The organism is Paenibacillus sp. RU5M (assembly GCF_900221055.1).
GTDB classification, from domain to species: Bacteria; Bacillota; Bacilli; order Paenibacillales; family Paenibacillaceae; genus Paenibacillus; species Paenibacillus marchantiae.
In genome coordinates this window covers 1-57,671 of record NZ_OBQM01000008.1, presented here as the reverse complement: position 1 = coordinate 57,671, position 57,671 = coordinate 1, and the positions used below count along the sequence as shown (strand labels likewise).

Here is a 57,671-nt window from a genome sequence, read left to right as displayed (position 1 = left end):
CCAATTTCCCGGAAAAACCATTTTCAAGAACCCTTCTCCAATTGGCGTTTAAATTCCCCACTCGAGACCGATATCCATTTATAAAAGCCAAGAACCTTTCTTTGCCCACGTTTCCGGTCTGATCCACAGACCAATACATCGCTGTTTCCGCCAGATCATGCATCGGATTGATATAACCCGCTGATTCCCAATCAATAATGATGGGGTTTTCCTGCTGCCACATCACGTTCTTAGGCTCAAGATCTCTATGGCTAATAACTGTATTTGAGGCCAGTATTACTGATGCTTTTTTTGCCTGAGCACTCCACTCATAGAGCTTTTGAATGTTATCAGCTAATAAGATCGTCCAATCCGAATTTTCTTTCTGCCCTTTGGTTAAATAATCATTCCAATCGATTTCTTTGGAATGATTTAACTGAAGGTCAGGAATATGAAGCTGTGAAAAATCAGTTTTATGAATATCCGCAAGAATCATGCCCATATGCTCACAATGGGTTTCGGTTACTTCATGAAGCTCCAGACTTTTACCGTCGATCCAGTCAAATATAAGATAACATTGATGATCTAAGATCTGCATTGAAGAACCGTTTATCACTTTGGCAGGTTGAGCATGGATAAAATTTGCTGCCACGTTTGCTATTTTTTCGGATTGAATATAATTCTGCATAGCTGTAGGTCTACTCATAATTTGAGGATTCAGTGCTTTCACAGCATATTTGGCATGTGTAGTTTCAATGGCATACATGCGATGTAAAAGCCCACCCGAGATTGCCTTGGGTGTACTGATCAACTCACCAAGTTCTAATTCAGCGACGAGTTTTTCGAAATTTAGATTATATTGAATATTATCCATCCTTACAACACCTTTTGGAAACTACCAATATCCAATCTACGATCAAATTTATATCCCACGCCTTTAAACATCGCACATTGCTCATACCCATGCTTTTCGAACAGGGACTTGCTGCGTGTGTTTTCCATGCATACCGTAGCAATCAAGGTGTAGAACCCTTGCTCGCGCGCAACATTCTCTATAAATCGCAGTGCCGTTCCACCAATACCCTTCCCTACGATATCCGGTTTCAAATAAATGGTTACTTCTCCCGAGAAGTCGTAGGCTTGTTTGCTCTTGTATTGAGTAATTAGCACATACCCTTGAATTTCGTTCTCTTCTTTAATGACAAATGATTTAAAGCGCGGATTTATGTTCATGACAGAAGCCTTGATTTCTTCCAGAGTCAATTCTTCAGTATGAAATGAGATAGTCGTGTTGGAGACATAGTAGTTATATATTTCTCTGACTTCAGTCAAATCCTGCTCCGTTATTTCTTCAAAAGAGTAGATGGACATTTCCAGTTTCATACTGATAAATAACATGTCCTCGTCATGCACTTTGCTATAAAACTCCTTATCTCTTTTGAAGCCTGTCCGCTCATATACTTTAATTGCTCGTTCGTTGAATGTGGCAACAACCAGCCGAAACTGAGAACTTTTGAAATGGTTTTGCAAGAATACTAAACTTTGTTTAAGGAACACAGACCCTATCTTTTGTCCTGTTAGATCTGGATCTAATCCAAGACCTATATCCAGATATCCTTCTTCTTGATACAGTCCGATTGAGGTTCCTCCCGGTACACGTGCTGATTCCCCACAACAAATAAATCCTACTAACCTCTCCAGCTCATCCAGGACTGAAAAGTACTCCCCATTCATCAATTCTTGAATATCTTCATTGGATTCAGAGAAACTGTACATAGCGTATTCCTCTTCATACTTCCAGGTAACGATTTTTCCTGCATCAGCTATTTTCATTGGATGATAGGATAAAAGCATGAATAGTCCCCCTTTTATACACTTACGAGCTTAACGAAGTCGATAGAGATACCATCATTGTTTTTCATACAGACTGGCGCTCCAGTTCCCCTGCTTCATTCTGCGGATGTATTGGAATCCATAGTCTTTATAGTATTGATTAAGTCTCAGGTTATCTGCCATGCAATCCAGCCGGATCAAGGTCTTACCTTTTTGCCTAATGTTCTCTTCAGCTGATTTTAGAAGGAGTAGACCTATATTTTGCCCTTTAAAATCTCTATTCACTGCGAATCGGTGTATGTACCCGGAATTGGTGTTGTCGAGTTCTTCCCAGATCAGGGGGTCTGACCACGTTAAGGTATACGTCCCTACGATTTCGTGATTTATTTCAGCAAGATATACGTCAGATCCCTCAGTCATGAATTCGATCACTTGTTCCAAATTGAAATATTCAGGACGCCATTGATATATCTCTTTGGAGTTCAGCCACCGGGCAGACTCTTGCCATAGGTTCAACACAATGGAAGCTTCCTCCGGTAATGCAAGTCTAGTTATGAGTTTAGTATTAAGTTGCTCCATCAAGATCCCTCGCTTATTCAAAAGTTTAATACCCCCATTAACCACGCTGCAAATCGTTCTTTCTCCTCGAACTGTGGGTAATGAGCCGATTCTTCAAATACAACAAAATCTTTTTCGGGTGCTCCAAGCTCATCGAAATAATCCCTTGCCGCATCCACAGACGTCATATAATCATACTTTCCCATAACAAAAAAAGTCGGTATCTCCAGCTGATCTACAATATCTGGCAAATGGTTGGTGGACTCCTCCTTCAGGAGGATTTCCTGTGTAGCCTGCACGCCCATGGAATACCAAATCACATCCAACGCATTATATTCAGTTCCCAGAAGGAAGCCGAGCGTATAATCTCTGTTGTCATCAATAAGTCTGGCTGCACCGCCGTATTTGCGAACCAACTTTCTTGGTGTATACTGCTCGCCTCGCTCAATCGGACCACGAAGACGTTCCAGACTTTCCGCATCAGCTGTACTGTCGGCTTGTTTCGCTTGTGCGATCGTATATTCCAAACTATCCAACTCACTCTGCACAGTATCAGCTACTTGTCCAATACCTATATAAGCAACGAATTTTTCAGGTACTTTGGCCGCCGCTTTTGTCCCTATGTATGTACCAAATGAATGACCGACCAGCGTAACCTTTCTTTGCCCCAGTTCGGCAGTGACGTAATCCGTTAATGCCAGCAAATCATCTACAAGCACATCTGAAGTCACATCCGAATAATCCTCCAACAAATGATATGACTTTCCACTTCCACGTTGATCATAATGCACAATAGTAAAATGTTGCTCAAGCTCCTGCTGATACTTCCTTACATAAGGAATCTCGGAGCAACCAGGGCCACCATGTACAAAAAGAAGGATGGGATTGTTCCGATCCGCACCGCGAATCATAACCTCATGACCTGCACCATTGATCTCAACCTGTCCTAATGTGCTGATACTATTCTCTCCCTTGATCCCAGGGGTCCAAGTGGGAAAGATTAGTGCGATTATTACGAGTAAAAGAATACTAAGCATGGCGCGTCTGAATATTTTAATCGACCTCTTACGCATCAGATGGCTCCTCCGGCAGATATTCGTGTGTTTATTAAGTGGACTCCAAACTCCTCACTTGTTACTCCTTACTGCTCCTTGTTACTTCACTTTATAAAAATACGGTCCGCACCTGGATTCATGGGTATGTACATACGTCCATGTGAATTCTTGGTCAAAAATATAAATGTCCTGTTCCGAATCAAAATCTTCTGCGATGACCTTATTCGCATTCTGAAATACCTGTATGAATGGTGTATGTTGATACATGACATACACCTCGTTATTATTTTCGGCATTAAAAGCATCTCGTGCTGCATTGTCTGTTAGGCAATCCTGTTTCTCATAACTGAACATATGCCACTTGTACTGGCTATAATAGATGGCCTCTTTTACCTCTTCACTGATGTTCTTGGCAAATGTGTTATCCCATTTCTGTATAACCTCTTCGGATTCCTCGCACAATTCAGTCACAAGGACCCCCTTGTCCTCCAAATTTTTGTTATACATATATTTGCGGTGCACAAGCTCGATTCGCGAGTACACCACATTCAGTTCATGGTCCGGTAGAGCATCCAGCAACTCATTAATTTCATCTCTAATCATCATAACCTCCGAAGTTTGTAGGATTTAAGATTTAAGGATTTATAATAAACTAGCATTCCAACTACTCAAAGTTTGCTTCTTCTCGAAGCAAATAGGCCAATCGGTACATTTCTGCAATGTCATATCTATTCTGCTCTTCAAATCTCCTTATCGCTTCACCAATTTCCACAACCTCTACGGCAATTACCTGTTCCCCATCCATCGGATTCAGCGGTTGGCCAACGAGTTCAACCTCTCCATAGCCAATAATTCTCACAAAATGAGGATGTGGAATATGCGGTCTATACGGCTCAGGTGCACTCGACATGCAATGAAATTGTCCAAACACCCGATACGTGACCAACTTGGCTCCGAGCTCCTCCATCACTTCACGTTGCAGACCATCCATATACTTCTCTCCTACCTCCAACGTTCCTCCAGGCAGCTCCCATTTTCCGTTATCGATCTGAAAAACAACCACTCGTTCCCCCACAAACGGGATAATGCTCACATTGCTTACCAGCGTTTCATCCACGATGTCATTCAATCTAAACTCCGCTTTAACAATTCCCCAATGAATCGATGTGCTGAGCGCCGGGAACTGTTCCCGATCCAAAGTCTTCATTTTTCTATCCGATCCTCTCTATGTAAAATAAATCTTCCATTATAAGTTCTATCTCTCATTATAGATCAAAAAAGAAAAAAGAAGGCCACTTTTCCCATCGGGAATTCATGGACCTTCTAATGTTATTTCAGTTGAACTAAAGAAAGTTTACACTTTCCACTCTGACCACTAATGGTGTACCAGTTTCCCGTTTTCCAAAAAGAGAACCCGATCACATAGCGGCAAAATCCGCTCATCATGCGTAACCATGACTGCACTCTTGCCCTGCTCCTTCACGAGCCGTGCAATCATGCTCACAATATCCAGTCCACGTTCCTCATCCAGACTGGCTGTCGGTTCATCCGCCAGCAGGACGGCCGGATCATTCATCAAAGCTCTGGCAATGGCAACCCGCTGGCGTTCTCCGCCAGAAAGCTTCTCGGCATATGCCTTACGTCGATGCGATAAGCCTACCGTATCCAGCAGCTCATCGACCCGCTTCTCTGCCTTGTTTTTATCTGTTCCGGCGAGCTTGGCGACCACCATCAGTTGTTCTTCCACTTTCAGATACGGAATGAGGTTGGCGCTTTGAAAAATAAACCCGAGCTGCTGGAGCCGTACATCGGATATGTCCTGTTTGTTTTTGCCCATAATCGATGCGCCATCCAGCATAACCTGTCCCTCCGTCGGTTCAAGCAGTGCACCTGCGATGGACAGAAATGTACTTTTGCCTGAGCCGGAAGGCCCCATGACCGCGACGAGTTCTCCTTCGGCCACCTTAAGATCCAACTTATCCAATATCGTCCGTTTGACTCCACCATCTTCAAAAGTCTGTGTAATTCCCTGCAATACCAGTCGGTTTCTCATGCTGCTGTCCTCCCAATCGCATCAAGCGCATCAATTTTGGTAACCTTCCACACCGAGAATAGCGAACCCGCCATAGACATCACCACGAATAACACACAGGTTAGTGCTAGGGTGGACAAGCCTAATTGAAACGGCATCGAAGCTGGCAAGATCGATTCAAACAGCTGAACCAACAGCACACTGATCACCAGACTGCCGATGGACAGAAGCAATACTTGCAACGAAACACTGCCCGCCAGATATGAATTTCGCGTCCCAATGGCTTTCAAAATACCAAATTGACTCGTTTTCTGAATCGTGATGACGTAGAAGAATACCGCAAGCACAAACGCCGAGATGACAAATAAAAAGGCAATCATCATGAGCAGTGAGCCCTGCTCTTCCTTGTACCCAGGAATAGCGGATACCGCATCTGACTTCGTTATTACTTCTGTATTCGGCAAAGCAGTACTGAGGCTGTCTACCTTCTCACCTGCATCTTTAACGGCAATCGCATTGTATACCGGAGCATTAGAGTTTGCTGTTCCTTGCGAAGTACGAGAACCTTCTTGAATAGCGAGCCATTCCTGCTCGTTCAGAAACACAACCGGTGAGTGACTGAAGGACTCATTTTCCACAAATCCACCCACGGTCCACTTCGTGCCCGAGGCTTGATCGACCAGTTCCGTTCCAATCCTCACGCCAGATTCAGACAGCTTTTGATCCACTACAACCTGCCCGGATTTCAGATCCGTAATTGTAGAGCCTTCGGTTACGGTTGGAGCCAGCCAGCCTTCCGGGTTCACCATAAATAGCGTTACATCAATCTTCTTCGTGTCACCAGCTGGACTGACCGTTGTCATTTTCACACCCAGCGGTTCAGCGTTCTCTTGCCCCACAACGGAGCGTGTCTGCTCCAGCTGGTCCTGATTCACCTGGGAGCGGGTAAACCGATGATTCGAATCCTGCTCCAGAACAAAATGGGTTGCTGCCATATTTTTGATGGATGCCGCGTTATCATACGCGAGCCCCTGTGCCAGACCTGTGACAAACAAAACCAGAAATGATACAAGCACCATAATTGTAGCAATTAATGCATATCGCCCTTTGGCAAACCTCATCTCTCTAATAGCCAAGTACATATTCTCTGACCTCCTCTTGATAACCCAAGTATAGGAGGCGAAAATGAACGGCAAATGAATAACAGATTACATCTGCGGGAGCGTCACGGTAAAGACCGTTCCTTCTGACGAACTGGAGACCTCAATCGTACCGTCATGAATGCGGATAATTTTCTGCACAATGGCAAGTCCAAGTCCAGTTCGGCCGGAAGAGCGCTCTCTCGCACGGTCAACCCGGTAGAACCGATCAAACAGGAAAGGCAAATGCTCTGCCGCAATCCCATCTCCTGTATCCCGAATATAGATTACGCACTGGGCATTGGTCTCTTCTGCACGAATCTCGATGCTTCTCCCCTGTGGAAGATGATTCACGGCATTACCCAGCAGATTCATCCATACTTGCATGAGCAGCACTTCATTTCCATATAACTGGATGGATTCGGGTACCGAGATCCTTAGCAACAGTTCTTTTTCTTCCAACTGCCATTGCAGCACCTGAACCGATTGGCGGAATTGATCTCGTAGAGAAAATCTCACTTTGGTCAAATCCTCATGACCTTGTTCCAGAGAGGACAACAGCAGCAATTGTTTACTGAGCAATGAGAGATGGCGGCTCTCCTCTTCAATAATGGAAGCATAGTGCTCCCGTTCTTGTTCAGGCAGATCTCGATCCGCTACCAGTTGGGCAAAACCCTGAATCGAGGTCAGCGGTGATTGAATCTCATGAGATACGTTCGATACAAACTGCTGACGGGCCTGATCCACCCGCTCCAATTCACGACTCATGGTCATGAAATGCTGGGCCAGCTGTCCAATCTCATCACGCCTAGTCGTGGACAATTTCAGATTATAGTTTCCTTGGGCAATGCGCTTGGTCGCCTCGGACAGACGTTCAATCGGATTCACCAGATAGCGGGTACTGATTAAAAAGAGCAGAATACTAATGCCCACCGTAAACGCTCCAATCAACGCAAAAAAGATACGCAGCTCACCGAACTGCAAAATAACATCAGGGCGCATAAACAACGCATAACTTGCATTGCCCATCTGTAGATGAACACCAACGGTATTACTCAATTGATTATCGAAGAAACCCGTAATGAAGGGTTTGCTGGGAAACTCGGCAACGCCGTGGTATATCTCACCACCTAATACCCGATCTACAGCCTGCTTGTCCAGATCTTTCTGGCGGAATTCGCGGCCATAGAATTGGTCATTCCCTTTTCCATCTGTCACATAAATTTCGTAACCGAGCGCTGCGGCATTGTCCAGGTAATGCTCTACCGTAGCGGGTTCCTGCTCCACAAACTGCTTCATTTGCGTCGCGATGCCAACTAACTTCTCGTCATTGAAAGACTTCAGCTTCGCATGATAATAAATATTGGATAAAAGAAAACCCAGCATGGCGCTGACCAGAATCACCGCGATTGTAATCATAAACACCCGAAAGTACAGTGATCTCAATGCGCTTTCACCTCAATCTTATAACCAATCCCCCGTACCGTCTGAATGACAAAATCATCCCCATAATCGGCAAAACGATCACGCAGCCGCTTGATATGTACATCCACGGTGCGGTCATCGCCTTCATAATCCGCTCCCCAGACCAACCGAATTAGTTCATCACGCGAGAATAATCGCCCCGGAAACTGAGCAAGTTGAGAGAGTAGCTCGAACTCCTTCATTGGCAAAAAGAGAATCGATTGCCCATCGGAGACCTCGACATTATTCCGGTCAATCACGATGCGATTCATACGAATGATATCACTGGACGTACGATGGTACCGACGAAATAATGCTTTAACCCGGTAGACCAGTTCCTCGGGTTCAAATGGCTTCGTCACATATTCATCTGTGCCTCTCAAGTACCCATCCCGCTTGTCGGATAGTTGATCCCGTGCTGTCAGCAGCATAATCGGTATGTCATAATGTTGCCGAATGAAATCACATAACTCCAGTCCGTCCATACCTGGCATCATCACATCCAGAATCGCCAGATCGATTGGTGTTGCTTGCATAACCTTGACTGCTTCCACTCCATCCTGTGCTTCATGTACCCGATACCCTTCCTTGGTCATGACATGCCGGAGGAGTGCTCTAATATTGGCGTCGTCGTCCGCCAGAAGCAGATTCTTCATATTGTTGTCCGCCCCTTTTCTGTTAAGTTGAAATGAATCATTTTTACACTAGCCACTACAAGGTCAGAACAATCTTCTGATCGCTGTTATCCCCAGATTTTTTTATTTCCTATTCAAAGGTTAAAATCCGGGGATAAAGGCGAACGCTCCGCTTCTCCAGATTTTTTCTGACCTCTCCGTTACCGTGTAAATATTATTTTTAACTTATATTTACTTCATTTTATTATTTGTAGCGGGAACTTCCTCGACATTCATCCTGCACAGATGGTAGCACAAAAGTAACGTAAACCGCCAGCGCACATGCGATGAGCTTACAGGTCATGTTTATATTTTCTCGAATCTGGTTGACACTATTATTAGGTGTACCTATAATAAAACCATAACATATGAATAACTGCTCATATGTTCATGTATTAGCACTTTATCATTTCCGAAGATCACTTGTAGTCACAAAAGAAATCAATTACATAACGGAGCATGGCTCCAAAGGAGAGGATCTCATATGTCCGGACATCATCACAACCACGACCATGGACACAATCATGGTAGTACCAATAACAAGAAAGTACTGTTATTTTCCTTCATTATTATTACCGTTTATATGATTGTTGAAGCCGTTGGCGGATTCATGACGAACAGCTTAGCCCTCATCTCCGATGCAGGTCATATGTTGTCTGATTCCATAGCTTTGGGGATCGCCTTGCTGGCGTTCACCTTTGGCGAAAAAGCGGTGAATACAGGCAAAACGTACGGGTACAGACGCTTTGAGATTTTGGCAGCCACGTTAAATGGGGTCACCTTAATCGCCATCTCACTTTACATCTTTTACGAAGCAATTGGTCGCTTCATCAACCCACCAGAAGTCGCAACAGTCGGTATGTTGATCATCAGTATCATCGGCTTGCTCATTAATATCCTGGTGGCATGGATCATGATGCGCGGTAGCGATACGGAGAAAAACTTGAATATGCGCGGAGCATACCTCCATGTCATTAGTGATATGCTCGGATCGGTTGGCGCCATTGCTGCTGCTTTGCTTATGATGTTCTTCGGTTGGGGCTGGGCCGATCCACTCGCAAGTGTCATTGTAGCTGTACTGGTTCTACGCAGTGGATTCTTTGTCACCAAATCATCCTTGCATATCTTGATGGAGGGAACGCCAGCGAATGTGGATGTAAATGACCTTGTTCAGACCATCAAACAAGTCGATGGCGTCAAAGGCGTGCACGACGTGCATGTCTGGTCCATCACCAGCAACCTGAATGCACTGACCGCTCATATCGTGGTGGATGGAACGATGGATGTGTATGCATCCGAGGTGCTTGTTCAGAAAATTGAACATATGCTGGAGCATAAAGAAATCAAACATGTGACCTTGCAGGTAGAGTCTGAAAAACATCTTCACGACACCTCGGTATTATGTACCGTCAAAGGCGACGCACCGGATGCTCATGCGCATCATCATCATTGAGATTAATAGTTGTAAATAGAAACAGGACTTATTCCCGTTAGAGGAATAGTCCTGTTTTTCATTTTGCACGTAACTTTAATTCCATTCAGGTGTTATGTAATACAAATGGCATTATCAAATTAATTTGTTGTACACTGTGATTTACTTAATATAACGAGGAGGTTATATCTACCATGGGGAAATTCCAAAAGTTCATGTCAGTGATCCTTGTACTGATAACGCTGCTCCTATTTCTTAACTACCTGGAGCTAAGAGAAAACAATAGACTACAAAATATCATCATAGATGGTATATATAATTAGCCTATCCATTTAAGTGGATAGCTTGGATATGTTCTCGATCAAAATCAATAATCATAATGTGACCTTGTAATACATTGTCTCCACAGGCTATCGTTGCTCCGTAGTCCTCTTTACTGTTAAATGTTATATCTACTTGATATACTTCAATTTCATTAAACCAATCCTTATGTACTTGTTCACGAAGTTCATTCTCATAATAATTTCGAAATACGGCCTCACACTCCGTAAACCAATGCAGATATGACTCTACTACATCAGCAATTGCATCTAACTGAATAGTCGTCGATATATAGAGTCGGACATCATTTAAATCCTCATCCTTAATGGATTGCTTAAATATTTGGACTGTATTTTTTAAAACATAACATTTGTACCTCTCATCACTCTCTTCAACTAACTCAATGAAATCACTTTGCATCTTAATCCTCCTTCCATAAAACGACTTGCATGATGCAAGGTATGGCTTCTAGAATAGGCATCCTATACTTTCTCGTCAATGAAATATTTATTATCGCCTTGTTTATTGTTATTTTGTTTTTTAATTTCAGTTCTCAAATAGTGTACTTCTTTTATTAGATCCTCAAGTCTTTTCGATGTTTTTGAAGAATCTATCACATAACGTATAACTGCAGCAACGATAAGAAACACAATAAAACATAGGATCAACGCTATAAGAGCTCCAAAGAATTCCATCCTGATTTACAACTCCTTACTTATATTAAACTGTAATTGATTAACTGTTATGTTTACATGCATATAACGTATTGTCAAACCAAGTGCGAGGGAATTACTCTGGAGGATTTGTGAATACCACTATATAGAAAGAGGTAATCATCATGACAAATATAGCATTTTTCCCGATTCTTCTGCTCTTCCTTCTTCTCACAGCCTGCGCTTCAGAAGTTCCTACTGAAAATCATGACACTGAGGTTATCCCAAGAAATGAGGCTATGCCCATGATTGCAAATGTTGAGACTAACTTTCCCGAAAAAGAAGGTTGGATTATAATTCCTACAGATAGCACAGAGTTAAATGTCACAGTAGAGGCGACCAACGCGGAAACACTTCTTTTCTGGGCCGTTCCAACAGGAACTGAGACTTGGGGAGAACGAGAACTTATTGGGTATGATACTAACGAGGACGATGGGTGGAAGATAACGTGGGATATTGCGGGTAAGTCTGTGCATCACCATGTGATTGTTCAGGCATTGGGGAGTGACGGTAAGACCATTACTGATGAAACGATAAAGATTACGAATGAGTAAGGTTGATTTAGATTATTTAATTAACGAAGATATTTATTAATAATGGAGACCCACCCCGATAACTATTATCTTAGGTAGGCCTCCATTATGGTATGTAGTTGTCTCTGAACTACTTAATTTTAGAGAACAGCTTCTCTTTCTTTTGTTCAAACTCAAACTCAGTAATGATATTTTTTTCTCTCAACTCACCTAATTGCAGAAGCTGTTCGTGAACATTTACACGTGGCTTTTTTAATTTATTAGCTCTAACCAAAACTACAATTGAAAAAGGTATGGCGTACAGCATGCTTAAAAGTCCCAAGATTGCTGCGCTATCAGGATCTTCTGGCCCTAATCCGAATATCATAAAAAACGTTAATGTAAATAACACAATACCAATGATCGACAATGCTTTCAATTATAATTCCTCCTAAACATCGACCTCGTCCCAATTCATAATGACATATGCAAGTTGAATTAAAAGCATAACCAGATAACTTATATTTACAACATAACAGAATTTTAGATTTTTGGCTTTATTCATGTACTCTTCTTTACTAATATTCCCAGTATCCAATCCGGATTTAAGTTTCTTATTCGAATTCAATAATAAATACAACTCAATAGTCCCAAATAATCCCCATACTAAAGTGAAAACTAATGAGACGGCATTAGCAACCGATAATAGCATAAGGGAACCTTCATCCAATCCCCTTCCATATTTAAAAATAAGATTTATGACCAATGTCATGATAATTAACCCAAAACCAATAAAACTTAAATATGGTGTAAACCTGGAGCTTCTCACGCTCACTCCTCCTTTTAATAATTGAGACTATTTAATAAAATGAGCTCGTCCTTCTTGGTTAGAACTAAAAATATAGTCTGGATACTTGTTTGCAATAGGTGGAAGCTCATGCTCGGGGAAAAATTGCAGATCTTTCATCTCTTCATTATCGGATGCCAGTTGTCCAGACTTGATACTGCATTCAAATACGATCGTTAAATATTCAACCTGGTGACCATTACTGTATGTAAACCGCTGCTCTTCACCACCATAGATCCCTATCACTTTCTCCGGTTCTATGATAAGTCCTGTCTCTTCCCATGCTTCTCTTATCATCGCTTGAGCAGGTGTCTCACCGAGCTCGATTGCCCCAGCAATTAAGCCCCAGTTGGTTTCATTATGTTTACGACCGAAAAAGATCTCTCCTTGTTCATTTCGGATAACCCCAGCCACACCTGGCATAAAAATCAACTCGTTTCCGATCTTTTCCCTAAGGTTTTTATAATAATCAGACATTCCCATAATTGAACACCCTCCTATCACCTTATTATTAAAGTTCGATGCCATTCGGCTTACCTCACTCCGGTCCTCTAATGATCCATTGCACTGCATCTAAAATATGTTCTGCGACATAATCAGGTTCTGTCTCTGACCATCTGTCTCTAAATTTTGTTAATGAGGATTCTCCCCAACCTGTCTTCACCATGATCTTTGTCGCTCCTACTGCATGGGCAGCAAGCATGTCGGTATCCCCCACGTCACCAATAACTATGCATTTTGATAAATCCAGATCGTGTTGCTCAGAAGCATGTAACAACATAGCAGGTTTCGGCTTTCTGCAGCTGCATTCTTGTTCATGTGGACATATATAGGACTGATCAAATCCATATTCACGAAATTGTTCTTCAAAATCTTGAACAGTTGCTTCTCCACGAGAAATTCTGTATTGATTTGTAAAAGCAAAGACCTTAATTCCGCTTGTTTTTAAAAGCATGATTGCTTCCTTCGCATTCGGATATAATTCAAAATCTCTAGGATGAATAAAGTGACCTGTCCCATCGATTGTTCCATCTCTATCCATAAAAACAGCTTGTACATCCAAATTTGATTTGGTCATGGTCTGTCCCTTTCCAAGAGAATTTTACATTGTTAAGCTACACTATGTTTTTTGTTCTCTTACTTATGGTTACTCTTTTTCTTATTTTAGTTCCTAAAGAAACCTCCTAATTTTTTTCAATTTTACTGTAACATTATTTGACTTGACCCGTTGTCTAAAGAGAAGGAGGAGGAAACTTGAAATGAGGAGTGATTTATATGCCGAACTATTCAAGCAGTACCAATCCTCCCTGCATCTCTATCTATACCGTATGTGTGGATCTCAGGAGACAGCTGAGGAGTTAGTTCAAGAAACCTTTTACAGAGCCATGGTATCCATGAAAGCAGAGCATGCAAGTTACGCCAGAGCCTGGCTATACAAAGTAGCTCGGCATTTATTTATTGATTGGTATCGTAAATATCGTGGAGAAATTCAAATGAATCGAGAGATGGAGCAACAAGCGACAGAAAATACATATCGTTCCCCTGAGGAAGTGCTCACAGCTCGTGAACGTACCCTTCGTATTCAACAAGTGATGAAGAAACTTCCCGAACAGTATAGGACCATTTTGGTGCTACGAGAAATGAACGAGTTATCTTATAAAGAACTTTGCGAGATTCTGGATATGAACATGAACAAGGTTAAGGTCACTCTTTTTCGCGCCAGAGAACGATTCAAAGCAGAGATGCTTCAAATGAAAGGAGACGTTTGAGAATGTCTAAAACACCACATGATGAGGAACGTGTATTTCAGGAAGAGGATTTTGAGTATCAGCGTCCTGAATGGGGTCATAAGCAGTTTAAACGAATGGTTTGGAAAACGAGATGGAAGTTTTTCCTAAATGCAGGAGGAGCTCTTTTTCTAGTATTTATGGTATATCACATCTATGTATCGTCACTCCATATCTATTTTGATCAATCAGCGGTACGTAACAATTTCATGCGTTCCATTATATCTGTTGTTGAAATGCATGGTGACGGACTTCGTGTAGAAAAAAAAATAAATGTTCAACCTTTTGAAGTAACCCCGTTTTTAACTCAAAAAGCTAATTTGAAAATATATCGACACGTAGGTTCATGGGAGGTAATCACAGGTGAAATTCAAGCTGAACTCAGTATAACCGGTAAATTCACCTATACGATTACTAATACAGGAGCGTATATGAATGGCAATAACCCAGGCCCTTTCTATCTCCCTTATTCACTAGTGGGTGGTAAATCTGATCATAATGATTCTGAGGAAAGTAGTAGCCTTAAGCGGCTAGGTAAAATTGATGATGGACATGTCGCAGAGATGTCATTATCCTTGAAAAATCTAGCGTCTCCCGACCAACTGATGCAGCTTCTCTCAGATTACGATGTTGCGGTGACCGCCATGCCGATCTATTCAGGCGAATTCACCGAGCCTGGTGTTTCCTATTCACGCGCAGGAATGTTTGACTATAATATTCCTCATCTTAGCCTTAAGCCTCTTTATGAATTCAATGACAATGGTGCAAGATGGTTTAATTACTTTGTATCTGACGATGCAGGACAGATGCAGGAACAAATTCAAGCGATGATGTCTGATCTAGAATGGATGTCAAACCATATTGAGTACAGTGGTGCTGAACTGGATAAACAACGTCTTGCCTATTTAAAAAAGAATGGCGTTCAAGTATATGGCGCGGTTGTTACTGGTCCCGTACGAGAGTTAGAGAAACTTACAAAGGTCCCGGAATTCCAACAGTTCCATTTGAATCGAGTAGAGATATGGAATTGGGATTAAAATGACTTATCCAGTATCGACATTACGTTTCATATAAGAAAAGAGATGATACCTGTTTAATCAGTGGTATTATCTCTTTTTTTTGATTTCTTTTTTTCATAAAATCACCTTGTGTAATATTATTGTTGCGGGAAGCTCAGTTTCTCTACCGCCGCCTCTGCCTCACTCTTCTTCTGCGAGAATATCTTCACAGCGAACGATCAGTTCAGGCATATTTTCTCCGTAAAATAAAACATGAAGCTCATATCCGTTATCGATCCTATACAACTCCTGATACAGCCAGTAACTGCCTACAATCTCTCCTTCTCGCTTGATGATTTCGGGTGCAATCAGCGTAAGTTTATTCATATTAGTGAAGCCTCCACTGGTATCAAAACGAATGACAACTTCCTCTCCCGTCAGCAGTTCCGTCACTGTACAATCATGAAACTGAACCCGGCTACGAATTTCATCCGGAATATCCTGCGCTAAAATGGCCTCCCTGTATTCTTTCGATACGCGGTCCATCTCTATCGTATTTTCCGCACTCTGTTTCTTTAACTGAAGCAATATTTCTCTTGTGCAATACCCAAGCGTAAACAAACGGATATCTACAATTTGCTCATAGATTTCCTTTGGTAATCGTTCTTCCTGGTGTTTGTAATCCCATTCCTGCATGTCTTTAAATGCAATTCTATGCTGCAGTTCTTCAAAAGGAGGCCTCACATCATACTCTGCGATTAATTTCTCGATCCGCTCTCTTTCTTCAGCAGGCATCTGATATACTTTTTTATCATCTTCCGATATTTCATTCCCACTAAAAAACTTTTCGGCAGGTACAAAAACATGGCCATTTTGCTCCAGCAAAAAACGAGGATCTGTATTGTACATCTCACGCTGAAGCTCTATATACTCTTTTTCTTTTCTTTTATAACGTCGCAGGAAAAGTGCTTCGTCCAATTCGTAAGCTCCTCTATGTACCCTCATCCCAAAATGAAGCCCTGTCCGCTGACAAAGCTCATACCATTCTTTCGTTAGATATCTCATGGGCATCTCTCCTGCTGATTTTTAGAAATCTAAATTTACTTTGTTTTAATTTGTGACGAGAATTTAGCTGCACCTGGAATTCGTGTGCGTTTAAAATAAGCTGTTAATTGTTTAGGATGATTTTTGACAATATCATATTCATTAATCGTGTTTGCGATAACCAATCTCGTAAAACCCAGAACCTCGACAATTTCAGATCGATCTCGTTAGAAATTGCTCTATTGTTTACATCGCTACTCCTCCAAAATCTTCAGCCTCAACGATTCCTTATATTCAACAGACGTACTGGTCTACGCTAAGGTTTGAAAGAACTTGTGTTTCACATCTTTATGATTCCGTGCTGCCCATGCATATAACTCCTCTAGTCCTGCGGATTCCTGACCTCGTTGAAAATAAAAACATAGATCCATCGGCACTAACCGTTTACCATAGAGTTTGATGCCAATCCGTCTGTAATTCATATAAATGCATTCAATCTCGGATGCATCGTATTTCCGATGTTTCGTAGAAATCACATGATCGCTCTCCAGCGTAATACTGGGTTTAGTGAAAAATAAACGCCAGATCAGAAAAACGATATAACCCAGAATATAGGTCAATATAACGATCAGGGAGTACTTCAGAATACCATTTTCATCGTAAATAACATTTCTGAAAAGCATAGCTTCAATGGCCAGCATGCATATTAAATTCAATACATCTCTTGGATAAATCGTCTTGTATGTGATGAGTTTCACCTCCTAATCATTCTCTCCATTAATCCGAAGCCACTCGGAAGGGGCTTTTCTGGCAAAATGCTTTTCAACAAAATCCAAAATATCATCAATTCCGGGCAATGCCGCATTTTCTTTGGCTTCGTCAAACGTCATCCATTGGTACTCGGTATGTTCATGATTTAACCGGACAGGCTGGTCTTCATCCACGTATCCTACAATCAATTTCTCGCCCCCTTCTCTTCAGAATCGAAGTCCTCCAAAACTTTAAACTTATCCCCGTGGATTTTATCCAGATGCTCTTCTCCCCAATAACATAAATGGTCCAGGGCAGGCTTGAGTCCCCAGCCGTAGTCCGTTAACTCGTATTCCACTTTGGGAGGAACCTCCGAATATACCTTGCGCTGCACGATCTCGTCCTTTTCCAGACCTCTGAGCTGTGTTGTCAGCATCTTTTGCGTAATGTCCGGTATCAATCTTCGAAGCTCCGACGTGCGTTTACGTCCTGTCATCAAATGATAAATAATCAAAGGCTTCCACTTCCCGCCCATTACTTCCAGGCCGCCTCCACGCCAACTTTATATTTTTTTGGAGCGTTTGTGTCTTCATGTTCCGTCATTCTGAACCCCTCCATAATCAGGCTGTATTCAAGGTAAAACGTAATCTTCTTGCTGCTCTTTTTTCCATTATTTAAGCCCATTTTTAGGCATCCATTCAGGGTACTTTAATGTTCCTATGGCACTTCATTCTTCCTATAGAACATCAAAGTGCGTACTTCCAGATGTTTTCATACCTGTTTATAATAGCATCAGCCGGCGATTCATGGCTACAAGACAGCAATGCAGAAAGGTAGTGAAAGATAAGATGAATGTATTAGTCGTTGTGTCGCATTCGAGAAAAGATTCCCTGACCTTCCAGGTTACCGATCATTTCGTGCAGGGCCTTGCCGAGGCTGGTCACGATTTTGAGATATTGGATTTGCATGGCATTGGCTTCAACCCTGTTCTCCAAGGCATAGATGAACCTGACTTTACCAAGGAACATCAGGTTTTCTCCCCTGAGATAGAAGCGGAGATAGAGCGATTGAAGAAGCACGACGCTGTCGCTTTTGTGTTTCCTCTCTGGTGGTGGCATCTGCCAGCCATGCTGAAAGGGTATGTGGATCGTGTCATGAACAACGGGTTTGCCTACGGCTCGAACAAGCTTCATCATCAGCAGATGTTATGGATTGCTCTTGCGGGCGTGACGGAAGAACAGATGCAGAAGCGAAACTATGATGAATCAATCACGAATCTGCTCAATGTGGGTATTGCCAATTACTGCGGCGTGCCCCAGTCGAGCGTTGAATTTTTATATGAAACGTTGGATGCGCAGCCTGAGCATTATGAGGCACTTCTGAAACAGGCGTATCAGTTGGGACTAAATTATGATAACGCTATCCCGACTCCATAACGGTATTACTTCCCTATATGAGGTCTGAAGTTTTGTTGTAAGTTCGGTGGCTTGAAGCCTTTTTTGTGAAAATAAATCACGTTAACCATCACGCTAATCTCTCGAGTTTAAGAACAACTACCCTTTAAAACACAAATGTAGGGTCGCTCCGAAGAGCGACCCTACATTTGTGTCATTCATTATTTTACTGTCGAAAGAAGAAACTTCACCAGCATGCTAAGATCGATGATGCCATGGTTACTCAGATAGGTTGTATGTGCGTAATCCATCAACTCCAGAGTTATGTTTACGTTCTTAATATCGTTCTTTAAATCTACTGATCCACCAATCCCTCTTCATTAAATATTCAATTTTGATTGGCATAATAATGTATTCTTCCGTTACTTCAATCGGCTCATTGGGACCGTTATAGATTAAATCCATATTCAAGTGAAACGGTTTAATTTTTCTACCCACTTCATCTTCAAATTCTTGAACATAACGTATAAGGTTAGGTGTTCCTTCCCAGTAATTCATTGCAGCTTGCCCGCCCGCTGGCATGTACCACCACTGCCTAAAGGATGGCCATAAATGAACCAATACCTCCCTTAATTCATGTTGTTCAACTAACTCAAAGTCGGGCAGTCCTAGCACAAATGATACATGATGATTATTTTTATGCGCCTTTTGGTTAATGCTGCGATCCCAGAACCATTTCCATTGTATTTCAAGTTTTTGATGAAGTTCATCTGATTCTACCATTTGCCGGGATGGCCATAGAATATTCTCATTGATGTCCTCTTTAAGAAGGCCATACGTACTCGCTACATAGATCATAAAGTTCAATTCAAAATCACTGGATATACAAACAGACCATGAGTTATGGTTTTGAATCATTGATATTTCTCCTTTCACGCAAAAGCATGAGATCTACGTTGGGATAATCTATTATTTGGAAAATTTTTAAGGGTAACCATCATAACTTCTGCACTTCGTACACAACTCTATATAAATGAAAAAGGATATCTATTTCATTGTTTCTATCATACCATTTTATTCAAATAAAGGTAATTAACTACATATGTGCAATTCTTTATCCACGCAAAAAAAGAAGCCACCTCCCTGGCCTTCCACCAGTTCAGCAGCTCCTTTTCCACACCTATTCGTACCACTACTCGACTCTACTCCTTCACAGCACCAACTACGATCCCCGTTACAAAATAACGTTGCAGGAACGGATACACAAGCAGGATCGGCAGTGCGCTGATAAAGATCTGCGAAGCCCGTATGGTCCGTTGGGATAGGTTCGCAACCACTTCCGGGTCGAGCTTCGACATATCAGCCTGGACGATGATCGTCTGCATAAATGTTGCCAATGGCAGCTTTTCTGCATCACGGATGTAGATAATCCCGTCAAAGTACGAGTTCCAATGTCCGACCATCATGAAGAGGGAAACCGTTGCAATGACAGGTACGGAGACGGGCAGATAGATTTTGATAAATGTCTGCAAGTGCCCTGCCCCATCAATAAATGCAGCTTCCTCCAGATCCTTCGGTACAGTACGGAAGAAATTCAGCAGCAGGATAATGTTGAACACCGCAACCAATCCCGGCAGGATCAAGGCGAGTAATGTATTCATCAGTCCCAGCTTCAGAATCAGGATATACCCCGGAATGAGGCCACCACTGAACAGCATCGTGATGACAAAATACCACAGATAGATGTTGCGTGCACGGAACACCCGCGTCTCCTTGGAGAGCGCATAGGCTGCAATCGTATTCACGATTAACGCAAGCCCCGTTCCAAGTACCGTCCGCTGTATGGACACCCACAAGGAGGAGAGGAAATTGGTATTGACAAACGTCTTGGCATACGCCTCCAGTGTAAAACCAATCGGCCAGAACGTCACCAGTCCAGCATTGGCAGGAGCAGATGCGCTCAGTGATACCATGAGCAAGTGATACAACGGCAGCAAGCAGAGCAGCGAAAGGATGGTCAGTAACACATTGTTGAATATGCTGAATATTCGGTAAGGCATCGTTTTATGATACATGGCTCTTCATCCTTTCTAGAAAATTCGGTATCCGGCGAATCGGTAAGCCAGTCGGTAGGAGATCACAATCAGGATCAAACTAATGACCGACTTGAACAGATTCACGGCGGTAGCGAAACTGAACTGCCCACTTAACAGACCTTCTCTATACACAAACGTATCTATAATATCCCCTTGCTGATAAATCAATGGACTATATAAGTTAAAGATCTGGTCAAAGTTGGCGTTGAGCACATTACCCAGTGCCAGGGTTGCAATGACGATCCCAATCGGAATAAGTGCCGGGATGGTAATATACATCGTTTGCTTCCACCGTCCCGCCCCATCCACTTCAGCTGCTTCATACAGTGACGGGTTAATGCCGGACAATGCCGCAAGGAAAATGATTGTATTGAATCCAAACTCTTTCCAGACATCACTCGCAATAATCGTAAACCGGAACCAGCTGCCATCCCCCAGGAAGAATATTGGCTTAATACCGAATACGGAGACTAAGAACTGATTGATAATACCCGTCTGCGCTAGAATGTCGATCAGAATGCCTGACAGTGTAACCCAAGACAAAAAGTGCGGCAAATATACGAGCGTTTGAATCGTTCTTTTCAGTGCAATCTTCCGTACCTCATTAAGCAACAAGGCGAAGACAAACGGAATAATTAGGTTCATGATGATCTTGGAACAGGCAAAAAACAGCGTATTCCACGTAATTTGCAGGAAATAATCATTTTCCCACATGTATCTGAAATGCTTCAGTCCGACCCATTCGGAATCGAAAAAACCAAGTGCAGGTTTATAGTCTTGAAATGCCATAAGAATCCCGGACATCGGAATATACGAAAAAATAAAGACCATAATGGCCGCCGGCAACACCATCAAGTGCAGAATCCATGGTTGTTTATAGCGTTTTTTTGTTTTTCTGTTCGGCTTGCTCCCAATGTCCGCCTGAGGTACACGGTTAGCTTCCATATTAGCCTCCATAGCGCGCTCCTGTTCCCAAAAAAAAGTTTTTGTGTGTAATGGGGATCTCTGCTATAAATAGTATCAGGCATTTCTCAGGTCTGACTATATAACATTGTTAGGCTTGATAGTGTTTTGTTAGGAACATCATTTGAAGAGGTTGTTTGCACACGAATTTGAAGGAGACATTTATGAATATATGGAAGCGTTTTATATCATTTGGAAGAACGTCTAGATCCCGGTTTAGTTTGTTTGCCAAAATAAACTGTTTAATTGTGGTCATGTTCATCCCCATTATTATCATGAATACTTACTCCAACAACGTCACTTATGATGTTGTAAGCAAAGAGCTACAGGTCTCCAATACGAAGCAGCTTACGTTTTTATCCAGTCAGATCGATTCCCGTATTAATCAGATGATGGATTTCAGTCTTATTCTTTCGAGAGATCCCAATGTCAGAGCATTTAATGGCTTGAACATATGGAATGATCGATATGACAAGATGCAGACCCGATATGTCATTCAGGAAAAGCTGATGCTTCAATCCGGTGTTACCGATATATGGCCTACTCGATACGCTGTGCATTCACAACAGAATCAAGATGTCATTGCCAACTATAATAGAACAACCGGGTATGATGAGGATTACCTGAAAAGAAATATGAGCGGACAATGGACATACGGTGATGGTGCTGAGTCCAAAGAGGATATGAAATCCTTTTACTGGTTCTTTACGGATTCCTTGGCCCAGCCGGGCATGTTGACGGGAAGCAATCTGGTGATTGAAGCCAGCTTCAGTTATGAGAATATTCAGAACATGCTGGATACGTATAAGGAAGGTGGACAAGGTGATCCCTTCTTTTATCACAAAGGAAATTCGCCCATTCTGAACCGTAGTGCAGACAAGCAGCTATCGGAAGAACTCATTCGTTATCTGGATGAACACTCGTCAGAGGATACCACACAGGATGTCGTCAAGCTGAACGGGAAAAAGTACCTGGTGAGCTCGGTGAAATCGTCCTATCTGGATTGGCATTTGGTCGACGTGGTTCCACTCTATCAGATTCTGCAGCCGATCTCGCTCAGTCGGAACATGTTCTATCTCTTTATGATTTTGCTGTTTGTGGTGGGCATTTCCGCTTCGATCCTGTTATATCGAAACATTCAATATCCGATCAAAAAGCTGATCCAGGGCTTACGCCGCGTGCAGCGCGGAGATTATTCCGTCCGTTTGCATAGCAAGGATCAGAATGAATTCTCATTTTTGTTCCATCGATTCAATGATATGTCACATCAGATTCAAGACCTGATCGAGAACGTGTTCCAGGAAAAAATCAGGGCTAAGGAAGCTACGCTGAAACAGTTACAGGCGCAGATTAATCCTCATTTTCTATATAACTGTCTTGGCTATATCATCAACATGGCCCAGATGAAGGACGAGCAAGCCGTCGTCTCTATGGCGCATAACCTCAGTGCCTACTATCGTTATACGACACGAGTGGAGCGGGAGACATCTTCTCTAAAAGAAGAAATCAATCTGCTCGTCAACTATTTGGATATCCAGAAGCTGCGTAATGGCAGAATTGAATACCATATCGACATCCCTGAGGATATGCTAGCCCAGTCGGTACCACGATTAATGCTTCAACCCATTGTGGAGAATTCCGTCATTCATGGCGTGGCGAAGTCGTATTCATCCGGCGAAATTCGAATTACGGGCGAGAGCTCGAACGGGTTCTGTAAAATTTACATCGATGACGACGGACCCGGCTTGAGCCCGGATCTGTTGGAGGCGTTGAATCTGAAAATGCAGCAGCCGCTGCAGGAGGAAATGGGCTGTGGCCTCTGGAACACGAATCAGCGAATCATGCATTTATTCGGTAATCAATCCTACCTTCTATTCGGCCCATCCCCTCTCGGCGGATTCCGAACCGAGATGGTCTGGGAGATCCCGAAAGAGGATACTGATTCCGATAAAGGAAATACCGATAATAATTGATATCGATACTAACGATAATTTGACTATATAATTTTGAACGAACCATTTACACGTGAACGCAGAGGACAGAAAAAACCTGAAGAAACGAAGTGTTCGGAAGTGCCCGCATTAAAGCCTTTTTTGAAAGAAGGATGAATAGGGGCATAGGCTCCGCCATTATTACAATTCCACCTTTATATAAGGCCTTGTTTAAAATAAATGGTTAGAGTACATGTGAACCAAGCGAAGGATTGAAGGGATTCTGTAGAAACGAAGTGTTCGCCTTTCAAGCACCATTTTAACCTTATAATCATCTAATTCAGAAAATGGGGCTTGAACAGCGATCGAAAGAACCCTTCAAATCCGTAGCGACTTTGTTCAATTCACGTATCCTTTGATTTTAATTATTGGCCTTATATACCAACCACCAAGGGAGACAATACAACATGCAAATGATCATCGTAGACGATGAAGCACACTGGGTAGATAACCTGTCCATGACCAAACCCTGGCATACGCTGGGGATCGAACAGGTGCACAAAGCATACTCGGCACACGAAGCACTTCAACTGATCGATACGCACCCTATAGATATTGTAATCTCGGATATTCAAATGCCCGAAATGACAGGTATTGAACTGATCGAACGGATCAGAGTCCGTGACAAAAAAATAAAGTGTATTCTTTTATCGGGACATTCCGAATTCGATTACGCCAAAAAAGCAATCCAGTTCGAGGCCGTCGATTACTTGCTGAAGCCGCCAACAGACGATGAATTGATGGGAGCCGTTCAGAAGGCCATCGATCAATTAAATACCGAATGGGAACTCGTAAGTTCACTGAAACGTACCCAGTTTACCCTGCGGGAGAACCTGCCACATTTGCGGGGTCGACTGCTGCTTGAGGCTTTGCAGGGACATCGAATTGCCTCCAGCGAGTGGGCACGGAAACTTGCAAATTACGATCTGCCCTTCCACGCCGGGGATTGCGCATTAATGCTTGTACGTATGGAAGAAGAATTCGGGCAATACGACAACAATGATCAAACCTTGCTTGAATATGCGGTCATCAATATGGCGGAAGAAATTATGGGTGAGTTTATGGAAGTGTGGGGCGTGAAGGAGGAGCATGGATATCTGGTGTTTCTGCTTCAACTGAAAGTGAACGACACCGACATTGGCAAAGAAACCATACTGGAGAAGCTTTCTGTACAGCTTCAGTCCAAAGTTAAGCAGTTTCTGAAGGGTTCCCTTTCCATCGTCATCACCGAATGGTTCGCGTTTCCAGATCAGCTATATGATCGTTTTCGGCAGGCCTCCGCTTATTTCCGGCAAATTGTCGGGGACGAGCGTGAATTCGTGATGAGGGTCAGTAATGTGGAGACTCCGTCGGCACAAGGCCCGCTGGATGTCCTGTATACCCCGCCCACTTTCATTCATCTGTTAGAGAGTGGTCAATGGGATACGGCAGAAGAAAAAATACTAGCCGTCTGTGCGGAGCTGGATGAGAAATGGTCGGAATCGTGGGAGCATTGTATGGAGGCTGGATTTCTAATTACGGCTTCGTTCACCAATCTCGCACACCGTAACAAGCTAACTTTGGCCAATTTAATGGGTGACGATATCGAGTGGTTGCAGAGCGGAGAAGCTTTTACCACGATCAGTAAACTGCGCAAATGGTCGCTTAGTGTACTCAGCAAACTCAAGGAAGGCACGTCCAACGAGATCAAGGACATCCGTTCCGAGTATGTGAAGAAGATTCAGGATTTTACAGATAAAAACCTGCATCTGGATGTTTCTTTGCGTGTACTGGCCGATCATGTTAATCTGCATCCAACCCATTTGTCCAAGATCTATAAGATCGAAACGGGTGAAGGCATCAGTGATTATATCTCGCGCCTGCGCATGGATCGGGCCTGTCACAAGCTGGTTACGACCACCAAAAAAGTATATGAAATCAGCATGGAGATTGGATATATGGACCCGGCTTATTTTATCAAAGTGTTCAAGCGCCAGTTTGGCGTCACGCCGCAAGAGTACCGAGACCAACATTAAATAACATAATTTAGAGGTTGTTCAAAAAGTTCGCTTTTGATTACGAATCATGCCTACCGGCATGATCAACATCGAAGATGGGATTCAGCCGAAATGTCCGTTGCTCACGTAGTCATCCTACGCTCCGCTACTCCATTTCTAGCTTTATCCCATCTTCTCGGTACTGAAAACCAATCTTTTTGAACATTCACTAATAGAGTCCTATCGAAACTAACAAACTCATATAGATGCCCTCCCACCCAAATTGGTACAGTTACACTTGTAAAGATCATACATCGTAGGGGGATTGAACAATGATCAAATTCAAAACATGGTGGTCACTGCTCATGGTTATCGCACTTATCACGATCACTGCGTGCGGCAGTGGCGATACAGCCAGTGACAATGGTACCAAAGATGATACACCGGCGACCGTCGGTTCAGCTGAAGCAGAAGCTGCTTTTGCCAAAGGAAAATACGACCCACCCATCGAATTCAGTTCGGTATTGATGCCGAAGAAATACGTGCAAGGGGACACCAAAGAAAATAACGTTCACGATCGCTGGATGCTGGAAACGCTGGGTATGAAGCATAAAGATACCTGGTATCCGGCCAATGACGATCAATACAGACAAAAGCTGCAACTGGCTATCGCCTCTGGCGAGAAGCTGCCTGATTTCGTGTCCGTACCGACCAATGCGGTATTGACCAATCAGTTGATCGACTCCGGTCAATTCATCGCCATTGATGAGTTGTTCGACAAGTACGCGAGTCAGACCCTAAAAGATCATGCAGCAGCACATCCTGAACTGTGGTATCCATTCACCAAGGATGGCAAGAAATACAACATGCCGATCATGGAGTATACGGATAACGACGATACGCTGCTCTGGCTACGTGAGGACTGGATGGAGAAGCTGAACCTGGAAGCTCCGAAAACCATTGCAGACCTTGAGAACATCATGGACAAATTCAAAAACGAGAACCCGGACGGTCTGTCTCCAGACAAAGTATTCCCGCTCGCGATCTCGCTGAAAAATAACACCAACACCTGGATGGGGCAGCTTGACTGGTTGTTCGGTGCATACGGCACAATCGAGGAGCAATGGAACAAAGACGCAAACGGCAATCTGGAGTACGGCTCCGTTAACCCGGGTGCGAAACAAGCCCTTGCCAAGCTGGCTGAATGGATGAACAAAGGTTATATCCATACCGACTCCGCCCTGTGGGATGAACGTAAAGCATCAGAAAGCTGGACAAAAGGCGCAGCGGGCATTCTGCCTGGCGCAAACTGGGTACCCGACTGGCCGGCACCTGACCTGCTGAAGAACGTACCTGGCTCAAAATATAAAGCTTACCCTGTTCCGGCTGGCCCAGACGGCAAGATCGGTACGAAGTGGCAGAATTCTGGCGTCAACGCAAGTATCATGATTAACAAGGATGCGAAGCATCCAGAAGCCATCTTCCTGTACTACAACTACTTGCTCGATAACCTGGCTAACCCGACTGCGGGCAGTGAGTATGAATACGGCTTCGCCAAAGGTTACGACTGGGATATCATTGACGGACAACCGACCAGTGACAAAGAGAAGATCAAAGACTTCTCCAACGAGTTCCCGTTCCTGACTGGCCCGGCTCGTATTCCGGATCTGTACATGAAAACACTCGTGAAGCTGGCCAACGGCGAGAAGCCTGAAACACCTTACGAGAAACAAATGGCCGAATTCCGTAAACCGGAAAACTGGTATGCAGGTAAAGTCGTTATGTCCCAGATCGACATCCGTAAACAAAACTACTTTACCGGTGCTGCAACACCAACCATGGTATCCAAATGGAACCTGCTCCGCCAGTCCGAGATGGAAACCTTCAACAAAATCATCTACGGCCAACTGCCGGTTGATGCCTTTGACCAATTCGTCGCCAACTGGAAATCCAATGGCGGAGATCAGATCACGCAAGAAGTGAATGAATGGTTCAAGTCGGTGAGTGGGAAGTAAGAATTGATAAATTAACACGGGTCAAAATAAAAGTATAAAAAACAAGCCGAAGCGTGCATTGCCATCGCTTCGGCTTGTTTTTTTATATCTAGTTAACCCATCACTTTAAAAGACAGGAACTTCAACAGAATCTGTGCCCATAACTCTTTTTCCATCTTTCTCTTCTGATCCGACCTCAATACCAATTTTCAATGACTCAGAGGTGGACATCCCCTTTTGATCTGGACTTAATTCGATCACAATCGTTCCAGTACCTCCGCCATTTGCTATGTAATTTCGTTCTCTCCCAATTTCAATCATTGTGCGCCATGAAGGGTCATCAGAAGAATTCATCCAGGTGGATACATACTCAGCAGGCTTTAACTTCGATTGATGTTCAGGATAACTGCTGGTGATGCTGGAGACACTCCATTGATCAGGGATATAAAATGCAACACCACCCCAGTCAGTGGGGTCAATCTCTACATGTGCTACTATCTTGATATGATCAATATGCTCCTTCTCACCCTCAACGAATATCGACCCTTCTGTCATAGTTTTTAAATTCGTTGATTTAGTATCCAGATCAAAGTTCTTAACTTGAATAATATTGCCATTAACAACTGGCTCATTGGCTTCCTTTTTGTTGAAATTCAAAAAAAACAGAATAAACACAATCGAAATAAACATAAAAAGCAAGATTAAGTATTTAGATCTTTTTTTCATAATAACCATACCTCGCTTCTGCCCTTGTTTCTTTAAGCTTAACACATACTCAATGTGCTCCTTTCCTTAATTTAGAATTTGGAAAGTAGAGCATTAAAAACCGGAGCCGATGCGATAGATTCACGCTTCGGCTCCGGTTTTTAAGTTAAGTTCGAGGTAGCTTCCCCTGACTTATGGGTTCGCTTAGTGGATCAAGCCTCAGTATCTGTCTCCTCTGGCATCGATTGACCTAACAAGGATACTGTGAGCTGAATGCCATCTCGTAGTCCCTGCATATACAACTGCTCATTTTCTATGCCTTTGCTGACAATATAGCGATTCTCCCACTCGATATATTCAGGTGTCTGCTCGACATCCTTACCTGCAAACAAAACTTCAAACGCTTCGTCTGTTCCTTCACGTACTCGACTCCGTTCAGGATCATGTTCAATCCGGGCAGTCACCTCATCCAGCCTTGCATGAATCGCTCGTTGCATCCACGGTGGAAAATCCATTGCTTCTCCTCCCCTACGCATTATGTACTCTCACTCATCATCGTGCAACTCGGTTATGTTTCGCTTCCATTTCACTTACTCGTGCCACCAGTTCATCCACCCTTCGGCTCTGTTCCTGAACCTCGGGATTGTCCCACAACGGAATCGCTTGCTTCAAGGATGCCTCTCCAAGCTGATTAAGCTTGCGCCGTTCCTCTTCCAATAAGTCAAGCAACCGGCTCATACATGCACCTCTCTGATGGGTCTAAATTGCATCGTGTTTTTTTAATGCTAGACTTGAGCAGTCATTTTTAATGCGATTATCTATACCCAATGTTGTATACTAATACTTTCGTCTAATCCTAATTGTAAGATAAACTGTGATTTCTATAATGCGGAATTCGAATTAAAAATAAAAAAACACCGATATAAACCTTCGGTGTCAAAACTTCGTATTTTATCCGCTAAAACCAGATTTTTCACGTTCTACAGGTCTTGTATAACGCTCGCATTCGATAATAGCTTTAAAACTTACAGATAAGGCCATGACTTTAGCCATAATATTTATTTGATATTCTCCATCGTTGGTGTGAAATTTTTGCTTATGAAATATTAAGAAATGCATAAGATCTTCAGCCTCAGCATAAGCCTTCAACACTTCATGGTTTATTTCCATCACCTAATTTCATTTCTCTGAGGCCATCATGGCGTTACTTCTTTTTAAAAGCCTCAGCGAAAAAAGAGAGACATATCCTTGCTCAAGAAACTATTTTATAGGATATTGTCTTGTTATGTGATGCTCTGACTCGTTAGTTTATGATTCTTACAACACTTTTTGTACTTTTTCCCGCTTCCACAAGGGCAAGGTGAATTAGGCGTAACGTTCTTATACAATTGCTTACCTTCTTCTGAATAATTAAAGAAAAGTTCCATTTCATTAATTTCTCCTGATAAGTATTCGAAGGTGTGTGCTATACTCATCATTTCTTTCGATATTTTCTTGAATTCTATATCTAGGTTAATACTGTGGTTAGAATCGTGCTCTATAATTACATTTATAGCAATATGAATATTTCTAAAAATTTGGATTACATGGCGAATTAACCTCGGTACACTCGAATACTCCAAATATTCCTCTACAATCATTTCAACATACTTTATTTGATCAGCTACCTTTACAAATTCAGTAGTATAAACTTTTCCGGTTTGAAAAATTCTTTTTTTTCCGTTATCAATTTCCTCAAAAAGAGGAAATATAAACTGAAGAATACCTGATAAAAATTTATCATCGCTCTTTTTCTCTACTTGACAAGGCTCATATATGCTTTGAATTTCGGTAGTGTACATAGACAGTAATACCCAACAATTTTTTTTGATTCCGTTTTCCTTCATTGAGTTTAGAATATAGTTCGTTCTGACTTTAATATGCCCAAATTTTTCATCTTCTTGATCTCTCAATTCAAGTTTTACATTGGTTAAATGAGGTTTTGCCTGAACTAATGGCGCGAAAACCGCTAGAATCGACTCGAACGAGAACTGTTCAACTTCTCCAATATACACACCAGATAATTCCATTACGCTGTCATTTTCATTCTCTTGGTCTATTACGATACCATATAAGCCTAATACAGCGTATGCTCCAAGTGATTTGTTTGTCACTTCATCTTCTGCTAAATAGGAATCTACATTATCAATTCGATACTTATTGTTAATTAGAAAAACCGTAAATGCAGCAATCGAAGAATACACTGTCTCAGATAGTAGATTGATTTGGTCGAAGAATTTATCAAAACTATACTCTTTAGTGGAAATAGTTTTGGTTTTCTTTTGTCTATTCCTAAGTATTACCCTTTGATTGTCTATATCTATATCATAATCTACATGCGCTTCAGAATGACGTATGATACTATCTACACCTTCAACAAAGTAATTAAGCTTATAATTTGTTAGTGATGCAAACTGACCACAAATATCACCAAATCCTGTCCATTCAATTAATTCATCGATATCAAAACTTTTTTCCCTATCTACGCAACTTGCTAATAACAAAAAAATCATGGAATCACGATATATCCCCTCGCATAGATCTTTATACCATTTCATTCCATTTGTCATAAGAACATGACTAGAAGGATTATGACCAAAAACAAATCCAATTGCTATTGAAGGTCACTTAACTTTTTAAACATATACTTGTATTTTGCAGTGTATCGGCTAAGAAACTCACAAACTAAGCTATTATTCTTTTCAAAAGCTTTCTCATAGGTTTTGTATGCAATACTTACCTTCCTAAAGAAACTTTCATCATCAAAGGCTATAGTACCAACATACTTGTAGATAGATAGTTTTAATAGATCATCATTTGAGTAGTGTTCTTTATCTCTAGATAAAATTGATCGAAAATAGTAACTTGTTTGCTCGCACACATCACTAATTTTCTCTTCAATCGTTCCTTCATTGGAGGTTTGCCATACCATTCCTAATATAGCAGAGTGGTTTAGTTCACCATTCTGAAACAAATCAGTTACATTTTCGATATTGCGAGCACCAAATATATTTGAAAGTATTTTTAATTCTTGCGCTGAATTATCCAACTTTACTTGTGAAATGTCTTTCAATTTCATAGCATCTTCAATGTTCAATGCAATAGTTGACATGATTAGTTCAACGACGGATTCCTTATAAGCAATAACCGTAAGAAGAAGCCTTTTGTGAATATTTCTAAAAACTTTAGTAGGCTCAAATAAAGTGACCTCACCTAATAGAACATATAATTTAATCAAAAATGTGTTTATGTCATTAATAATTTGATTAGTTTCAACTAACTTAATACCCTCCTGTGTCATATTTATTGAGTAGAAAATGTCAAACCTTAATTCGTTACTTAGTATACTAATATACTCCGAAACTTTCTCCATTTCATTCTCATAGCAATGCTTAGTTCTTATACCCTTTCTAATAGCTTTTTTTAGATCTTTATATTCCAATTCGCTATTTTCAATGTATGATAATACATTGTTCAGTAACAATTTGCGAGATTCAACATACGGATCATCAGATTGTCGTTGATCCTCAAGTGATATATTACATTCCTTACATACATCATTTGTACATTCATTTAGGTGCCCATCAGCACATTTGATAGCAAAATAATCCAATTCTATATTTATCAAAACTATCACCTCTTAACATAGCTTAGAATTCTAATCTCATCCAGCGTCTCTGTATTCACGCCCCAGCATATACTGGGTGTCTGGGGAAACCAACCAAGCGAATGAATAACGAGTTTAATCCAATTAGACACGCTTAAAATAATCAGCAATTTTTATAAAATGTATCAGCTTTCTCCGATATAACCTATTCAAATAAATGCCCAAAAAATCCTTTTGCAAATTTTGTATACTTTCCTCTAAATGACTTATAAATTCTTCAGCCCTTAACTGGTATGTGTTTATTTTATCTCTTATAAGTATTATGTCCTCTGTTCCAATGTATTCACTTTTCAATTCCCATAAAGCCTGATCAAGTTTAATTCCTGATTGTCTAATTTTTGTGTACATATCACTATACTGTTTTATTACAACAATACGTTTTAAATAAAAAATCTCTAGTGCACTGTGACACTCGACCCAAGTTTTAGTGATCTTCCAAAACCTCTCATCAAATTCACTTATTCTTGTTTTTATATCACTATTTAGATATCTAGCATCAAATGGAATACTAAGTGTTCGATTTTCTTTTTTATTCTCTAGAAATTGAAAAAGCAATTCGATAAATTCATCATTAGCTTTTAATCTTAAATCTCTTTTGAATTTATCTGTTTCATTCTTATATGCAGCTTACTTCTGTCTGTTAACATTAATAAAAGAAACTAGCAGACCGGCCAGTGAGACTACTAAAGCAATATAAGAGATGTTTATGTTCTTCATGCTCTATCCTTCCTTTTCTTATATCTTCCTGCTATTTCTTATAACGTTCCTGTATTCACGACTCGACGCATGTCGAGTGTCCAGTGAATGCCGGACCAAGGGCTTTTGTCCGTAGCGTAAATATTATTTTATATGAGGTAGCATGCTTCTATGGATAATTAATAAGTTCCAATTCACCTAATCGACTTGGATGTCTACCTTTACGTTTTTGTTTGTCAATAAAGCACTTTATTTGCTTTGGCTTTTCTTTTATATTCATACTATTAATAATTTTATTTACTTGATATTTTCTTCTTTTATATTGGTCTTCATTAGATCCCCATGCAATTATTAATAAATCAATGTTTGTAATTGCCTTTTTAATCCACTTATCATTCTCCCCCCCAGTATTAGCTACGGTACTAACAAGAGCCGAATGTTTAGTAGCTACAAAAGCGAATAAATTGACCACTTTTAAAGTTGTATAGCCTTCTTTAAGGAGCATATTAAATACTTTCATTATAGATAAATCTAGTTTGTATTCATCGGCATAACTAGGATTCAACATAATAATTGTTGCGATTTTCTCACCTTGTTTAGCTTTCTCTATCGCACTCTTTTCTAAATAATATCTGTAGTATCTATTGGCATCAGAGTAGATAGCTTTTGTTTTAACAGTTCCTGTTACTTCCATTTTTCAACTCTCCTAAATTATATAATTCAATGCTATTTCACATAACGTTCCTGTATTCACGACTCAGCGTATGCTGAGTGTCCGGCATATGCCCCCAGGACGAATGTCCGCAGCGCGAATATTATGTTAGACGAAGTTTTTTCATAGCGATCTTCAAAACAAGTTTATTTTATAATTATTGAATGGATAATCACCGAATCCAGCTCTATTTAATTGCTCAAAAAAATCAGCCTTAGTCACATCTCGATCTACTATTTCATTTTTATATTTTATGATTGATACACTCACTATTTTTCTTAGTCGATGAATTACTTCTTCTTTATTGGAGTATTTGTTTTTTGGAAGTTTAAATTTCCCAGTATGTACTAATGATGATCTTATATCATACAATTTTTTTATCTCTTTGAATAATGAAATACACTCCTCTTCATTCACTCCTAAAAATATAGTAGCATTCCTAGCTATCCGAAACTTTAATTCATCTTTATCACCAGGATGATAAATAATTTCTAAACAGCTTACTAGAATCAGTATCGCTATGTCATCTGGCACATAAAATGAATAGTCATAGTTAACAAGCAATAATTCTAAAATTTCATTATCGATAGGCAGTTTAAACTCATTAAATATTGAATTAATAATCTCAGAATTAAGATTATTAAATGTATAAAGTTCTTTAGCTGCTTTTATAACATGAGGCTGTTGAAGATATTGAGGAAGTCCCATAAAACTAAATTTAATCTGTGTCATTACTTCAGTACAGTAAATTGGAGTAGTAGTCACTAACCTAATTAGTTTGAATTTATGAAGAATTTCTTCTACTTCTTGTTTGAATATCTTTTCATGAATATAATTATTATCTAATTGTCCTTCTTTATTTTTTATATTATCTACTTCGTCTACTCTAATATCTGAGAGCAGAGAAAGTACCTTATGTTCTGGTAAAAGAGACTTTTTAAATTTAGTGTCATAATGAAAAAAATCAGATATATTCCAATTCTCTAACAAGAAATTTTTATATTCCGGCATGCTCATAACCATAACATTATAATTATCATTAAAATCAAGTAGTGAAATACTTTCATCTGTTCCTGCTACAATGAATTGAGTATAGCTACTATATTGAGTTGATTTTCTAATCATTTCATTGCAATAAGTAAAAAAATCATATTTATTCTTATAATTAAATTCATCCATCAGAATATTAATTGCTTCATGAGAAAATACTAACTTTAACTGATCATCTTCCAACGTAGGCTCAGAATTTTCTTTGTAAAGTGTAATTTCATTCCCAAGAAGCTTATACAATCTCCCACCACTACCCCCAAAGCAGGCATAGTATCTGAGATGATCATTTATGTTTATCCTTCCTTCTTCAATAATTTCAGTTGTCTTCGACAATAGTTCTTCAATAGAGATTCCCAAAATAAGAGCTAATGTGTCTTCGAGTAAAAAAAATTGCTTATCATGAATCCTAATATGAGCCTTATCAAACTCATTAAGGTCAAGGAAAAAGGTAAGGCTTTCTAGTATTTCATAACTTTCTTTAAACATATTTTCACTTCCTTTTTATGGTTTCAAGAATTTCGTCTAACGTTGTTTTGTTCCTGACGTCAATTCCCCTTAGATAGTTCTTATCTTAGGGGAATTGATTTGTCTGTCTGAATCTGCTTCCTTGAAATCCTTCAGGCAGACCGAGCGGCGACAGACGCGAAGCTGGAATATGGTGTTATAAGATATTGGGCATCCCTGAATTCGCTTACACTTTATTATATTGACGTTAAATACTTTTCAATTTGTTTTTTATGGTGTTTATCGTGGGGAATAAATCCTCTTAAATATCCCCTAATCGAAAACTTTTTTCTGTCTCCGTCTTTATATTCCTTTATATAATCTTCCTCTGGTAATCCGGTGATATCATCAATGATCTTGTTTCTGTATTCAAAGAATTGGTTAACGATAGAATCTCTTGTTTGAGTCTTTGCATATTCCCTCGCATTAGCGTTGAATTCATCAAAGTTCAAATGCCTTACAGTCACGAATTGACCAAGCTTGATCTTCTCTATGCCTTCCTCATAAAAATATTTGTCCCAAAGCATGATATGACTTATTACATCTTTCAATGACCATTTCCCTTCTGAAATGGGACTATTCCAATGTTCTTCATCTATAGTCTTTAACTCTCGTACAAAATCAATAAAGGTTTTGAATTCTTCTACCATTTCCAAAGAGGTCTTCGCCATGTACATTACTCCTTTGAGTTGTTTTTATATCCTTTTCCCAATTTCTTATAACGTTCCCGTATTTACGACATCCGACGTAGTCGGATGTGTCCGACTGCCTCATACCTCTCCGAAATTCTTCTGCCGGACCGAGGGCGTATGCCCGATGCGTGAATATAATGTTATAGGATGTCAACATCTTCTTTGATTAAGCCACTCTAAAATTCATTTATTATCTGCGCTCTTCTATTATCCATGAGTACTTACTTGCTATTGCATTTGCAATTTCTAAGATCTCTGTTTCTATTTCACTATCAATCATTAGTGGTATGTCTATTTCAATTAAGTTAATTTCCTCTACGCCCTCTAATGTTTCAAAAGCATAACCTCCATTAGAATCAGCTAAAATCCCTGTTGCTGTTACCGATTCACCATAGATGATTTTGGAGAACCTTAAGTTGCTTATTTTCTTGAACACTAATGATTGAGTAAAGAATTGTTCAATATCAACATTTTTTACTTTCTTGGTATAGTTTTCGTCAGAATATATTTGTAAATAGTCGTATAAAAAAGAATTAGTCATTACTGTCACCTCTTCGTTTTATACCTTTAGACAAATTTAGTTTGCTTTGAACTCACTTACTTTTGATTTTATATATGCTTTGTTGATTTCCTATAACGTTCCTGTATTCATGAACCCCGAAGGGGTTGTCTGCTGGAACGCTTCCACAAAATTCATCCAGCAGACCAAGGCTCCAGAGGAGCCGCAGCTTGAATATTATGTTATACGACGGAATCACATCTTCGAGTTAACCAACATCCTCTTATATTCTATTCTTTCATTGGTCTGTTAGATGTTCCAAAAGATCTCCAGGCTGGCATCCCAATGCCGTACATAATTTATCAATGACTTCTAAAGATACATATTCATTCGTATTGAGCTTTGCCATCGTTGCCGAAGAAATCCCCGTCATTTTCAATAAATCCTGCTTCTTAATCTCCCTGTCAATCAATAATTTTTGAAATGGTTTATAGCTTATCATTTGGTACTCCTTCGTATCGGATTTGAATTTTTCTTTAATTATATGAAAATATATTTTCTTAATCAAAATTTCTTTGATATGTCTTGACTTCAATTTTCGTTATGATAAAATAATATTTAAGAAATTAAACTTTTGTTCGTAAAAATAAAATATGGCGGAAGGTGATCATTTATGTACAATTCCTTAGAAGTCTTACTTGATTCGTTGATACGTAATCGGATTGAAGCCTTATATAGCGATCTTCTCAAGAACAACACCATTTATAATCAATTCTCATCTGATCGAAATCTTTACTTCAAACAGCTACATGAACTTCTACCTCAAGATATGCATAAAACTCTATTTCTTTACGATGATGCAGACCTCTCAGTTCAAACAATCCTAGAGCGTGAAATCTACTTGCAAGGTTTTAAGGATGCTCTTCAATTACATAATGAATTAAATATAAATTCTAATTGAGAGCCAAACGGCTCTCTTTTCATTTGATACTATTACATAACATTCTTCTATTCACGACATGTCACCGATTAAAGACAATGCCAGAAGCAGGCTCCATGATCCGGTTACTCGGTGCAGATGTGTCCCGGCAGATGCTTCACCGCTCCCTACTTCCCGTACAAAGGGACACGATAAATGGTACGATGCGTCAAATACTTGTTATCAGATTCTAATATCTTCTCTGAAAAAAACATCTCTTACTTACTCATCACTCTGTATCACCCTCATCTTGATAATCATCTATAGCTTCTTCTTCATTTTCAGATTGTTCAAAATGTACATTTGAATTACCTAACAATCCGAGCATTTCAAAACGTTCTTTTGTATTCTCAATTTCATAATATTGTTCTTCTAAATCATAAATATAACTGTGTTTTTTTAAATCCGATTTAAAAACATTAATATATTCATTCACTAACTCCGGTTCTAAATTCAGAGGTTCAATCCTTCTGATAAAATCCAAAATACCAGAACTATCAGCATTATTAATTAAATAGATAAGAATCTCTTTCCAAACAATATCATCTTCGAAAAAATTGTATTTTTTAGCCAGAAATATTACGCTTGCTTTAGACTCTGATCTCAACTCATATGTGTATATATTCAGTGCGGTAGCCTCCTTATCTATGAGTTTATATAAGACTTCACAGATCTTCCCCACTACTTTTCCAATAAATTTTTTAAATCTCCATTCGTTTTGAGTTACAAATATATCTTTATAAATAATTTCCGTTTTTAAATGTTTTTCCAGAAAAGAAACCAATCCAACTCTTTCTTTGTCATGGGAATAGATAGTATTCAAGGTATATCTATCGTACCTCATAGTTTTATAGAAACTACTGAGCAATTTGAGAAACTCATTATGTAAATTATTAAATCCACAATTATGTTTTTTGGTAATTCTATTTAATAGTTCTAGATGGTTATGTGTTTTTAAACTTCTTTCAAAATCTTTCTGATCAACTGTATCGTTATGCTCAATCAATATAACTAATATCTTTTCTAACCTTTCAATACCTACAGCAGTATTGTAAAAAAACTCAAAAATACCGTCCTCATGAACAAAATTTTCCATCAGGTCAAAGGCCTTCAGGCCGTTGTAAATAAAACTACCTGCAATATCTAACTCTTTTCCTAAACTGAAATTTTTCCAAACCGTCTTTGCATCCATATTCAAATCATCACCTTTATGATTTTTTTATAATTTCCAATAACGTTCCTGTACTCACGCCCCAGTATGCTGGGTATCCGGCGATTGCCGGACCAAGGGCTCATGTCTAATGCTTGAGTATTATGTTATACGACGTCTTTGACAACTTGACCTACTGACATAATTGAATTTAAATTCTTCAACTATGTAAATGACTTACAAATGCATGCTTTCCCATAAGACAAACAAAACGCCTGGAAGTGCTATACTCCAGGCATATAAATTCTTATTCCTCTTTGGATTTTTTTTAGAATGCTTCATACTTATCTTCAATGTACTTGATCACTTTTAGCACTTTTTGTTTAGCTGCTAAAATCTGATCTGTGATTTCTTCCTTTAAAAGGAGGACGTCTTTAACTTTTTTGTCATTATAAAAGTACTTTGTAAAATCTTTATGGAACATAATATATTCGACATCGCTCAAATTTGTAGTGACAATAGGTATTCGTGTACTTTTATGCTTTCTATTCCTTTCGGCAAGAGAGTTTTTAATAATGTTAGCAAGCTCAGGCATGTAAACCTCATCGTAGTTCCAATCATATACATCATTTAATTGATCAATCACTAATTTTAAATATTTTGAATTGGATACCATCATTCTGATAAGTTCAAACTCGTCCGCTTCTACATCTACTATATGAATAACTTCGCCCTCGTTGTCTTTTAATTCCATTTGACCCTCTATGACCCGCCCGTACAATTCAGTGAACCCTTCCGTAAAGAAATTAATGATTACTTCCTCATAAGTAGAATATGAGAGCAGCTTAAAAGATTTAATTTTTCCCACCAGTTCATTTAAGTCACTAAGCAATTCATTATTGACTTTATAGCGATGTTGCTGTGTAATGACAGTCTTTATAAATGGCATGTCTAGATCTATAAAGAAGCTACTTTTTATATTCTCCTTTTGTAATTGATCTAACTCTTCTAGAAGTGGAATGTAACGTTCCTTTTTATGTTCCATAACTATCCTCGGATCTACAGGAATATCACCCGGAAGGTTCAGATACTTGTACCTTAGATCGTGATTCATTGTCCTATTTAATTCTTTGGATATCAAATTATTATTCAATAATAAAAACGTAGAACCGTTTTTTGCACACAAGGATTTACATTCTGCGATTTCATTTGCTAACGGGTCGGAAGAAACAAACGCGATGCAAAGAGCATTTTCTGACTTATTTAGCTCAACGAGTTTATTTATGCTTTTATCTAAATCTTCAAAAATCTTTCCTTTTGCTCTATCTTTAGTAGCTTGAACATAGATATAACCACCTTCTTGAGTTTCTTTCCACAAATCAGGTGTTGCTCTTCGTGTTTGAGCGGTTCCTGGAACAGTTCCAGTGGGAATTAAATTGTCCCATTCGTAATTCATACGGGGTAATAGTTCGCCAGCGAGTCTTTCTAACCGACCTGGCTCTAAGTCTTTGAGAATCACTGCTGTTAAGTCCATGAATTCAGGCTCCTTAATTGTAGGCTCATTTACAAATTCTCTTTGAATATCCAATCAACATTAAAAAGCTTCAACTGAAATACCACTGTCCATAATAATTGAGAAAACCGAGCCAAAACGCTCCGATACTTGTGACCCAAGTACGGCATTCAATCGATGTTTCTGATCTTTCAGCGGCCGTTCTTCTTGTTTTTTCGAACAGAGACAGAAAAGATTTAATGGTATTTCATTTTTCGCTGTTTAAATTGCATAGTGGTCTCATGTCAGGAAATTAAAAGTTTCCCCAAAAAGTTCTTATAGGCCCTAATCAGACGAAAATAAATATTATCCTCAAGTATCGCTTCTTTAAGCAGAACATTAAAATATTTACTCATAGAAATCACTTACTTAATCTAATTTCAAGTTTTCGCATAACATTCCTATATTCACGACATTTGACGAATTCGGATGTGTCTGTTGGCCTCCCTCCTCGAACCAAGGCTTAGATAGAAGACGCAACTTAAATATTAGGTTATACAACGGAATCACTTCTTGAATTTGCTCTCTGTTGATCTTATTCCTTCAGCCCTTTTTATGGTTCTTAACATCATGTGTATTGTTGAGAGGTAGATATAAAAAATCCAACTCAACCATAGCGCATCATAATCTTTCTTTTGTTTATCATTATGATGTCTGATGGCGAAATTATTTGCAATATTATAAAGTTCAGACTCATCTTTAGATAACATATGCTCTTTAATTTGTGGTCTCAAGTATTCTAAAACATCAGCTAAATCTCTCACTGCATCTTTTCTTTCATTTAAACTAGCACGATATCTTCGGAATTTTAAAATAGCAATTCCTACTCTGTTATCAACATTACTCAAGTCATATTCCGGAATTTTAGCTTCTAACAGAAAACCCAGACCCTTATCTCCTAATAAAAGAATTTCACCATCGTTTGACAACTCATAGCCCTGTTTGTAATCTCTCAGAATTTCATTAATCTCTACTCTGAATTCCTCTTGGCCTAAATTTTTATCAAAATCACTATAATGCCATCCACAATTGCTCCAATCATGGTGTGTACCTTCGATAGGTTTTGAGACAAGGTCAAAAAGTAATTCTATCACATCAAAAATATCATCATCAGAATAGTTCATATAAAAGTCATCTATAGGCCAAATACAATGTTTACGGAGCTTCCTCAAAAAATACCCTTGAATATCACTCCCGCACGTCCCAGAAATCAATCCTGCATCTACACACATTTTTCCAAACGCTTCTTGAAAATACTCTTTCTCATAAAAAAAATAATAAGTTTTAAAAACCAATTCTCTGAGGGTCTCAATGGGAAAATTCTCTCCTGTATTTTTTCCAGTACGCGCAGAGTAATACTGCCGTTTAATCATTAACGTTCACCCTTTTTGTTACTGTAATATAACACTTCTGTACATACGAATATGATGATTCAAACCTTTCTGTTCAAGTTATTTTAGAACGTGAAATTTACTTACAAGGTTTTAAGGACGCTCTTCACTTACATAATTGAATGAAATATATCTTTCAACTGAGAACCTTTTATTTCTTTTTTCATTTGATTCTGTCGTATAACGTTTGGCATTCCTGACGTTCAAGCAGCTTAAGTGACCGTAGGGAACGGGTCGTCAGACTTAGCTGGTTGAATGTGTCACCTGAATTCACTTCTGGAAATCCCTCTCGGTGACCAAGGAGCGTATGCGACGATGTAGGAATGTTTTGTTAGGCGAAGTCAATCTCATCCTGAAATAGGGATATGTATTTGTCCGATTCTTTTATCTTCATCCATCCATTCAGTTGTGATATCGGATCCGATTAAATATAAATATCCTTCATCAGATTTAATTCCTTCTTCAAAATTGTTTAACATAAATTTTATTGAGAGATAATCGACTCCATCATTAAATAATGGAGACTTATAGCCAGGGTATTTTTTCTTCTTACTCTTTTCCTTCTCTTCCAATTCATCTAAAGACAGATCGAATTCGGCATCATAAATAGTAAATGACTGATTAATAAAGTCCGGTGCATTCCACTCAAAATGAGCAATGAAATCTATAGTAAGTTTTAGTTTCTTCCAAACCCACAAACCAGAGTTTTCTTTATTTCCTTCCCAGTTGTAATAATCAATCATTACCATACATTTTCTATTGAACTGCTCATTAGAAATCAGTTCAATTGATGTTATTTCACTATCATGAAAATATAGGTTTTCTAATTTTTCTTTATAGTTTCTAAGAATATTTCTCATTGTTTTTATCAACGCCCTTAGATTGATTTCGCTTAACGTTTCTGTATTCACGACCCGACGTATGTCGGGTGTCCGGCGAATGCCGGGCCAAGGACGAATGTCCGCAGCGTGAATATTATGTTATGTGGAGGCAATTTCTTCTTCGGATTGCAATCACTTCTGTTCGTCCTTCAAGTTTCTAGTTTTCCTTCTTTCTTTCCAATACTTCAATGTCTTTTTATGAAGGGGTAATGTAATTGACTGGATTTCTGAATTTACTGTACTATGTGCAAATCCATATAAAGTAGATAATATGTTTTGAATTCTATGAATCCAATCAAGAAATTCATCCTTATCTAACTTATTATTGGTTAATCTTTCATTGATTAATGTCCAGAAATTACTCGCCAATATATTTGACAATTCCCCAAAATTAGCACCTTTAATTTTATGAAATAATATAAGACCTCCATGAAAATATTCAGTACTGAATTTAGTCAAATTTGGTTTCTTCTCGTCATTATCTAAATCAATCTCTAGTTTAACTTGATGTAACATTTCTAAGTATTTTTCAATATCACTAAGTACATCTTCCCTTCTTTTTAAAAAAATTTCAAAAGCTTTTAGCTTCATTTGATTTCTGTAAGTCAAATAAGCCACTGTTATTGCAGAAATCAAAGTAATATATATTCCAATATTATTCATATTTGCCTCCTTTTTAATCTTCCAATTGCTTTCACATAACGTTCCTGTATTCACGACTCAGCGCATGCTGAGTGTCCGGCGAATGCCGGGCCAAGGACGAATGTCCGCAGCGTGAATATTATGTTATCGGATGTCAATTGCTTCTTCGAGTTAATAAGTTAAATCTTTAATAAATCTATTATACTATTCCTAAAGATCGTTTCTTTTGTTCCCTAAACTCTTCAAATTCTGACCACGACATTTCATGATTATTAACCATGTCCACAATGACTCTTCCGATATATCCTTGAAGCTCTAGCATTAACTTCTTTACTTGCATCTCATCTTCAAGAATGTCTTCAATGCTATCACCTATATGAACAATTCTTGTTCGGTAACCTATATGATTACCAGTTTCATCTTTTTTTCCTGTCAATTCATTAAATCTATCTTTTAATCTCAAATAATCATTGTAATCTTTCGCTAAATGTGGAGTGATCTTTTTTCTTACATACTTAAACTGTTGATAGTCATCTGGATAAGCTAAAAATTCAAGTAGTGTCATAGCTCTTACAAACTGAGTAGTGGGACTGTTAGACTCTAAAAAAGACGTGTGCATTGAAAGAGCCATTTTTGTAATCTTCCCTACTTCTCCATTTGTAGTGATTAACTTTTCATAATTATCAGACATTTCTTCGCAATTATTTAAGTCTAAACCACTACCTTTTACTACTTTATGAGTAATAATTGAACCTGCAATGATATAACTTTCGTAATCATCAACATTAAAAATTAGCGCACTTGAGAACCCATCTGGTTGATCCCAAGTTCCTACGGCACTTGGTAAAGTATCAATTAAATCCGCTCGACATAAAAAGAATTTCAATATATCCATTACTTTTTCTGCTTCGTTCGTAAGGCTTCTCAAAATTTTTAAATCGTAGTCATGAGAATCTGCTTCAAGAAACTGATCCCAGTCAAAGCCATCTACTGGAAATACTAATAAAGGACTAGACTCAAATACTTCGGGGCAAGCGCCAGTTAAAGCTGTTGCAGCTTCTCGTAAAGCTTGGCCCTCAAGACCGATTGCCATAAATTCATCTTCATTTGTTTCAATACCATTCATAACCGAATGGAATTTATTTGGGACTGGCCTTAAAGAGCGTATTTCAAACTCTCCAATTGGATAAAATCTGTATTTACCAATTTTAAACTCGTTCTCAATTAAAACTCTTGATAACGGCATTACAACAAGATGCTGGCCATCTTTTAGTTCTTCATTAAAGTCTTCAATCATATTCATCATCACTACACTCTCCATGATTTAGAATTGAAAATATTACTCTTGATTGATTTCCGATAACGTTCCTGTATTCACGATGTCTCACCGACTTAAGGCTGCGCCAGCAGCCGGCCGCGATGCGGTTAGTCGGTGCGGATGTGTCCGCCTGATTCTACTTCCTTGCCAATCCCCTTCGGGCGGACCGAGGAGCCGTCAGGCTCCGATGCGTGGATATGATGTTATATGATGGGGATGCCTTCTTCGAAATTTCTAACTTTATATTTTTAGTATTCACCGTTATATTCCATATAACTAGTTTGTTTAAAACGGGTAATATGATAAGGAGTATAAATAGTCTTTGTAGTTGGACTTATGTTTTCAATGAAAGTAATTGCTGCATCTAAGTAGTCATCTGTTGTAAAAACATCTTCATCTAGAAATCCACTCAAAAGAGCTGCATCTCCTTTATATTTCAAGCAAAGATAACCAAAGCCAGGATCAACTATAACTAAATTTATTATGTCATCTTCTTTTTGTTCTTTGGAACTATTATAAAATCTAACTATTATGTCCTTGTCTTTATAATAAATTTCAGTGTCACAAGAGAAGTTCTTATAGTAAAACTTCATCGTGTTAGCTCTCCTCTATTTAAAAATTCGTGCATCCCTTTTATATAACGTTCCTGTATTCATGAACCCCAAAGGGGTTGTCTGCTGAAATCCCTCTTCGAAATCCAACTCGCAGACCAAGGCTCCTTAAGGAGCCGCTGCTTGAATATTATGTTAGCTGATTTAACTGACTTCATTGAAATTACTGTAGCCCATTCCCTTCAAGTATGAATTTCAAGAAATTTTTTCCATAAAGTGAAATTTCAATATCATCTCTATCTTTATCTGAATCACTATTACCAATGTCTTTAAATGTTTTCTTTATATTTAGTAATCCATTATTCTCTAGTCTTCTATCTATATTTCGTATCAAACCATGTACGTCACTTTCTTGGACAAAAGTAATAGTTTCTTCAGTCAATCCTGCCAAATAAAATAACCTCTTCAAATCCAAGTATCTTAAATTTCTTAACATATCATAAAAGTTAATTATCACTGATTCGTTCTTATTCTCTTCAATAAAAACATTTTCAAAGCCATTAAGTATCAAATTTATTTTTGCATCTTCATGTTCTTCAAACAAATCTGAAAAGATAATTGGGAAAATCCTTTGACTTATATATTCCGATGATAATACAGAATCTGCTGCAAGGTGCGATATAAAATTGATTTTTTTGTCATGCTCTTTGAATCTGCGAATTAGTCGATTAATTTTGACTGTCTGAATTAACTTTCCTATGTAAGGTACAAAATCGATTCCATTTTCTAACATTTGTCCAAAGTACGGATTTATCATCTCTCCTTCTTGAATTAATTCATTGAAAATTCCCTTATCTGTCATTCAATATTACTCCTTATTCTCTCAGTTATTTCAGCTAACGTTCTTGTATCTACGAACCCGAGAGGCTTAAGGGAACAACACGACCGGGTCCGACGGACTTAACCTCGCAGGGTTGTGAGCTGATTCCGCTTCTCTGATTACTTCATCTGGCGAACCAAGGGCCTAACGGCCCGCAGCGTAGATACTATGTTATAAGATGTTGTGCCTTCCTTGAATTACTTGTCACACTTGTTTAAAATTATCTTCTTCACTTATATAATGCTTATCGATATTTTCAATAAGTTTAAAGTACAATTTCATTAGTTTTTCATTATGTTCTTTTTGAACCTCTTCATGAAAGTTACAAAGAGCAATAATGCCATCAATTTCTCTAACTATTTCTTTGATATCTTGGTCTAATAAATGATATTCTTCAAATAATAGTGGCCTTACTTTCTCATGATAATTATTAAAATCAAATTCCTCTGGATATGAAGTAACAATCATAACTTCTCCATCCACTTTAAGAACTTTATTATATATTTTCAGCTTATCTATATACTCTTTTCTGTTAACTTCCTTTTCAAGCTTTTCCCTTTCCCATTCAATTTGTTTTTGAAATTTTCTATTATCATTTTTTAGGTTGTTTTTGCTAATCATATACGCACCATAAAAAGTCAGTGCCGAAGCAGAGATTGTTGCTAAAGCCGTAATTGCATTTCCTATCCACTGTGGATCTGACATGGGTATCTCCTTTAAATCGATATATCTTTTGCGCAATTTCTTATAACGTTTCCGTATTCACGAACCCGAGAACCTTAAGGCAGCTTCAACTGCCGGCCGCGATTCGGTTAGGTTCGCAGGGTTGTTCGCCTGATTTCACATTCAGCTTCTTCCTCATCGGGCGAACCAAGGGCCGTCAGGCCGCAGCGTGAATATATTGTTATGCGATTCCCCGTCTTCCTTGAAATACCTCAATTTAATCTTTTAATTTACTCTTTAAACTTTCATCAGATAATATGAAGAGAATTGAGAGATCATTCATAGATTTGATTTGTACAAAATTGTCGTTTTTTAGATCTTTATTGAGCCCTGTAACATGAATCTTTCCTTTATTATTGGGATCACTTGGGTTATAAATAAATGAAACCTCATAATCGATATAGCCTTTTCGATATACGTAAGAATACAAATCTTCTTTATTAGTACCATCTTGATAAATGAAATATTGTCCTACTTCTCCAGTATCTCGCGCTTTCGCTAACCATTGATTGACCTTTTCTGCATGTTCCGCTTCTACTGCGTTCAACTTGTAATTGATAACACTATCCATCTCACTTGCCAAATCCTTTTTTTGTTTCTCTTTTTGTATTGAACATCCCGTGAGGATCAGTATAAAAGATAAAATAAGAAATAGGTTTTTCATTATTCCTCCTTCAGACTTATAAATATGTTTTACTGGGTTTCGCATAACATCTAATTTATGTACTTCGTAAATACCACACATCCTGTATGATATGTGAACTACGTATATGATAACCTAAGGTGTAGTATTTGCGAAGAAGAATTTGGTGAAAAAGGGAGATTTATTGAAGCATTCAATCTCCCAAATCCATCCGATCCAGCGGGCTTTGAATACGCTGGATATTTTTCGTACTAACATGCGTATATCGCTGAGTTGTACGTGCACTCGTATGACCAAGTAACTCCTGAATGTAGCGCAGGTCTGTCCCGTTTTCCAGCAAATGAGTGGCGAAGGAGTGTCTCAGCGCATGAATACTTACCTTTTTCACAATTCCTGCGCGTTGTCTAGCTTCTTCAAAAACCTTCTGCACGCTCCGCTCAGTAAGATGTCGATCAGAAGATTGCCCCGGAAACAGCCAACGATTGGGTCTGTATTCATCTATGTATTTCTGCACCATACCCCAGGCAAGGCTTGAAAGAAGCGTTCTCCGATCCTTTTGACCCTTTCCCTGTCGCACAATGAGTGTCTGCCTTTCAATATCCAGATCGCTGCAACGCAGACGCACAACTTCACCTACACGAAGCCCGGAAGAATAGGTCAGAAACAATATGGCTCTATGTTTAAGGTTGGTTACGGATTTGAGTAATTGTGCAACTTCCTTTTCGGACATCACTTGTGGAAGCTTGGTCTGCTTCTTGGGACGAATATACTGGATATCCGTAGGATGATGGAGCACATGTTTGCAATAGAAGCGGAGCGCGCTAATGGTCTGATTCACGCTTGAATGGGAAATTCCTCGTTCCAGCAAACCTAAACAATACATCTGAACATTGGAAGTAGTGACATCCTTATTTTTAAGGCTAAGGCTGCTTAGAAAACGCTCGACCTGATTACAATACGCTTTGATCGTTTTGCGACTATATCCTCGTAACTTTAGTGCCTTCTGTAACGGTTCTTTGCTCCACTGGTTGTTTCCCCTATTAGCTTTCCATTGCTGCAGTTCTTCATTGTCAACCCACAACTCCGGGGTAATCTGAACTTCATCTGGATCAAACTGGCTCGTAAACTCCTGGATGGCCGCAATAGTGTAGGGTATGATCCACATTTTCTGTTTGGGTTCCCACTTTCTGCCCGTAATCTGGCGAATGCGCTGAATATATGCAGGGTTATAGGGACAACGAATATGCAATGAATGAGTAGAACCTTTAGTTATGGTGATCTTCTTTTCCGTTGTAGTATCATCGTTCATAGGAAACTCTCCTTTGTTTGAGTCTATGTCTTTCTCCGCAATTTTGAGAAATAAAAAGGAAGGCTATCCTCATCCCAAAAAGGGAATCAGATGACCTTCCGATGCTTTCGGAACATATATGATCTTTAAAAGTAAAGATGGGCACAGCCAGTGCAATAAAAAACTGCCATTCCATGTAGCTTCAACAAAGCATACCTACTGTCAATTTGTCCTCATGGATAATAGTAGACGATTGAACCCGCAGGTATTTCGTCTGGGGATATACTTTTACCCAAACATATACCGATATTTTTTTTACCGGCTATAGAATGGTTAATTTGAGTAGAAACAACTTCAAATATTTGCTCTTCCCCATCCGTTTTTTTGATGATAATCTGTTTACCGATCATCTCTTTGATTGTTGAAGGAAGTAGTTCATCCAACTCTTCATTAGCCCCCATAACGATGGTTCCGAATTCCGGAGTATCGAAGACTAACCCCACGCCAAACAGCATTTTAGTTTCCATTGTATGGCCTCCTTATCTCTGATCTATGAATAGCTCGCCTTTGACATCTCGCACTCTGAGATCGGCATTACGAAGTCTAACCATCGCATCTCTCAATAAAGCATACCGTTCAGTAGAATTGAGTTCAGGAGCAAACCTTGCTGCCCGGATACTTGCCTGAGCCTCATCAAGAGCATAGTTTCTTTTGATGACTTCAGGAGGAAGATCATAAAGTGGGAACGATCTGCCTGCGATAGAAGCCTCATAGTGCCCAACAATCTCGTGAGCTAGTGTAGCATTCATTGAAATGCGTGTATTCGCACTCAAAGTCCCTACTCCCGGGGCTGCTGCTGGTAAGACATCCGTATTGATGACCAAGCGATTATACATCATGCCTGTATTCCAGGTATCATAATAACCAGGTTGTGCGATTAAGATATTTTCTTCGGGGAAATCAAGCTTGTTCAAGTAACTCTTTATCTCAATCTTTTGGTTATCCGTCAGCGGAAGCTCATTGCGTTGTCCGTCACTGAGAATCTGTCTAAAATCTACCGCGCCATCGTATTTGACAGGGGTATCGATATGCAGCTTAGGTTTGAAAACAGAGCTAACGCCTAATACCATACCACCTGTACCGAGCATACTTGCCCAATGTTCACTTGACCAAGCATTTGTAGGTAAAACGGCTTCTCTAATCGTTCCATGGACTCCAAATGTCAACCAGTTCAGTGTGTCTTGAGGCGACTCAAAAGCTTTGTCAGCTCGATCAACATACCCGTTTACGAGTCCACTCGGAATACCAAATGTCCAGTAATCCAGAAATCCGCCTACACTATCATATCTCTTCTGATATCGGTCATCTGCCGATTGTATAAATGCTTGTCCTAGCTCTTTTAAACTATCTACAGACTTCTCAACTCCATTACGATCGTCTACACCTTCCTGTGGGCCACAAGCATTCGGTGGTGGTGGTAAACAGTTTATGTCTACTTGCCCTTCCGACCCGTGATCTGCTTGGAGAAATCGTTCTCCATGGTTATGTAACACAGTTGATATTGAACTCATAAGTGTGACAACTTCAGTCATAACAATCTGTGACTTCTTGAAATCATAGTAGAACCTTTCTCTAGTACTCCCATCCCAGTTCGCTTCAATATCAGTCATACTTCGCAGAAGACTTTCATTCATGTGTTGAAGAGTAGTATAAGCTGTAGAGAACTGTTTACTAATTGCGAAAAGTTGCTCTGGCGTAACCATAATTCTCGTCATAGAATACCTCACACCTACTAAAGAAATATTTAGTTTCTGAATTCAGGGAATATCTGGATTTTACTGTTCATTTATTACCTGTGTCAAATACCTGTAGCAATAAGCCACTGAACAATCTGAACTAGAGCCCTTTTCTCAAATGCAACAATTACACCATTCAAGAGAGATGTCGGAGAATTTCGCCTTTCCAATTAACGATGTTTATTTCTTTATCTTTCAAGAGACACCAATCAATAATTTCACCTATCAATTTTGGCGTGATGATCTCATCGCTCCATTTCGGCGTTAGTACTCTTCTGTATCCTATATATTCTAACGTCCAGCCTTCGAATTCTTCTCCGATGATGACTATAAATGGGATCTTGTTCTTAATACTATGTTGTCCCACTTCATAAGTGACGATTAACTTCTTATCCTCAGAAACAATATGTAATTTGATTATCCCTTCATCGTCAAAATCCGGTTCAACATACCAATAAAATAATCGATTGGATCGAACGATTTTACGTTTATATTTTTTTCTTACGCCCATAACTCACCTCACATCTTCCTTTTTCTCTGTATGCAGTACTTCAACAGTTTGCCCATCCACATGAACACTTTGTTATCCGATGTTGATGGGCCTTATGATTTATTCATTTTATTACTTTGTTATTCTTTCTTTATTGCCTAATATGACTTCATGAATTTCATCATATAATTGTAAATTAATAAATTCTTCATGAATCCATAGTCCTTCCTCAACATCTCCTCCCCCCATACCTCCACTAATCCCATCACCAGGAAAGAGTATTTCGTAAAATAGTCCTTGGCCTTCTCCCTCATTACAGTCCCATGCAATGGTATCTAAATCTTTTAATAGAGTATGTAATGTCTCCTCACTGCAATTGACTAGTTTCATAGGGCAAGACAAGTAGATTTGTCCTCCATCATCACCTTCCATAATTACATATGCATCTGGAGTATCTGCAGCTTTCTTAAAACTATCTATAAATTGATTGTTGTGTAGTCCGTTTGCTTCATTAAGGATATGTCGTACAGGGCTATGGTGCTCTGGAATTACACCCATCTGATTGTTTTCCTCTTTTTTTCTTTCCATAAAGATACACCTCTTTGTTAGATATGTTTTCTTGGAGTTATCTGAAATTAGTTATTTACTTCATTCACTTCATTCATTCCTATGACTTGTTCAATTGCTATATTAAATTCTTTAACATTAATGTTTAACTTAATTATTCCTTCTTTATCAAGCCCTTTTGTATCTAATCTAAAAGTACCCGCCACTGCTTCCGAACTATTACCATCAATTTTCTCATTTATGTTTAATTTAATGTCTCTATCGATTAATTGATTCTGAATATCCTTACTTATGATTGGCTCAACTGTTTTTAGCATTATTGATTTATTGGTTCTATTCCATAGATTGAAATTATATGTTACGACTGTTATACCTGCATCTTCTTCACTCCCTCCCAGTCCAATTGAAATCGAGTTTATTATTAACCCGTCCTCAACAATTTCATCCGCCTTCATACTGTTTGAACTACAACCACTTAGGGCTACTATTATTAAAAGAAATATTAAACTCATTGCATGCTTTTGATTCTTCAATTCAGGAACTCCTTTAGATTTATTTTCCTATTACAAAATCACATAGATTATGTTCAAAGTCATCTGAATTACAATATGGTGGAACAGTTGGGCTATTTCGAACCGTAAAATCAATAAAATACTGATCGTTTGGATACTCTTTAAAGCTCTTATAATATATGAATACTCTTACTTTATACTTAGCTGAAGGTAAGGCATTAATTACGTTATTTAAATCCTCTGATGTCAGTGTTTCATTTTTCTTTCTTAATTTAATCCAAATATCATGTCCATTATTACTCCAGTAACGAAGAGTTTCAGTCTTGCTTTCGTTATAATCAAATTCCAATGGTGCTATTTTATCAACAAAACCTGTTTTTAAGTTATTCATATAACTTTCCACATAAGGCTTCGCGCGGTTTGTTTGATAAGTATCAATCACATTATCAGCCACATCCACAACTGGCAAAGTCAGAATAGCAGTAACAACTATGATTACAATACTTGGGCCAATATAGGAGTTGGAATTGTAAATGAGTCTGCCAAGTAGTAAAAAAACGATTGTTCCTACTACCGCCAAAGCAGCAACCCCGAAAGCAGCAGGCTTGTTATCACTACTAATGAAACCACCGCCAATATTAAAGATAAAAAACATGAAAGAATAAAAACATCCAACGCCGACTCCTACAGCAGATAACAAATAGATTAACTTCAAAAATCTTCTCACAATTCCCGCATCCCTGCTATAAATTAATTATTATTTCCTCCTAGTGAAGCAACATAACTTTTATCTTTCTAGTATGTTCTCACCTAAATACAGTCTTTTGCTTAAGATTTAATTAACTATTTTCACTGGAGATTATGTATTTAATATTTTATCAATTATCACTCATCAGAATGTTCCAGATAACATTCCTGTGTTCACGATCCAACGTATACTGGGTGTCTCTATCTTGCCGGACCCAGGACGAATGTCCATAGCGTGTATAAAATGTTATCTGATGTCCATTAGTTCGAAGCGTGTCTTACGAACTTTATTTCTTTATTTCTTGTTCCAATTCTTCATTATATGGATTTGTATACAAATCCACATCAATTTCAGCATTAATCATATTAACGAATTCAATAAAATCAGAATCGAAATAAAGAGCAGGAGTTTTGCCCTCTTCTATTCTGATTACAATGAAAAATTTCGTAAATAATCGATGTTCAATCCGAATCGAATTGATTTCTTTCACTTTATTTTTTAATAGATCAACTACTTTTGTTAATTGGTGATTTACATCTAATGATTCTTCATACTCTGTACCTAATGTCCATGATGTTTCTTTTATTCGATGCCTTTTGTTAATTATATCGCCTTTATAAGCCGTATTCGTAGGTTCAATTTTAAGTATTGAAGTTACATAATTCGGATCGAATTCATCTCCAAACAAACTAAAATAAGCCATTACTTCGGTTTTGTCTTTCAGGAGTTTCACCTCTTTAAGAATTGATGTATGGATTTCGCCTAACATTCAAAGATTCGCGACTGGCTTCATTTTAGATAGCTCTTATCTTAGGATAAAACCTGTGTGGGTAAGTTATGCTTCTACTGTATCTATTTCATACAATCAAGGGCGTATGCTCGTAGCGCGAAACTTTTGTTATGTAATGTCTCATTCCACCTGAAACACTCCAAAAAATATTGTTTAATCAGAAAATATATACCAAGTGAAATCCTCATTTAATCCAGAAATTTTTAATATCTTCTACTATAATTTCTGAAATATGTTTGGATGAATCCTGCGGGTATAAACATATTGTTACGATAAGAGTTAAACATATCATTAACCCTACAATAACTCGTCCAACGACTCTAAATCCGGTGTATTTAAGCAAATAATAAACTAAACCAGAAGAGATCATAATAATCATACCATTCATCATAAAGGTTATGGGCAAGCTTATGATTCTTCCTAATCCGGTGTTAGGATATTTTAATAAAAGTAAAATCTCTAATACTACAAATGGAACTGACAGTAGCACAATGTAAAAAAAATGACTTTTGAATTTTCTCTCCACCACTGAACTCACCTACTCCAACTCTTTTAATACAATTTCACATAATATTTGGTGATTACAAGCCCTTGAACCCTAACTGACCACCAATAACTAGAGAAATTTCACTATTTCCCTGCTTATCGTTCATCAGCGTATATATATTATCATCCATTGTAATAGACAACAAAATATTCCGGTCCGCCTCCAACTAATGCTGAATCTGTGTCTGTTATCTCAAAAAACTAATGTAAATTTATCTCCATCGAGTTTTCTCAACAAACGTTAACTGTCTGCCCAACCCTTGATCTTCTGCCTGCAATGAAATGTTAACCAGATCATCAACTTTCACCGAAACCAAATACATATGGCTTTTCTAACTCTGTAATGGTGCCTTCATATGTCGTTCCTTCAGCATCATCGAAGGCAAGCTTGCCACCAAGTCTGCGATCCATCTTTCCTGTTGCGAAAGGGGACCATTAGGAGAAGGAACTAGGCTTTCATCACATATATCCATCTTCAGGTTCACCAACTTCAAAGCCCAACACTTTTGACGCTTCCAGCTTAAATGTTTCTATCCAAGACACCCAATCATCAATATTCATCTGTGCATAAAATGATAATCCACTAGGCTCTACGGATGCCTCAATAAAAACATCATCCTCTTCAGACCCAAACCAATATGGAACTCCACTTTTATAACCCATCCACCCTGGCATACTCTCATATACTTTAGAAACTTTAGCCCACACCTCATCAGGCAGATCATACCTTATATTTAGGTTGCAATGATGAGAATTTATGTTGTTCATCTACATTCTCTCCTTCTACATTGGAGGTGTATGAAGATCTATCCTCTATTTTTATGTAAATCAAGGATAGATCTCTTGGTCTTTATATACTATTTTCGTTATCATTTTTGAATATTTTAATCTCGTTATTTCAATAAGTTCATTTGGCTGCATCAAATCCACAATGTGACTGTCATTTATTTTAATTTTGCTATTACCTCGTCCCAGTCCTTTGACTATTACGATGTTATTATTCACATCAACTATTTGTCCAATTGTGTTGAACTGCTCTTGTTTCTTAAGATCAAGGTATGTTACACAGCCAAGTATACAAAATATAATAAAACAAAAAATTGATAACGCAGTTGTCCATGCAGGAGGGTGATATGCTAAGTTATTGGTAGTTACTTGAATTACGATTATAAAAATAAATAGAACGATGAATAGAAATTGCTTTTTTAATTTGCCTTTAGCTTTTTCGTTCATAGCTTCTCCTTATTAGGTTTTCTGGTATTTCACAAACGTTCGTGTATCTACAAACCCTCACTACCCAAAGAGTGCAGCGACTTGCCGCGACACGATTAAGTAGTGCAGGGTTACCTGCTGACTCCACTTCTTCGAATACCCTCGGCAGACCAAGAAGCGAAAGCAACGGCGTAGATATGTTGTTATTTAGATGTCAATCGCCTTACAAGAACTACTTATAAGTTGTACTTCATTTTCATTCTTTCATATAACTTATAATCCGTATTTCTATTTACAATCTCTGCAATTAACTCTTTCCATTTATTTTCAATCCACTTAGGACTTTGTTCTTTCAGAATATCCTCGTTAAATTGACTATCAATATACTCCAAATCTTGCTTAAGAACTCCTATATCCTTAATCAGTTGATTTCTCGATTCTTTTTCTAGCGATATCTTATTCGATAATATTTCGCCTATGATTTCTACTCTTATATGCGTATACATATCTCTAAACACATTATAGATTAAATAGGTTGAAGATAATTGATCTTCCCGGAAGTCGGATTTCAGAAAGACGAATGATTCTTCACCCACTTTCAAAGATACTGCCACATTTCCTAATGCATGTATGACTGTTTCCTTCGAAGAATTGTCCTCTAAGCTTTTTATCACATTATCTAAATTGTAGATTGATTCTTTTATACCCATTTGAGTTCCATGATTCAGTTTAACCGTGTAATCAACTTCTTGATTGTCTTTGTACGCTTTGAATTGATAGTTGAAAAACATGCTTATTATCAATCCAACCATTAGTATGATTATTGCTATGTTTTTTTTCATTGAATCACCTCGTAATTGTCAATTGAATTCATATAATATCTAATTTTTGTATTTCACAAATACAACATATCCCATCTACTAGTGCCTGAACTACGTATATGATAACCCATATTGTTACATTTAAGAAGGTGAATTGGCGAATAAGGGATAATCATTAGTTTTCTCAAACCCTTATCCATACGGATCAAAAGAAGAAAACGATAATTGTTCAAAATTAGTAAAGGCACGGGTTTTACTCGCAAATATCCAGTTAATACACTGCATTTTACTCGTTTACCACATAAACAAGAAAAGGTCAGCCTAAAGAGGTTGACCTTTTCTTGTTTAAAAATTAGCACAGAACTTATTTCATAACCTTAATTCATTTAATCAGTTAATCAATAATTTTTTTAAGCTCAAAAATAGTTGCCTCTGATAACAAGATAAGCCTATCGTTATTAACAGCTAAAAAGCTTAAACTTACAGGTATGCTCATTTTTGTAGAAGAGTCACTTATATCTATTGCCTTTATTTCATCATTTATATGTAAGTCTGGGATATCTATTTTATAATATCTATAAAAAGAGTCAGAGTTATAGCATGTCGCCGTAATCTGATATAATGGATTTTTTAGTTCATATTGATATTTCTTATACTTTTTAAGTCCTTTTGATGAAAAAAAGTCTTCTTCGATTATTATTTTATCTCCAATAAATTTTTGCCCTGTTGGATATTCAGAAGCATCATTATATGAATTTGCAAATCCTAAAAGCTTCTCAACTTTCCAAGTTCCATAGAAATATTTTCCAGTTTCACTATCCAAGCTTATACGGTCTACCGTACAATAATCGGATATGTTTTTTTGAATAATAGCCTCCGGAGTTTCAGGTTTAGGCTCACTAGAAGTATTGGGATTTGATGTCTTTTCAACATTTCCACAAGCCGATGCTAGCATCAACATTATCATCATACAAGCCAATATTGTTTTTTTCATATCTCACACTCCTACTATGAAGTTATGATTTCGCATGTTTACTCGCTTGCTAACTGAATTAATCCCCGTATGGATTAAAATCTTCTGTTCCTTCTTTTTATATCACCATGTGCTAAAAGCTACTTCCATACAGCGAATAATTCTTCACTACTGTATAACAAATGAGGCGATACTTTTTCTTTACTTTCCGATGACTTTATCAGTTTTGCCTCAGTGTTTTGTTCTGGTTGAGTTGTTACTTGTTTACTGGGAGGCTCGCTCTAGCAGAAATTATATCAGAGCAATTGAAGCGAGGAATGACATAAGATTTACATTATTTATGAATAAGGTTAACTTTATGTTATCTAAATCACAAACAACAATTCCCAATCTAACCCATACGCTTGTACTTGGTAACAGCGACGCTGGTATTACCCCAACTTAAAAGATTCTGAATATCTAACTTTCTTTAAGCTTGGGAGGTCTAACTTTGTGGAGCCATAAACAAAATCCCACTCCATGGCCGGGTGGGATTTTGAATAGAATTTCTCTTTTGTGGAACTATCGTTTCGCTAAATCAAGGGAGAGTAGCATTGCTAACATATTTCATTCCAACTCTGAAACTGATTCGCCACTAATTATCGTACCATTATTCTTACCCTCACAGATTTCTTTCATCGAGCCTGGTTTATCGAAGTTAAACACATGCATTGGCAGATTGTAGTCTCTTGCTAAAATGAAAGCTGATTGGTCCATTACCTTTAAGTTGTGTTTTAAAACGTCGTTGTAATGAAGCGAACGAAATTTCCTTGCATCTTTATCAAATTTAGGGTCTGCATTAAGAACACCATCAACACCTTGCTTTGCAACTAATATAGCGTCACAATTAACCTCGATGGCTCTTTGTACTGAAGGATAGTCTGTTGTAACGTAAGGTTGACCGTTCCCCCCTGCAAAAATTACAATATAGCCTTTTTCTAGATGGTGGATTGCTCTTAGACGGATGTATGGTTCTGCAACTGAAGTAATAGGTATTGCCGTCATTACTCGTACTTCCTTTTTGGTCTTGGCTTTAAGAACTCCACGAAGCATTAAACTATTT

Annotated in this window: 66 protein-coding genes and 1 pseudogene (1 of these 67 running past the window's edge); 9 read left to right on the top strand and 58 right to left on the bottom strand. The window is 38.8% G+C overall.

Annotation, left to right across the window (positions count from 1 at the left end; translation table 11 throughout):
- The 10 genes from CRO25_RS21640 to CRO25_RS21590 all read right to left on the bottom strand — a co-directional run.
- On the bottom strand, positions 1–853 hold the 5' portion of the coding sequence (locus tag CRO25_RS21640; RefSeq protein ID WP_079696415.1) for an aminoglycoside phosphotransferase family protein. 155 nt of this gene lie to the left of the window's left edge; 853 of the gene's 1,008 nt are visible here — the first part of the coding sequence; the start codon lies at positions 851–853; its stop codon lies beyond the left edge, outside the window.
- A gap of 2 nt (positions 854–855) precedes the next feature.
- The gene (locus CRO25_RS33995; protein ID WP_256863724.1) at positions 856–1,833 is read right to left on the bottom strand and encodes a GNAT family N-acetyltransferase; all 978 of its coding nucleotides are present in this window, start codon (positions 1,831–1,833) and stop codon (positions 856–858) included.
- A gap of 54 nt (positions 1,834–1,887) precedes the next feature.
- Positions 1,888–2,391: a GNAT family N-acetyltransferase gene (locus CRO25_RS21625; protein ID WP_079696578.1), complete on the bottom strand. Its 504-nt coding sequence runs from the start codon at positions 2,389–2,391 to the stop codon at positions 1,888–1,890.
- Between the two features lie 17 nt (positions 2,392–2,408).
- Complete coding sequence (locus CRO25_RS21620) at positions 2,409–3,443, bottom strand: alpha/beta fold hydrolase (RefSeq protein ID WP_079696414.1); 1,035 nt, start codon at positions 3,441–3,443, stop codon at positions 2,409–2,411.
- A gap of 81 nt (positions 3,444–3,524) precedes the next feature.
- The gene (locus tag CRO25_RS21615; protein ID WP_079696413.1) at positions 3,525–4,028 is read right to left on the bottom strand and encodes a DUF4275 family protein; all 504 of its coding nucleotides are present in this window, start codon (positions 4,026–4,028) and stop codon (positions 3,525–3,527) included.
- A 61-nt stretch (positions 4,029–4,089) separates the two neighbouring features.
- Positions 4,090–4,632 (bottom strand): NUDIX hydrolase, encoded by a 543-nt coding sequence (locus CRO25_RS21610; RefSeq protein ID WP_079696412.1) that lies wholly within the window; start codon positions 4,630–4,632, stop codon positions 4,090–4,092.
- A 168-nt stretch (positions 4,633–4,800) separates the two neighbouring features.
- Entirely contained in the window at positions 4,801–5,478 is a 678-nt protein-coding gene (locus tag CRO25_RS21605) for an ABC transporter ATP-binding protein (protein ID WP_079696411.1), read from the bottom strand.
- Positions 5,475–6,599: an ABC transporter permease gene (locus CRO25_RS21600; RefSeq protein ID WP_079696410.1), complete on the bottom strand. Its 1,125-nt coding sequence runs from the start codon at positions 6,597–6,599 to the stop codon at positions 5,475–5,477. Before CRO25_RS21600 ends, CRO25_RS21605 begins: the two co-directional genes overlap by 4 nt.
- 66 nt (positions 6,600–6,665) lie before the next feature.
- Complete coding sequence (locus CRO25_RS21595; protein WP_257018707.1) at positions 6,666–8,015, bottom strand: HAMP domain-containing sensor histidine kinase; 1,350 nt, start codon at positions 8,013–8,015, stop codon at positions 6,666–6,668.
- Between the two features lie 23 nt (positions 8,016–8,038).
- The gene (locus CRO25_RS21590; protein ID WP_063564057.1) at positions 8,039–8,716 is read right to left on the bottom strand and encodes a response regulator transcription factor; all 678 of its coding nucleotides are present in this window, start codon (positions 8,714–8,716) and stop codon (positions 8,039–8,041) included.
- Positions 8,717–9,218: 502 nt separating this feature from the next.
- Here CRO25_RS21590 and CRO25_RS21585 point away from each other — a divergent pair.
- On the top strand, positions 9,219–10,187 hold the full coding sequence (locus CRO25_RS21585) for a cation diffusion facilitator family transporter (protein ID WP_079696408.1): 969 nt from the start codon (positions 9,219–9,221) through the stop codon (positions 10,185–10,187).
- 303 nt (positions 10,188–10,490) lie between these two features.
- Here the strand turns inward: CRO25_RS21585 and CRO25_RS21580 are convergent, their stop codons facing one another.
- Together CRO25_RS21580 and CRO25_RS21575 are read right to left on the bottom strand one after the other, a co-directional pair.
- Positions 10,491–10,907, bottom strand: coding sequence for a hypothetical protein (locus CRO25_RS21580; RefSeq protein WP_079696407.1), 417 nt, complete (start codon positions 10,905–10,907; stop codon positions 10,491–10,493).
- Positions 10,908–10,969: 62 nt separating this feature from the next.
- A complete protein-coding gene (locus CRO25_RS21575; RefSeq protein ID WP_079696406.1) occupies positions 10,970–11,182 on the bottom strand; it encodes a hypothetical protein in 213 nt (70 codons plus the stop codon).
- Between the two features lie 143 nt (positions 11,183–11,325).
- Between CRO25_RS21575 and CRO25_RS21570 the strand changes: the two genes are divergently transcribed.
- Entirely contained in the window at positions 11,326–11,754 is a 429-nt protein-coding gene (locus CRO25_RS21570; protein WP_079696405.1) for a hypothetical protein, read from the top strand.
- Positions 11,755–11,863: 109 nt separating this feature from the next.
- Here CRO25_RS21570 and CRO25_RS21565 read toward each other — a convergent pair whose 3' ends face one another.
- Genes CRO25_RS21565 through CRO25_RS21550 form a run of 4 tightly spaced genes read right to left on the bottom strand, consistent with a single transcriptional unit; the run spans position 11,864 to position 13,637 of the window.
- The gene (locus CRO25_RS21565; protein WP_079696404.1) at positions 11,864–12,151 is read right to left on the bottom strand and encodes an SHOCT domain-containing protein; all 288 of its coding nucleotides are present in this window, start codon (positions 12,149–12,151) and stop codon (positions 11,864–11,866) included.
- 12 nt (positions 12,152–12,163) lie between these two features.
- Positions 12,164–12,541, bottom strand: coding sequence for a hypothetical protein (locus tag CRO25_RS21560; RefSeq protein WP_079696403.1), 378 nt, complete (start codon positions 12,539–12,541; stop codon positions 12,164–12,166).
- A gap of 27 nt (positions 12,542–12,568) precedes the next feature.
- A complete protein-coding gene (locus CRO25_RS21555; RefSeq protein WP_079696402.1) occupies positions 12,569–13,042 on the bottom strand; it encodes an NUDIX domain-containing protein in 474 nt (157 codons plus the stop codon).
- Positions 13,043–13,097: 55 nt separating this feature from the next.
- The gene (locus tag CRO25_RS21550) at positions 13,098–13,637 is read right to left on the bottom strand and encodes an HAD-IIIA family hydrolase (RefSeq protein ID WP_079696401.1); all 540 of its coding nucleotides are present in this window, start codon (positions 13,635–13,637) and stop codon (positions 13,098–13,100) included.
- Positions 13,638–13,818: 181 nt separating this feature from the next.
- Here CRO25_RS21550 and CRO25_RS21545 point away from each other — a divergent pair, with 181 nt between their 5' ends.
- Both CRO25_RS21545 and CRO25_RS21540 read left to right on the top strand, forming a co-directional pair.
- Positions 13,819–14,328, top strand: a complete 510-nt coding sequence (locus CRO25_RS21545) for an RNA polymerase sigma factor (RefSeq protein ID WP_079696400.1) — start codon at positions 13,819–13,821, stop codon at positions 14,326–14,328.
- Between the two features lie 2 nt (positions 14,329–14,330).
- Positions 14,331–15,383, top strand: a complete 1,053-nt coding sequence (locus tag CRO25_RS21540; protein WP_079696399.1) for an anti sigma factor C-terminal domain-containing protein — start codon at positions 14,331–14,333, stop codon at positions 15,381–15,383.
- Between the two features lie 162 nt (positions 15,384–15,545).
- Here the strand turns inward: CRO25_RS21540 and CRO25_RS21535 are convergent, their stop codons facing one another.
- The 4 genes and pseudogenes from CRO25_RS21535 to CRO25_RS21520 all read right to left on the bottom strand — a co-directional run bounded on the left by CRO25_RS21535 (position 15,546) and on the right by CRO25_RS21520 (position 17,741).
- Positions 15,546–16,409, bottom strand: coding sequence for a DUF4085 family protein (locus tag CRO25_RS21535; RefSeq protein ID WP_079696398.1), 864 nt, complete (start codon positions 16,407–16,409; stop codon positions 15,546–15,548).
- Between the two features lie 290 nt (positions 16,410–16,699).
- Positions 16,700–17,071 (bottom strand): hypothetical protein, encoded by a 372-nt coding sequence (locus tag CRO25_RS21530; RefSeq protein WP_143813196.1) that lies wholly within the window; start codon positions 17,069–17,071, stop codon positions 16,700–16,702.
- Between the two features lie 78 nt (positions 17,072–17,149).
- Entirely contained in the window at positions 17,150–17,347 is a 198-nt protein-coding gene (locus CRO25_RS21525) for a hypothetical protein (RefSeq protein ID WP_179132229.1), read from the bottom strand.
- Positions 17,344–17,741, bottom strand: a pseudogene (locus CRO25_RS21520) (winged helix-turn-helix transcriptional regulator). The gene CRO25_RS21525 and the pseudogene CRO25_RS21520 overlap by 4 nt, the downstream one beginning before the upstream one ends.
- 245 nt (positions 17,742–17,986) lie before the next feature.
- Here CRO25_RS21520 and CRO25_RS21515 point away from each other — a divergent pair.
- Positions 17,987–18,574: an NAD(P)H oxidoreductase gene (locus CRO25_RS21515; RefSeq protein ID WP_079696396.1), complete on the top strand. Its 588-nt coding sequence runs from the start codon at positions 17,987–17,989 to the stop codon at positions 18,572–18,574.
- Positions 18,575–18,868: 294 nt separating this feature from the next.
- On the opposite strand, the gene CRO25_RS21510 is transcribed toward CRO25_RS21515, so the two are convergent.
- The 3 genes from CRO25_RS21510 to CRO25_RS21500 all read right to left on the bottom strand — a co-directional run bounded on the left by CRO25_RS21510 (position 18,869) and on the right by CRO25_RS21500 (position 21,573).
- Positions 18,869–19,450, bottom strand: a complete 582-nt coding sequence (locus CRO25_RS21510; protein WP_079696395.1) for a hypothetical protein — start codon at positions 19,448–19,450, stop codon at positions 18,869–18,871.
- Positions 19,451–19,734: 284 nt separating this feature from the next.
- Positions 19,735–20,607 carry a carbohydrate ABC transporter permease gene (locus tag CRO25_RS21505; RefSeq protein WP_079696394.1) on the bottom strand — a complete coding sequence of 291 codons (873 nt, stop codon included), beginning with the start codon at positions 20,605–20,607 and terminating at the stop codon, positions 19,735–19,737.
- Positions 20,608–20,622: 15 nt separating this feature from the next.
- The gene (locus CRO25_RS21500) at positions 20,623–21,573 is read right to left on the bottom strand and encodes a sugar ABC transporter permease (protein WP_079696393.1); all 951 of its coding nucleotides are present in this window, start codon (positions 21,571–21,573) and stop codon (positions 20,623–20,625) included.
- A 293-nt stretch (positions 21,574–21,866) separates the two neighbouring features.
- Between CRO25_RS21500 and CRO25_RS21495 the strand changes: the two genes are divergently transcribed.
- The 3 genes from CRO25_RS21495 (at position 21,867) to CRO25_RS21485 (ending at position 27,573) form a co-directional block, all read left to right on the top strand.
- Positions 21,867–23,564 (top strand): sensor histidine kinase, encoded by a 1,698-nt coding sequence (locus CRO25_RS21495; RefSeq protein ID WP_257018705.1) that lies wholly within the window; start codon positions 21,867–21,869, stop codon positions 23,562–23,564.
- Positions 23,565–23,989: 425 nt separating this feature from the next.
- The gene (locus CRO25_RS21490; protein ID WP_079696391.1) at positions 23,990–25,597 is read left to right on the top strand and encodes a response regulator; all 1,608 of its coding nucleotides are present in this window, start codon (positions 23,990–23,992) and stop codon (positions 25,595–25,597) included.
- 293 nt (positions 25,598–25,890) lie between these two features.
- Positions 25,891–27,573, top strand: coding sequence for an ABC transporter substrate-binding protein (locus tag CRO25_RS21485; protein ID WP_079696390.1), 1,683 nt, complete (start codon positions 25,891–25,893; stop codon positions 27,571–27,573).
- Between the two features lie 105 nt (positions 27,574–27,678).
- On the opposite strand, the gene CRO25_RS21480 is transcribed toward CRO25_RS21485, so the two are convergent.
- The 12 genes from CRO25_RS21480 to CRO25_RS21425 form a co-directional block, all read right to left on the bottom strand.
- A complete protein-coding gene (locus CRO25_RS21480) occupies positions 27,679–28,323 on the bottom strand; it encodes a hypothetical protein (RefSeq protein ID WP_079696389.1) in 645 nt (214 codons plus the stop codon).
- Positions 28,324–28,469: 146 nt separating this feature from the next.
- Positions 28,470–28,772 carry a hypothetical protein gene (locus CRO25_RS21475; protein WP_079696388.1) on the bottom strand — a complete coding sequence of 101 codons (303 nt, stop codon included), beginning with the start codon at positions 28,770–28,772 and terminating at the stop codon, positions 28,470–28,472.
- A 37-nt stretch (positions 28,773–28,809) separates the two neighbouring features.
- Positions 28,810–28,995, bottom strand: a complete 186-nt coding sequence (locus CRO25_RS21470) for a hypothetical protein (protein WP_079696387.1) — start codon at positions 28,993–28,995, stop codon at positions 28,810–28,812.
- 213 nt (positions 28,996–29,208) lie between these two features.
- Positions 29,209–29,427, bottom strand: coding sequence for a hypothetical protein (locus tag CRO25_RS21465; protein ID WP_079696386.1), 219 nt, complete (start codon positions 29,425–29,427; stop codon positions 29,209–29,211).
- Positions 29,428–29,540: 113 nt separating this feature from the next.
- Positions 29,541–30,854 (bottom strand): SEC-C metal-binding domain-containing protein, encoded by a 1,314-nt coding sequence (locus tag CRO25_RS21460; protein WP_179132227.1) that lies wholly within the window; start codon positions 30,852–30,854, stop codon positions 29,541–29,543.
- Positions 30,855–30,910: 56 nt separating this feature from the next.
- Complete coding sequence (locus CRO25_RS21455) at positions 30,911–31,924, bottom strand: hypothetical protein (RefSeq protein ID WP_079696384.1); 1,014 nt, start codon at positions 31,922–31,924, stop codon at positions 30,911–30,913.
- Positions 31,925–32,047: 123 nt separating this feature from the next.
- Positions 32,048–32,518 (bottom strand): hypothetical protein, encoded by a 471-nt coding sequence (locus CRO25_RS21450; RefSeq protein ID WP_256863723.1) that lies wholly within the window; start codon positions 32,516–32,518, stop codon positions 32,048–32,050.
- 310 nt (positions 32,519–32,828) lie between these two features.
- Positions 32,829–33,353, bottom strand: a complete 525-nt coding sequence (locus CRO25_RS21445) for a DUF1643 domain-containing protein (protein WP_079696383.1) — start codon at positions 33,351–33,353, stop codon at positions 32,829–32,831.
- A 153-nt stretch (positions 33,354–33,506) separates the two neighbouring features.
- Positions 33,507–34,907, bottom strand: a complete 1,401-nt coding sequence (locus CRO25_RS21440) for a HEPN domain-containing protein (protein WP_079696382.1) — start codon at positions 34,905–34,907, stop codon at positions 33,507–33,509.
- A 215-nt stretch (positions 34,908–35,122) separates the two neighbouring features.
- Positions 35,123–35,596, bottom strand: coding sequence for a DinB family protein (locus CRO25_RS21435; protein WP_179132226.1), 474 nt, complete (start codon positions 35,594–35,596; stop codon positions 35,123–35,125).
- A gap of 211 nt (positions 35,597–35,807) precedes the next feature.
- Positions 35,808–36,158 carry a hypothetical protein gene (locus CRO25_RS21430; RefSeq protein ID WP_079696381.1) on the bottom strand — a complete coding sequence of 117 codons (351 nt, stop codon included), beginning with the start codon at positions 36,156–36,158 and terminating at the stop codon, positions 35,808–35,810.
- Between the two features lie 256 nt (positions 36,159–36,414).
- Entirely contained in the window at positions 36,415–36,618 is a 204-nt protein-coding gene (locus CRO25_RS21425) for a helix-turn-helix transcriptional regulator (RefSeq protein WP_079696380.1), read from the bottom strand.
- A 171-nt stretch (positions 36,619–36,789) separates the two neighbouring features.
- Here CRO25_RS21425 and CRO25_RS33990 point away from each other — a divergent pair, with 171 nt between their 5' ends.
- On the top strand, positions 36,790–37,077 hold the full coding sequence (locus tag CRO25_RS33990) for a hypothetical protein (protein ID WP_079696379.1): 288 nt from the start codon (positions 36,790–36,792) through the stop codon (positions 37,075–37,077).
- 247 nt (positions 37,078–37,324) lie between these two features.
- Here the strand turns inward: CRO25_RS33990 and CRO25_RS21415 are convergent, their stop codons facing one another.
- The 23 genes from CRO25_RS21415 to CRO25_RS21300 all read right to left on the bottom strand — a co-directional run.
- Positions 37,325–38,287, bottom strand: a complete 963-nt coding sequence (locus CRO25_RS21415; RefSeq protein WP_079696378.1) for a hypothetical protein — start codon at positions 38,285–38,287, stop codon at positions 37,325–37,327.
- Positions 38,288–38,573: 286 nt separating this feature from the next.
- A complete protein-coding gene (locus tag CRO25_RS21410) occupies positions 38,574–39,779 on the bottom strand; it encodes a hypothetical protein (RefSeq protein WP_079696377.1) in 1,206 nt (401 codons plus the stop codon).
- Positions 39,780–40,303: 524 nt separating this feature from the next.
- Entirely contained in the window at positions 40,304–41,170 is an 867-nt protein-coding gene (locus CRO25_RS21405) for a hypothetical protein (RefSeq protein ID WP_079696376.1), read from the bottom strand.
- Positions 41,171–41,535: 365 nt separating this feature from the next.
- Positions 41,536–42,099 (bottom strand): hypothetical protein, encoded by a 564-nt coding sequence (locus CRO25_RS21400; RefSeq protein WP_143806571.1) that lies wholly within the window; start codon positions 42,097–42,099, stop codon positions 41,536–41,538.
- Between the two features lie 102 nt (positions 42,100–42,201).
- Entirely contained in the window at positions 42,202–42,732 is a 531-nt protein-coding gene (locus CRO25_RS21395) for a hypothetical protein (RefSeq protein ID WP_079696374.1), read from the bottom strand.
- A gap of 178 nt (positions 42,733–42,910) precedes the next feature.
- Positions 42,911–44,017: a hypothetical protein gene (locus tag CRO25_RS21390; RefSeq protein ID WP_079696373.1), complete on the bottom strand. Its 1,107-nt coding sequence runs from the start codon at positions 44,015–44,017 to the stop codon at positions 42,911–42,913.
- 260 nt (positions 44,018–44,277) lie between these two features.
- Positions 44,278–44,622 carry a hypothetical protein gene (locus CRO25_RS21385; protein ID WP_079696372.1) on the bottom strand — a complete coding sequence of 115 codons (345 nt, stop codon included), beginning with the start codon at positions 44,620–44,622 and terminating at the stop codon, positions 44,278–44,280.
- Between the two features lie 181 nt (positions 44,623–44,803).
- Positions 44,804–45,442, bottom strand: a complete 639-nt coding sequence (locus CRO25_RS21380) for a hypothetical protein (RefSeq protein WP_079696371.1) — start codon at positions 45,440–45,442, stop codon at positions 44,804–44,806.
- 222 nt (positions 45,443–45,664) lie between these two features.
- Positions 45,665–46,165: a hypothetical protein gene (locus CRO25_RS21375; RefSeq protein ID WP_063563988.1), complete on the bottom strand. Its 501-nt coding sequence runs from the start codon at positions 46,163–46,165 to the stop codon at positions 45,665–45,667.
- Between the two features lie 235 nt (positions 46,166–46,400).
- On the bottom strand, positions 46,401–46,847 hold the full coding sequence (locus CRO25_RS21370) for a hypothetical protein (protein WP_079696370.1): 447 nt from the start codon (positions 46,845–46,847) through the stop codon (positions 46,401–46,403).
- A gap of 172 nt (positions 46,848–47,019) precedes the next feature.
- Positions 47,020–48,135: a tyrosine-type recombinase/integrase gene (locus CRO25_RS21365; protein ID WP_306291822.1), complete on the bottom strand. Its 1,116-nt coding sequence runs from the start codon at positions 48,133–48,135 to the stop codon at positions 47,020–47,022.
- Positions 48,136–48,347: 212 nt separating this feature from the next.
- A complete protein-coding gene (locus CRO25_RS21360; protein WP_244552157.1) occupies positions 48,348–48,641 on the bottom strand; it encodes a hypothetical protein in 294 nt (97 codons plus the stop codon).
- Between the two features lie 12 nt (positions 48,642–48,653).
- Complete coding sequence (locus CRO25_RS21355) at positions 48,654–49,889, bottom strand: WXG100 family type VII secretion target (RefSeq protein ID WP_079696369.1); 1,236 nt, start codon at positions 49,887–49,889, stop codon at positions 48,654–48,656.
- A 157-nt stretch (positions 49,890–50,046) separates the two neighbouring features.
- Positions 50,047–50,421 (bottom strand): hypothetical protein, encoded by a 375-nt coding sequence (locus tag CRO25_RS21350; protein ID WP_079696368.1) that lies wholly within the window; start codon positions 50,419–50,421, stop codon positions 50,047–50,049.
- Between the two features lie 111 nt (positions 50,422–50,532).
- Positions 50,533–50,988 carry a hypothetical protein gene (locus CRO25_RS21345; protein WP_079696367.1) on the bottom strand — a complete coding sequence of 152 codons (456 nt, stop codon included), beginning with the start codon at positions 50,986–50,988 and terminating at the stop codon, positions 50,533–50,535.
- A 47-nt stretch (positions 50,989–51,035) separates the two neighbouring features.
- Positions 51,036–51,500: a hypothetical protein gene (locus CRO25_RS21340; protein WP_072734203.1), complete on the bottom strand. Its 465-nt coding sequence runs from the start codon at positions 51,498–51,500 to the stop codon at positions 51,036–51,038.
- A 19-nt stretch (positions 51,501–51,519) separates the two neighbouring features.
- Positions 51,520–52,194 carry a hypothetical protein gene (locus CRO25_RS21335; protein ID WP_179800944.1) on the bottom strand — a complete coding sequence of 225 codons (675 nt, stop codon included), beginning with the start codon at positions 52,192–52,194 and terminating at the stop codon, positions 51,520–51,522.
- Between the two features lie 319 nt (positions 52,195–52,513).
- Entirely contained in the window at positions 52,514–52,996 is a 483-nt protein-coding gene (locus CRO25_RS21330; protein WP_079696365.1) for a DUF4279 domain-containing protein, read from the bottom strand.
- Between the two features lie 1,026 nt (positions 52,997–54,022).
- Positions 54,023–54,331: a hypothetical protein gene (locus tag CRO25_RS21320; RefSeq protein ID WP_079696363.1), complete on the bottom strand. Its 309-nt coding sequence runs from the start codon at positions 54,329–54,331 to the stop codon at positions 54,023–54,025.
- A 60-nt stretch (positions 54,332–54,391) separates the two neighbouring features.
- Positions 54,392–54,796 (bottom strand): hypothetical protein, encoded by a 405-nt coding sequence (locus CRO25_RS21315; protein WP_079696362.1) that lies wholly within the window; start codon positions 54,794–54,796, stop codon positions 54,392–54,394.
- Between the two features lie 215 nt (positions 54,797–55,011).
- The gene (locus CRO25_RS21310) at positions 55,012–55,617 is read right to left on the bottom strand and encodes an oxidoreductase (protein ID WP_079696361.1); all 606 of its coding nucleotides are present in this window, start codon (positions 55,615–55,617) and stop codon (positions 55,012–55,014) included.
- Between the two features lie 373 nt (positions 55,618–55,990).
- Complete coding sequence (locus CRO25_RS21305; RefSeq protein WP_079696360.1) at positions 55,991–56,590, bottom strand: hypothetical protein; 600 nt, start codon at positions 56,588–56,590, stop codon at positions 55,991–55,993.
- A 585-nt stretch (positions 56,591–57,175) separates the two neighbouring features.
- The coding region (locus CRO25_RS21300) for a uridine monophosphate kinase (RefSeq protein ID WP_079696359.1) at positions 57,176–57,671 on the bottom strand (496 nt) is incomplete at its 5' end.

What these genes read in the sequence shown, in the direction of transcription:
- CRO25_RS33995 (WP_256863724.1), bottom strand. Translation starts at nt 1,833, where the DNA reads ATGCTTTTATCCTATCATCCAATGAAAATAGCTGATGCAGGAAAAATC.
- CRO25_RS21625 (WP_079696578.1), bottom strand. Translation starts at nt 2,391, where the DNA reads ATGGAGCAACTTAATACTAAACTCATAACTAGACTTGCATTACCGGAG.
- CRO25_RS21620 (WP_079696414.1), bottom strand. Translation starts at nt 3,443, where the DNA reads ATGCGTAAGAGGTCGATTAAAATATTCAGACGCGCCATGCTTAGTATT.
- CRO25_RS21615 (WP_079696413.1), bottom strand. Translation starts at nt 4,028, where the DNA reads ATGATTAGAGATGAAATTAATGAGTTGCTGGATGCTCTACCGGACCAT.
- CRO25_RS21610 (WP_079696412.1), bottom strand. Translation starts at nt 4,632, where the DNA reads ATGAAGACTTTGGATCGGGAACAGTTCCCGGCGCTCAGCACATCGATT.
- CRO25_RS21605 (WP_079696411.1), bottom strand. Translation starts at nt 5,478, where the DNA reads ATGAGAAACCGACTGGTATTGCAGGGAATTACACAGACTTTTGAAGAT.
- CRO25_RS21600 (WP_079696410.1), bottom strand. Translation starts at nt 6,599, where the DNA reads ATGTACTTGGCTATTAGAGAGATGAGGTTTGCCAAAGGGCGATATGCA.
- CRO25_RS21595 (WP_257018707.1), bottom strand. Translation starts at nt 8,015, where the DNA reads ATGATTACAATCGCGGTGATTCTGGTCAGCGCCATGCTGGGTTTTCTT.
- CRO25_RS21590 (WP_063564057.1), bottom strand. Translation starts at nt 8,716, where the DNA reads ATGAAGAATCTGCTTCTGGCGGACGACGACGCCAATATTAGAGCACTC.
- CRO25_RS21585 (WP_079696408.1), top strand. Translation starts at nt 9,219, where the DNA reads ATGTCCGGACATCATCACAACCACGACCATGGACACAATCATGGTAGT.
- CRO25_RS21580 (WP_079696407.1), bottom strand. Translation starts at nt 10,907, where the DNA reads ATGCAAAGTGATTTCATTGAGTTAGTTGAAGAGAGTGATGAGAGGTAC.
- CRO25_RS21575 (WP_079696406.1), bottom strand. Translation starts at nt 11,182, where the DNA reads ATGGAATTCTTTGGAGCTCTTATAGCGTTGATCCTATGTTTTATTGTG.
- CRO25_RS21570 (WP_079696405.1), top strand. Translation starts at nt 11,326, where the DNA reads ATGACAAATATAGCATTTTTCCCGATTCTTCTGCTCTTCCTTCTTCTC.
- CRO25_RS21555 (WP_079696402.1), bottom strand. Translation starts at nt 13,042, where the DNA reads ATGGGAATGTCTGATTATTATAAAAACCTTAGGGAAAAGATCGGAAAC.
- CRO25_RS21550 (WP_079696401.1), bottom strand. Translation starts at nt 13,637, where the DNA reads ATGACCAAATCAAATTTGGATGTACAAGCTGTTTTTATGGATAGAGAT.
- CRO25_RS21545 (WP_079696400.1), top strand. Translation starts at nt 13,819, where the DNA reads ATGAGGAGTGATTTATATGCCGAACTATTCAAGCAGTACCAATCCTCC.
- CRO25_RS21540 (WP_079696399.1), top strand. Translation starts at nt 14,331, where the DNA reads ATGTCTAAAACACCACATGATGAGGAACGTGTATTTCAGGAAGAGGAT.
- CRO25_RS21535 (WP_079696398.1), bottom strand. Translation starts at nt 16,409, where the DNA reads ATGAGATATCTAACGAAAGAATGGTATGAGCTTTGTCAGCGGACAGGG.
- CRO25_RS21530 (WP_143813196.1), bottom strand. Translation starts at nt 17,071, where the DNA reads ATGCTTTTCAGAAATGTTATTTACGATGAAAATGGTATTCTGAAGTAC.
- CRO25_RS21515 (WP_079696396.1), top strand. Translation starts at nt 17,987, where the DNA reads ATGAATGTATTAGTCGTTGTGTCGCATTCGAGAAAAGATTCCCTGACC.
- CRO25_RS21510 (WP_079696395.1), bottom strand. Translation starts at nt 19,450, where the DNA reads ATGATTCAAAACCATAACTCATGGTCTGTTTGTATATCCAGTGATTTT.
- CRO25_RS21505 (WP_079696394.1), bottom strand. Translation starts at nt 20,607, where the DNA reads ATGTATCATAAAACGATGCCTTACCGAATATTCAGCATATTCAACAAT.
- CRO25_RS21500 (WP_079696393.1), bottom strand. Translation starts at nt 21,573, where the DNA reads ATGGAAGCTAACCGTGTACCTCAGGCGGACATTGGGAGCAAGCCGAAC.
- CRO25_RS21495 (WP_257018705.1), top strand. Translation starts at nt 21,867, where the DNA reads ATGAATACTTACTCCAACAACGTCACTTATGATGTTGTAAGCAAAGAG.
- CRO25_RS21490 (WP_079696391.1), top strand. Translation starts at nt 23,990, where the DNA reads ATGCAAATGATCATCGTAGACGATGAAGCACACTGGGTAGATAACCTG.
- CRO25_RS21485 (WP_079696390.1), top strand. Translation starts at nt 25,891, where the DNA reads ATGATCAAATTCAAAACATGGTGGTCACTGCTCATGGTTATCGCACTT.
- CRO25_RS21475 (WP_079696388.1), bottom strand. Translation starts at nt 28,772, where the DNA reads ATGGATTTTCCACCGTGGATGCAACGAGCGATTCATGCAAGGCTGGAT.
- CRO25_RS21470 (WP_079696387.1), bottom strand. Translation starts at nt 28,995, where the DNA reads ATGAGCCGGTTGCTTGACTTATTGGAAGAGGAACGGCGCAAGCTTAAT.
- CRO25_RS21465 (WP_079696386.1), bottom strand. Translation starts at nt 29,427, where the DNA reads ATGGAAATAAACCATGAAGTGTTGAAGGCTTATGCTGAGGCTGAAGAT.
- CRO25_RS21460 (WP_179132227.1), bottom strand. Translation starts at nt 30,854, where the DNA reads ATGAAATGGTATAAAGATCTATGCGAGGGGATATATCGTGATTCCATG.
- CRO25_RS21445 (WP_079696383.1), bottom strand. Translation starts at nt 33,353, where the DNA reads ATGGAAGTAACAGGAACTGTTAAAACAAAAGCTATCTACTCTGATGCC.
- CRO25_RS21440 (WP_079696382.1), bottom strand. Translation starts at nt 34,907, where the DNA reads ATGTTTAAAGAAAGTTATGAAATACTAGAAAGCCTTACCTTTTTCCTT.
- CRO25_RS21435 (WP_179132226.1), bottom strand. Translation starts at nt 35,596, where the DNA reads ATGGCGAAGACCTCTTTGGAAATGGTAGAAGAATTCAAAACCTTTATT.
- CRO25_RS21430 (WP_079696381.1), bottom strand. Translation starts at nt 36,158, where the DNA reads ATGACTAATTCTTTTTTATACGACTATTTACAAATATATTCTGACGAA.
- CRO25_RS21425 (WP_079696380.1), bottom strand. Translation starts at nt 36,618, where the DNA reads ATGATAAGCTATAAACCATTTCAAAAATTATTGATTGACAGGGAGATT.
- CRO25_RS33990 (WP_079696379.1), top strand. Translation starts at nt 36,790, where the DNA reads ATGTACAATTCCTTAGAAGTCTTACTTGATTCGTTGATACGTAATCGG.
- CRO25_RS21415 (WP_079696378.1), bottom strand. Translation starts at nt 38,287, where the DNA reads ATGGATGCAAAGACGGTTTGGAAAAATTTCAGTTTAGGAAAAGAGTTA.
- CRO25_RS21410 (WP_079696377.1), bottom strand. Translation starts at nt 39,779, where the DNA reads ATGGACTTAACAGCAGTGATTCTCAAAGACTTAGAGCCAGGTCGGTTA.
- CRO25_RS21405 (WP_079696376.1), bottom strand. Translation starts at nt 41,170, where the DNA reads ATGATTAAACGGCAGTATTACTCTGCGCGTACTGGAAAAAATACAGGA.
- CRO25_RS21395 (WP_079696374.1), bottom strand. Translation starts at nt 42,732, where the DNA reads ATGAATAATATTGGAATATATATTACTTTGATTTCTGCAATAACAGTG.
- CRO25_RS21390 (WP_079696373.1), bottom strand. Translation starts at nt 44,017, where the DNA reads ATGATGAATATGATTGAAGACTTTAATGAAGAACTAAAAGATGGCCAG.
- CRO25_RS21385 (WP_079696372.1), bottom strand. Translation starts at nt 44,622, where the DNA reads ATGAAGTTTTACTATAAGAACTTCTCTTGTGACACTGAAATTTATTAT.
- CRO25_RS21380 (WP_079696371.1), bottom strand. Translation starts at nt 45,442, where the DNA reads ATGACAGATAAGGGAATTTTCAATGAATTAATTCAAGAAGGAGAGATG.
- CRO25_RS21375 (WP_063563988.1), bottom strand. Translation starts at nt 46,165, where the DNA reads ATGTCAGATCCACAGTGGATAGGAAATGCAATTACGGCTTTAGCAACA.
- CRO25_RS21370 (WP_079696370.1), bottom strand. Translation starts at nt 46,847, where the DNA reads ATGAAAAACCTATTTCTTATTTTATCTTTTATACTGATCCTCACGGGA.
- CRO25_RS21365 (WP_306291822.1), bottom strand. Translation starts at nt 48,135, where the DNA reads ATGAACGATGATACTACAACGGAAAAGAAGATCACCATAACTAAAGGT.
- CRO25_RS21360 (WP_244552157.1), bottom strand. Translation starts at nt 48,641, where the DNA reads ATGGAAACTAAAATGCTGTTTGGCGTGGGGTTAGTCTTCGATACTCCG.
- CRO25_RS21355 (WP_079696369.1), bottom strand. Translation starts at nt 49,889, where the DNA reads ATGACGAGAATTATGGTTACGCCAGAGCAACTTTTCGCAATTAGTAAA.
- CRO25_RS21350 (WP_079696368.1), bottom strand. Translation starts at nt 50,421, where the DNA reads ATGGGCGTAAGAAAAAAATATAAACGTAAAATCGTTCGATCCAATCGA.
- CRO25_RS21345 (WP_079696367.1), bottom strand. Translation starts at nt 50,988, where the DNA reads ATGGAAAGAAAAAAAGAGGAAAACAATCAGATGGGTGTAATTCCAGAG.
- CRO25_RS21330 (WP_079696365.1), bottom strand. Translation starts at nt 52,996, where the DNA reads ATGTTAGGCGAAATCCATACATCAATTCTTAAAGAGGTGAAACTCCTG.
- CRO25_RS21320 (WP_079696363.1), bottom strand. Translation starts at nt 54,331, where the DNA reads ATGAACAACATAAATTCTCATCATTGCAACCTAAATATAAGGTATGAT.
- CRO25_RS21315 (WP_079696362.1), bottom strand. Translation starts at nt 54,796, where the DNA reads ATGAACGAAAAAGCTAAAGGCAAATTAAAAAAGCAATTTCTATTCATC.
- CRO25_RS21310 (WP_079696361.1), bottom strand. Translation starts at nt 55,617, where the DNA reads ATGAAAAAAAACATAGCAATAATCATACTAATGGTTGGATTGATAATA.
- CRO25_RS21305 (WP_079696360.1), bottom strand. Translation starts at nt 56,590, where the DNA reads ATGAAAAAAACAATATTGGCTTGTATGATGATAATGTTGATGCTAGCA.